A 54281-nucleotide genomic window follows, 5' to 3' on the forward strand; every position below is an offset into this window, starting at 1 on the left:
CGCCCCGCTGGGCTTTTTGTTTCCAACGGGTTGATTGTTTTGTGGTCGCGGTCTCCCCCCCCCCGGGTGTTGTTAGGGACCCCCCGGGGCGCGCCACACCCCGCTCCTACAAGTGGCCCCATCTGGACGAATGCCTGGCAGTCGGACGCAGTGCCTGCCGCCGCCAGCCATCGTCATTCCTGATCGGGCGGCGGCGACGCAGGCGCAGCAGTGCCGGCACCAGCACCACCACCCGCACCGCGCCCACCACCGGACCTGCGCCGCGGCGGCCGTGCACGCGGCACCGGCGACGGTCCTTCGATCGGGCGTCCCGGCACCTGCACCACCTGCAGGTCTTCGCTGTCCAGGCGCAGCGCGGTCAGCTTGCCGCCCCACACCGCGCCGGTGTCGATCGCGTGCACGCCCTGGGTGATGGTCAGGCCCAGCGTCGACCAGTGGCCGCAGACGATCTTCAGGTCGCGCTCGGCGCGGCCCGGCACTTCGAACCATGGATACAGGCCCTGCGCCTGGGTGCCGGGCGTGCCTTTCTCCTCGATCGCGATGCGCCCGCGCGGGGTGCAATAGCGGGCGCGGGTGAACAGGTTGATGATCGCGCGCGAGCGGTCGTAGCCGGTCAGTCCCGGCGACCAGGCCGGGCGGTCGCCGTACATGTTGCGGAACAGCTTGCGGTAGCCGCTGCCGTGCAACTGCTGCTCGACCTCGCGCGCGTGCTTCTCGGCCAGCGTGGTGGTCCACTTCGGCGCCAGGCCGGCATGGATCATCATCCAGCCCAGTTCGCGGTCGGCGTGCAGCAGCTTCTGCATGCGCAGCCAGGTCAGCAACTCGTCGCGGTCCTCGGCCAGCACGATGCGCTGCAGGTCCGCATTGACCTTGCGTTGTTCGTCCGGGCTGCGCTCGCCGATCGCCAGCAGCGACAGGTCGTGGTTGCCCAGCACCACCTCGCTGTGCGCGCGCAGCGAGTGCACCAGGCGCAGGGTTTCCAGCGACTGCCCGCCGCGGTTGACCAGGTCGCCGCAGAACCACAGCCGGTCCACCGCCGGATCGAAGCGGATCTTCTCCAGCAGCCGCTGGGTGATGTCGTAGCAACCCTGCAGGTCGCCGATGGCCCACACGCTCATGCCGACGCCATCAGTGCAGGGTCCGCGGCACGGTCAGCACGAACGGGGCGACCGGTGCGACGAAATGGGTGCCGTCGTCGGCTTCCATGTCGTAGTGGCCGCGCATCGTGCCGTGCTCGGTTTCCAGCATCAGCCCGGAGGTGTAGCGGAAGTCCTCGCCGGGGCGCAGCCGCGGCTGTTCGCCGACCACGCCGTCGCCGTCCACGCGTTCCACGCGGCCGTTGCCGTCGGTGATTTCCCAATGCCGGGCGATCAGCCGCGCGGCGACGCGGCCGCGGTTGTGGATGCGGATGGTGTAGGCGAACGCGTAGCGTCCGTCCTCCGGCGCCGATTGGTCGTCGAGGAATCGGGGCGACACTTCGACCTCGATCCGGTAGGGGGCGTCATCGTTCATGCCCACAGTGTAAGCAAAGCCGGTGCAGGAATGGTCCAGAAACCTTCGCCGATCGCCGCATCGGCGACGCGGCGCAGGTGCGGCGGCGTGCACTGCACGCGATGGGAGGGCGCGTGCGCCGGCATTGGTGCAATGCGCGAGCAGGATCTGGCGCCGCGACCACGGCCCTTGACGTGAGGTCGCGCGACAGGGAAAGGCGCCGGACCAGCCGCGAAAGCTGCGGCCCTAGGCCAGCAGGTGCATGGCGGTGAGGATGTGCTCTTGCCGGCGCGCCGTTACCGCCGGCGATCAGAATCAATCCGCGCGCAGGCGCATCGCGCGGCGACCCGGCCAAGGCCGGCACATCGAACGGTCCGCTGCCGCTGCCGCGCCGGCGGTCCGCTCAGGCGCTTGCCGGCACGTTGGCCAGGCGCACGAAATCGGCCACCTCCAACTGCTCGGCGCGCGCGTCCGGGCGTACGCCGGCGGCCTCGAACTGGGCGGCGTCGCAGACCCCGCCGAGCGCGTTGCGCAAGGTCTTGCGGCGCTGCCCGAAGGCCGCGCGGACCACGTCGGCGAAACGCCGCCGATCGGCGATGCCGATGTCCTGCGGCGCGTGCGGCACCAGCCGCACCACCGCCGAATCCACCTTCGGCGGCGGCCGGAACGCGCCCGGCGGCACCACGAACAGCGAGGTCACCTCGCAGTACGCCTGCAGCATCACGCTGAGCCGGCCATAGACCTTGCTGCCCGGCGCGGCCGCCATGCGGTCGACCACTTCCTTCTGCAGCATGAAGTGCATGTCGGCGATCGCCGCGGCGTGGTCCAGCGCATGGAACAGGATCGGCGAGGAGATGTTGTAGGGCAGGTTGCCGACCAGGCGGATCTGCCCGGCGCTGCCAGCCAGTTCGGTGAAGTCCACCGACAGCACGTCGCGGTTGAGGATGGTCAGCTCGCCGACTCCTTCCGCCGCCGCGGTCAGTGGCGCGATCAGGTCGCGGTCGAACTCGATCACGGTCAGGCGGCCGTGGCGGCGCAGCAGCGGGAAGGTGATCGCGCCCTGGCCGGGACCGATCTCGACCAGCAGATCGTCCGGTTTGGGATTCACCGCGCGGACGATGCTGTCGATGTAGTCGCGGTCGCTGAGGAAATGCTGGCCAAGCGATTTCTTGGCCGGGGCGCTGAAGCTGGAATAGGAAGTCATGCGGGCATCTTATCGGGATGGGGGCCGGGATGGCGCGCGGCGCGGTCCCTGCAGGAGCGGCTTTAGCCGCGACCGAGTGTTGCGGTAAGTGCCTGTCGCGGCTGATGGCCCGAGGCCACCCAGAGCCGCTCCTACAGGAGCTGCTTGCGCGCGGCCAGTTGCGCGCACAGCGCGACCGCGGCGAACAGGCTGGATGGATCGGCGACACCGCGCCCGGCCAGTTCCAGCGCGGTGCCGTGGTCGACCGCCACGCGCGGGTAGGGCAGGCCCAGGGTCAGGTTCACCGCCTGCTCGAAGCCGCTGTACTTGAGCACAGGCAGGCCCTGGTCGTGGTACATCGCCAGCACCGTGTCGACGCCGGCCAGCTTCTGCGGCAGGAACGCGGTATCGGCCGGCAGCGGGCCGAGCAGGCGCATGCCTTCGCCGCGCAAGGCGGCGAGCACCGGCGCCATCACCTCGATCTCCTCGCGGCCCAGATGGCCGTCTTCGCCGGCGTGCGGATTGAGTCCGAGCACTGCGATGACCGGCTCGGCGATGCCGAATTCGCTGCGCAGCGCGGCGTGGACGATGCGCAGGCAACGCTCCAGCAACGCGGGCGTCAGCGCGTCGGCGACCGCGCGCAGCGGCAGGTGGGTGGTGGCCAGGGCCACGCGCACGATGTCGTTGGCGAGCATCATCACCACCTCGCGCCCGGCATGGCGGGCGAGCAGCTCGGTGGTGCCGGTGTAGGCGATGCCGCCGTCGTTGATCGCCGCCTTGTGCACCGGGCCGGTGACCAGGCCGGCCAGTTCGCCGCGCAGGCAGGCGTCGGCGGCCTGGGTCAGCGCGCCGATCACCGCGATGGCATTGGCCGGCTCGGTTTGGCCGAACCGGCTGGGCACGGTGTTGCCGACCACGCGCAGGCGCAGGTCGCCGGGGGCGAGGGCAGGGGCGGATTCGGGCAGCAGCTGCAGCGGCAGCGACAGCGCCGCAGCGGCGGCGCGCAAGGTGTCGGGATCGGCGAAGGCCAGCAGCTGGCAGTCGTGTCGCGGCTGTTGGGCCAGCCGCACGCACAGTTCCGGGCCGATCCCGGCCGGCTCGCCCGGCACCAGCGCGAGCGAGGGCAACACGGTTACGGCTTGGTGGCGGCCGGTGCCGGGGTCGCCGCCGGCGCGGTGGCATCGGCAGCAGGTGCGGCGGAGGTTTCGGCGCCGCCGACGCGCAGGTTCACGTAGGCTTCGCCGCGCATTTCCTGCAGGAAGCGGTTGTACTCTTCTTCCAGCTTGCGGCGGCCGATGGTCTCGCGGACCTGGGCGCGCTGGGTGTCGCTGGTCACGTCGGTCTGCCGCGTGGCGACGCGCTGCACGATGTGCCAGCCAGCCTCGGTGCGGAACGGCGGCGAGATCTGCTCGTCGCTCAGGCCTTCGATCTGGCGACCGAAGTCCGGGCCGAACGCGTCGGCCGGGAACCAGCCCAGATCGCCGCCCTGGCCGCGGCTGTTGGCGTCGTCGGAGGACTCCTTGGCCACGGCCTGGAAGTCGGCGCCGCCGGCGATGCGCGCGCGCAGGGTGTCGATCTTGGCCTTGGCGGCCGCTTCCGGCTGCGCCTCGTTGATCCGGATCAGGATGTGCCGGGCGTGGTACTCGGTGACCGTCTTCTTTTCCGGGTTGGCCGAGGCATCGCGGATCTCGACCAGCTTCAGCAGCTGGAAGCCGCTGGGACCGCGCAACGGGCCGGCGACCTGGCCCGGCTTGAGGTCGCGGATCAGCTGCGCGAAGGCGTTGGGGATCTCGTCCAGGCTGCGCCAGCCGAGGTCGCCGCCTTCCAGTGCGTTGGGGCTGTCGGAATAGCGCACCGCGGCCGCGCTGAAGTCGATCTCGCCCTTGTCGATCAGGCTCTTGACCCCGTCGATCTTGCTCTGGCCGGTCTTGATCTGCTCGGCGGTGGCGCCTTCCGGCAGGCCGACCAGGATGTGCGCCAGGTGGTACTGGGCGCCGGTGGTGGCCTGCTGCGCCAGCGCCGCGTCCACTTCGCTCTCGCTGACGTTGATGCGGCTTTGCGCGAAGCTCTGGCGCAGGCGCTGCACGGTGATCTCGTCGCGGACCGAGTTGCGGAAGTCGTCGAATGCCATGCCGTCGGCGGCGAGCTTCTTGCGCAGGCCGTCCACGTCGGTGCCGTTCTGCTGGGCGATGCTGCCGATCGCACGGTTCAGTTCGTCGTCGCCGACGCGGATGCCGGTGCTGTTGGCACGGGCGACCTGCAGCTTGACCAGCACCAGGCGCTCGAGCACCTGGCGTTGCAGCACGTTGTCCGGCGGCAGCTGCGCTTCGCGGCCGGAATACTGCGCCTTCACGTTGCGAACGGCACGATCCAGTTCGCTCTGCAGTACGACATCCTCGTCGACGACCGCAGCGATGCGGTCCAGCGGTTGGGTTTGTTGCGCGGCAGCCGGAGCGGACACGCCGGCGATCGCCAGCAAGGTGGCGAGGAAAGCAGAGAGGGTATTGGTCATGGAATCAGGTTCGGATCGTAATCGTCCGGATCGGTCGTGGTGTTGCTGGGCGGGACCAAGTACAGGTCGTCGCGGTTGTAGCCGAGAATAGCACGGCGCAGAACGCGGTCCGTGTCCTGGCCAAGCGAGGAGAGTCCCTTCAGTACGAACTCGACCTGCAGTGCGGTGTCCAGGTCGCCTTCGCGATTGCGCACGTAGCGCCGCGCCAGCGCGCGCACGGCCAGGCAGCAGCTGTCCCACTGCACGCCGGCGATGATTTCCAGCGGCTTCTTGTCTTCCAGCGAATAGTAATGGCGGCCGACCACGCTCCAGGTGGGGTTGATCGGGTACAGGAACGACACGTCGGTCTGTTCCAGCAGGTCGCGGCGGAAGCGGTAGCCAACGTTGATGATGCCGTCGCCCGGCAGCAGGTAACGGGTGCGGAAGCTGGCCAGGTCCTTGCGCCGGTACTTGGGATCCCACTGGTAGGTGGCGCCCATCGTCCAGCGGTCGTTGATCATGTAGTTGGCGTCGGCGATCCACGCCGACTTGCCCTGCTCGATGGTGGTGTTGCTGCCCGGCAGGCTCACTCTGGAATCGTTGAAGTACAGGATCTGGCCGAAGCTGACCGACAGCTTCTCCTTGCCATCGCCCTGGCGCAGCAGGCGCGAGCTCAGCGCCATGGTCAACTGGTTGGCGTCGTTCTGGCGGTCGGCGCCGGTGTAGCGCGAGTCGCGGAACAGCTGGCCCCAGCTGAAGGTGAATTCGCGCGTGTCGAAGATCGGCAGGTTGTCCTGGTTGCGGTACGGCGTGTACAGATAGAACAGCCGCGGCTCCAGGGTCTGCAGATAGCTGGTGCCGCCGAACTTGGCGTCGCGATCGAAGTACAGGCCGGCGTCGACGGTGGTGATCGGCAGGCTGCGCGTGGGCGAAGTGTCGCCGCCCAGCGTCGCCGCCAGGTCCTTGTCCAACTGGTAGGCGGTGTAGCGCCAGGCCACGGTCGGTTTCAGGAACCACGCTGCGCCGGCCAGCGGCATCGAGATGTAGGGCTTGAGGTCCAGGCGGGTGCCGCCGGGCATTTCGGTGGTCACGCCGGTCCGTTCGTACTCCGCGTCCTTGGTATGGATGTCGTCGTGCACGAAGCGCACCGCTTCGGAATAGACGCCGGCCTCGAACCAGTCGCCGAACGACTGGTCCCAGTTGAAGAAGGCGCGCGGCTGGCGGTTGTACGGCAGCGCAGCCTCGGTCAGGGTGTAGTCGGTCAGCTGCCAGCGATCGGCCATCAGCCCGGCGGTCCAGGTCTCGCCGGTGCCGTAGACGCCGACCGTGCTCTGCAGGTTGGAGATCGCGTTGCCGAGCAGGCGGTTGGAGAAGTCTTCGGTGTAGCGCTCGTCGCTGACCCAGGCGACGGACGCGCGCGCCTGCCAGTGCGAATCGATGTTGTGGTAGCCCTGGTACTCGAACTTGCCGCGGTCCTTGTCGCGCAGCTTGTCCGACGGCAGGTAGGCGGCCTCGAGCTCGCCCTTGCCGCCTTCGTACAGATAGCGGAACTCGCTGCCAAGCATGAAGCCGCGGTCGCTCATGTAGCGCGGATACAGGGTGGCGTCGTAGTTCGGCGCCAGGTTCAGGTAGTACGGCTGCATGTAGTCGAAGCCGTTGCGCCCGGAGAAGCCGACGGCCGGGAACAGGAAGCCGCTGCTGCGGCGATCGTCGATCGGGAACTTGAACCACGGCGCGTACAGCACCGGCACGTTGTAGATCTTCAGTATCGCGTTGCGCGCGGTGCCGAAGCCCTCGTCGTTGTCGACGTCGATCTCCGGCGCATGCAGTTCCCACACCTGCTGCGAGGGATCGCAGGTGGTGTAGGTGGAGCGGTGCATCTGCCCGAGCGCGCCCTGCAGGTCGACCGAGTCGGCCTTGCCGTTGCCGCGGCGTTCGATCAGCTGGTAGCGGATGTTGCTGATCTTGTGGGTGTCGGTGTCCTGGTTGCCTTCGGCGCGGTCGGCGACCATGCGGATCGACGAATCCTGGTAGCGCACGTGGCCTTCGGCGATGTAGTTGCCGGTCTCGGTATCCACGCGCAGGCTGTCGGTGCCCATGAACTGGTCGCCGCGCTTGAGCGCGACGTTGCCGGTGTAGTTCGGCACGGTGGTGGTGCCCGAGAGCTGGTCGCCTTCGATATTGGTCGGCTGCTGGTTGCGGATCGCCGCCAGTTTCGGGTCGACCTTGGGCGCGTCATCGAACTTGGGCAGCACGTCCGGGGTCGGACACAGGCCCCAATTGGGTGGCTTCTCGGCCGCCATCGCCGGCAGGCAGAGGGCGATACTGAACGGAAGGGGTAGCAGGCGGAGGGCTCGGCGCACGCGCGTCAGGTATCGGGCTAAAACGACCGCTAGCTTGCCCCATCCCATGCATGGGGGCAATGAAGGCGTCCCCGGGGCGGGGGACGGGGTTCATCCGCCCGGAGGCGGTCAGCGCAGCGCGTCGACGTGGGCGACGCTGCATTCGCGCAGCGCCTGCAGGTCGTAGCCACCTTCCAGCAGCGACACCACGCGGCCGCGCGCATGCCGTTCGGCCACCGCGCGCAGCTCGGCGGTGAGCCAGCCGAAGTCCTCGGTTTCCAGCATCAGGTCGGCCAGCGGGTCGCGCATGTGCGCATCGAAGCCGGCCGAGATCAGCAGCAGCTGCGGCTTGAACGCGTCCAGCAGCGGCAGCATCTGGTCGGCCCAGGTGTTGCGGAAGCGGAAACCGCCGCTGCCCGGCGGCAGCAGCGCGTTGTGCAGGTTGCCGACACCGCGGTCGTGGACCCCGCCCGAGTTGGGGAACAGCCCGGACTGGTGGGTGCTGAGGTACTGCACGTGCGGGTCGCGCTCGAAGATCGCCTGGGTGCCGTTGCCGTGATGCACATCGAAATCGACGATGGCGATGCGTTCCAGTCCGTGCGTGTCGCGGGCATGGGCGGCGGCCACGGCGACGTTGTTGAACAGGCAGAAGCCCATCGCGGTGGCGGCGGTGGCGTGGTGGCCGGGCGGACGCACGGCGCAGAACGCGGTGTCGGTCTCGCCGCGCATCACCGCGTCCACCGCGGCCAGCCCGGCGCCGGCGGCGCGCAGGGCCGCGGCGCGCGAGCCGGGCGAGATCACCGTGTCCACGTCGAGCATGCGCCTGCCGTCGATGTCGGCGAGCACGGTGTCGATCAGTTCGCGTTCGTGGACCCGTGCCAGGTCGCCGAGCTTGGCCAGCGGCGCCTCGCGCCATTCCAGGTCGGGAAAGGCCTCGCGCAGCGCCTCGGTGATGGACTGCAGGCGCTCCGGCCGTTCCGGATGCTCCGGGCCCGGCACATGGCCCAGGCAGGCGGGATGGGTGTAGATCAGCATGCTTGCCCCCCGCTGCGCGCGCCGGCGTTGCCGCTCAGGCCTGGCGGCGGTCGTGGCGCCACAGCACTTCGCCCTGGCCGTCGGCCCGGGCCAGCACCCGCGCCAGCACGAACAGCAGGTCGGACAGGCGGTTGAGGTAGCGCACCGCCTCCGGCCGCACCGCGTCCTGGCGCGACAGCGCCACCGTCTCGCGCTCGGCGCGGCGCACGATGGTGCGCGCCAGGTGGCAGCGCGCCGCGGCTTCGCCGCCGGCCGGCAGGATGAAGTCCTTCAGTGCGGGCAGGGTGTCGTTGTAGCGGTCCAGGTGCCGCTCCAGCGCGTCGATGTCGGCATCGTGGATCGCGGCGTGGCCGGGAATGCATAGCTCGCCGCCGAGATCGAACAGCTGGTGCTGGATCGCGGTCAGCAGGGAGCGCACGTCCTCGGCCAGCGGACAGGCCAGGACCACGCCGATCGCCGAGTTGGCCTCGTCGACGGTGCCGTAGGCGGCAACCCGCGCCGAATCCTTGCCGACCCGGTTGCCGTCGCCCAGGCCGGTGCTGCCGTCGTCGCCGGTGCGGGTGTAGATCTTGGAAAGGCGGTTGCCCATCGCCGCGCGCTGCCTGCCCGGCTCAGGGATTGACGGACTGGCCGCGCCCGCCCAGCCGCGCCAACTGCTCGGCGCCGACCTGGATCGCCGCCGCCAGCCCGACGTACAGCGCCGCGCTGCCCATGTACGGCAGCAGCCAGTCGCCGTAGTTCTGCCACCAGCCGGCCACGGTCGGGTTCGCCACGCTGCGGCTGATCCAGTAGAAGCTGCCCTGCGCGATCAGGTGGCACAGCGCCACCGCGACGATGAAATTGGCCGCGGTCGTGCGCAGCGCACGCCAGTCGGCGCCGCGGTAGCCCAGTGCCGCCAGGCTGCCGCCGGTCCACATCGCCAGGTAGGCCGGGATCAGGCACCAGTAGGCCGGCGACACGCAGTAGTGCTGCCAGAAGCTCAGGCCCTGGCTGCGGATCACCAGGTAGTCGATCAGCACCGCCAGCGCCATCAGCAGCGGGAACGCCCAGCGGGTCCAGCCGCGCAGGTAGAAGCCGCCGATGAAGAACACCGCCCAGGATGCGTCCGGAACCGCGCCGAAATGGTTGATGCGGGTCGCGGCCAGCAGCGACACCAGCAGGAGCAGGACGGGGAGGCGGTGGGTGGAAGGCGTCATGGCAGGCGGGCACCGGTACGGAGGACGTCGATTCTACTGGAAGCGGCGCGGCTGGGCGCGGTCCGGCCGCGGCGCCGGTCCCGGCGCTGCGGTCGGTGCGGAGCCGGGGCGTGCGCCGCGGCGTGCGCCCCGGCCCTGCGCGCTCCGGCGTGCTCCCGATCACCGCCGATTCTGGCGCCGGTCGTATCATGGCCGGATGAGCAAACGACATGACGTAGTGATCGTCGGCGGCGGCTTGGTCGGCGCCAGCCTGGCCATCGCGCTGGACCGGCTGGGCGTGGACGTGGGCCTGGTCGAGGCCGCGCCGCCGGGCGCACTGCCGCCGGTGTTCGACCAGCGCAACCTGAGTTTCGCCGCGGCCACGGTCAATGCGCTGGGCGCGCTCGGGGTGATGCAGCGGCTGCGCACGCCGACCGGCCCGATCCGGCGCATCCACGTCAGTCGCGAAGGCGATTTCGGCCGGGTGCGGCTGGACGCGGCCGACTACGGGCGCGAGGCGTTCGGGCAGGTGGTGGTGGCGCGCGATTTCGGCGAGGCGTTGGAGGCGCGGCTGGCCGACGCATCCCACGTCAGCCGCTACCGGCCGGCGCGGTTCCTGGCGCTGGAGGCCGGCGAGGATGCGTCGCTGCGCGGCGTGCGCATCGTCCAGGACGGCGCCGAACAGGTGCTGCAGGCGCGCCTGCTGGTCGGCGCCGACGGCAGCGCCAGCGCGGTGCGCGGCGCGCTCGGCATCGACACCGCGCGCCACGATTTCCGCCAGACCCTGTTCGTGGCGCGGGTGCGCGGCAGCCGCCAGCCCGACGGCACCGCCTACGAGCGCTTCCGCGACGACGGCCCGACCGCGCTGCTGCCGCGCGGCGACCGCCACTACGGCGCGGTCCATGCGGTCGCCGCCGAGGACGCCGATGCGGTGGCCGCGCTCGACGAGGCCGCCTGGCTGCAGCGCCTGCAGGACGCGCTGGGCTGGCGCGTCGGGCGCCTGCTCGGCAGCGGCGAGCGCAGCGCCTATCCGATCGTGCAGGGGCTGGCCGAGCGCCTGACCGATGCGCGCGCGGTGCTGCTCGGCAACGCCGCGCAGACCCTGCACCCGCTCGGCGCGCAAGGCTTCAACCTGGGCCTGCGCGACGCGCTGACCCTGGCCGAACTGATCGAGCGCGACCGCGCCGACCCGGGCGCGCCGGCCTTGCTGCGGCAGTACGCGCAGCGCCGCGAGCAGGACCGGCAGCGCACCGTGACCTTCTCCGGCGGACTGGCGCGGCTGACCGCCAACCCCGCGCCGCTGCTGCGCCCGCTGCGCAGCCTGGGCCTGCTGGCGGCCGCGCAGGCCGCGCCGCTGCAGTCGTTCCTGGTCGGCGGCGCGATGGGCTTCCGCGGCGACGTGCCGCAGCTGTGCCGGGAGACGACGCCATGAGCCGGCGCGGGGTGCTGGACGTGGTGGTGGTCGGCGGCGGCGTGGTCGGCGCCGCCTGCGCGCTGGCGCTGGCCGCCGAGGGCCTGGCGGTGGCGCTGGTGGAAGGCCGCGAGCCGCCGCGCTGGTCGCCGTCCGAACCGGACCTGCGGGTCTACGCCTTCGCCCCGGACAACGCCGCGCTGCTGCAGGCGCTCGGGGTGTGGCCGCAGGTGCTGGCGCGGCGCGCCAGCGCGTACCGGCGCATGCGGGTGTGGGATTCCGGCGGCGGTGGCGAACTGGCGTTCGACGCCGATGCGTTGGGCCGCGACCAATTGGGCTGGATCGTCGAGCACGCCTTGCTGGTCGAGCAGCTGTGGGCGGCGCTGCCGGCGGCCGGGGTGCAGCTGCACTGCCCGGCGCGGGTGGAGGCGGTGGAGACGTCGGACGAGCGCGTGCGCCTGCGCCTGGACGACGGCAGCCGGCTCGACGCGCGCCTGGCGATCGCCGCCGATGGCGCCGATTCCACGCTGCGCGGCCTGGCCGGGCTGGACGCGCCGGCGCACGACTACGGCCAGCGCGGCGTGGTCGCCTTCGTGCACACCGAGCTGCCGCACCAGGACACCGCCTGGCAGCGCTTCCTGCCCGGCGGGCCGCTGGCGTTCCTGCCGTTCGCCGACGGCCGCAGTTCCATCGTGTGGACGCTGCCGGAGGCCGAGGCGCTGCGGGTGCTGGCGCTGGACGATGCCGCGTTCGGCGCCGAACTGACCCAGGCCTTCGGCGCACGGCTGGGCGCGGTGCGCGCGCTGTCGCCGCGGGTCGGCTTCCCGCTGCGCCGGCAACTGGTAGAGGACTACCACCGCGGCCGCCTGCTGGTGCTGGGCGATGCCGCGCACGTGGTGCATCCGCTGGCCGGGCAGGGCGTCAACCTCGGCCTGCGCGACGTGGCCGCGCTGGCCGCGCAGGTGCGCCAGGCGCAGGCGCGGCGGGTCGACTGGTCGGCGCCGCACCGGTTGGCGCGCTGGGCGCGCGGCCGCCGCAGCGACAACACGGTGGCCGCCTACGGCTTCGACGCGATCAACCGGCTGTTCTCCAACGACGAGATGCACCTGACCTTGTTGCGCGGCCCGCTGCTGGGCCTGGCCGGCAAGCTGCCGGTGCTGATGCATGGGTTCTGGAAGCGTGCGTCGGGGACGTAACCTGGTCACGGTCGGACGGCACGAGGACGCAGGCATGCGCAACAACTGAGATGGACGTCTTCGATCTGCTCGCCTATAAGCTTGAGAACGTCCTCGACATCCGGTCATGCCCGAGGGAGTTCGGCCCCCTGTTCTACAAGCAGGACGAGCCGTCGCTGTTTTGCGTGGCCGCGCGCAAGCGCGATGGGTCGGCCGTTCTGGCGAGCCGCTGGCACGACCTGTTCTCGGTCGCGGCGTTCGAGAAGGCCATGGCGAAAACGGGGTTCACCGAAGCGGACTGCCATGCGCTGCTGCTGGTGCTGTCCCGCTTCGGCTACCTGCTCGAGATCGACAACCGCCGGCGCACCGACGGCGGGCATGTCGTCTTCTTCTGCCTGATCCAGTTGATCGGCTTGAAGAACGGCAAGCTCGACACGCAGGCACGGCGGAGCAGCGCGTTGCTCAGGGCCCTGCTGTTCGAATTGAGCATCGACGACGAGACCTATTGCCGGTTCGGCATCGAGGGCGGCCGGATGGTGATGGCTACCGATGCGCGGGGGGTAGTGCCGTTCCTGGACGTGGTCGACCTGGCCTATGCGGCGATCCGGGCCGATGACCGGAAGGAGCAGGCCCTGTTCCGCACCCTGAAGGGCTACCAGGCGGGCCTGATCAGGTTGCTGGCGGAGCCCGATGCCGCAGTCCATCGCTTCGGGGTGGGCGAGGGTTCGGGCGAGCTCATGTATCCGGACGTGTTCCTGCGTGCGTACGCCCACGACCGGAGGCGGATCGTCGCCGCGCTGGTCGACGCGCTGCGTCCTTCGCAGTCGGCCGAGGCCCTGTTTGTTTCGGACATGATCCTCATGAACTACTGCTTCCACGTGCTGCAGGACCGGCCGGAGAAGATCGTGGAACTCCAGCGGCATGTCGATGACGCGCCGTTGTTCGGCAGGTTGCGGGACGCGCTGAGCGAACGCCGCATGGCGATCGGGAAGGTGCTGTTCGAAAGCGCTCCTGCAGGCCACGGCGTTCCGGCGAGCGAAGAAGGCCGGAGCCGGTTGGACACCCTCTTGTACGGACGCTAGCCGCATGCAAGATCGGCAGCTGGCCGCCGAAACGAGGTGGCCGGGCTGATGGTGCGGCTGCGCGCGCTGTCGACCACGAAGGCGCCCGCCGGACACTGCGAAGGCCAGAACGGAAATGAGGTCGCCGATGAAGCGTCGCGTGCAAACGGTGGATCTGTTGCTCTCCCACAGCCAGATCCAGTTCCGCGCACGCGCGTTCGACGCCGCCGCGTGCCGCTGGTGCTTGCTCAATCGCAGGGCGCGATCTTCCACCACGATTGCGTCGTGTTCGACCGCTGCCCGAAGACGCGTTCGGCGCGTAGGTGTATCTGAAGCTGGAAGACGGCTTCAGCCGCGATCCGCGCTCGCAGCGTCCTCAGAAAGGAGATATGGATCCACATGACGCAGGGCTCCTGCGAAGACCTCGTAACCGATGCCGAAGACCATGCGCGTGCATCGCAGGTGCCACGGAGTCCGGCCGTTACGAATCCCCGACCCGCGACCTCAACCCTTTCAGCTACCGCTCCAGCCAACCGGCCAACTGCTCGCGGCTCAGGCGCCCGCGGCGTTGTGGGTCCAGCGCGTCGAATTCGTCGGCCAGCGCCGGATTGGCCTGCGCCTCGGCGCGGCTGAGGTAGCCGTCGTGGTCGCTGTCCAGCGCGTCGAAGTCGATGCGGTAGTTGCCGACGACGCGGTCGGGCTGGATCGTGCGCACGGTGACCGGCGCTTCGCCCTGCGCGACGTCCAACCGCACCTGGTGGGTCACCTCGCCGCTGCTCAGCGGTTGCGACAGCACGGTCGCCGGCACGTCGCGCAACGGTTCGGTGACGACGCTGGAGGTGGTTTTCAGGTTCTGCGCGGCGGCCGGGCCGATGGCGGCGGCGAGCAGGCCGGCGGCGAGGAGGGACGAACGGCAATGCATGGACACAACGGACTCCGATGGTTCGAATGATGGACGGTGCGGCAGGCTCAGCCGGGGATGAACGGGAACGCCAGTTTCAGCAATCCCTTCAGTCCGCCCTCGGCGGTGCTGGCGATGGCCTTGGCGCCGAGGCTGTTGAGCGCGCGGCGCACATCCTCCCAGCGTAGCTTGCCCACGTCCTTCTTCAACAGGTCGGTCACTTCCTCGGCGGTCGGGGTGAGCTTCTCCAGCTCGCGCACCACCTTCTCCGGTTCCGGCTGCAGGTAGCCCCAGCGCTCGGCGATCTTCAGCAAGGTGTCGAAGCGCACCGCGACCACGTCGCGGTTGCGTTCGTACACCGGCATCGCGCCGACGTCGACGATCGCCTGCTCGAAGCGCTGCTGGTCGTCCGGATGCTCGATGCGGATCGCCAGGAAGCCTTCCTTCTTGCTGCGTTCGCTGACGTGCTTGGCCCCCGCGCGCAGGTTGTCCTCGGTGAGCACGGTGGCCACGATGCGCTCCAGCGCCGCGTCGCCGTCCTCGGGCACCAGCGCGCGCCAGCGCGCGTAGCCGTCGCGGCGCAGGCCCTTCACCTTGGCCGGGGTCACCCGCAGGCGCAGCGCCACCGCGTTGTTGGAATCGCTGCGCGAGATCGCGCCGTCGCGTTCCAGCAACACGAAGATCAGCAACTCCAGGTCGCGCTTGGTCAGCGACTGGAACCCTTGCAACAGGGTCAGGCGCAGGAATTCGTCGGCGAAGCCGGCCGGGTCTTTCAGTTCGATCGGCTGCATGTATGCGGCCCTCCAGTCAGTGCAGGCAGGATGCCCGACGGCGATTGCGCGGACTGAGACGGCGATGCGATGCGCATCCCATCGGCATTCTAGGGCCTTCGGGTTGCCGTGTCCGGCGTCCCCGGTGGCCCGTGCGGGCCGGCAACGACGCGGTGCCGGTGGCGGAGAAGACGACCGGTTTGGGTGGGGTGGCGCGCTCCAGTGCGAAGCGAGCAGGCCGGGGCGCCAGACGCGCCGGCGGCAACGAGATAGCGCTCACATCGCCGCGCGGTGGATGCGTTAAGGTTTCGGCACTTCGTATCCGGCCATCAGGGAGATCCGCATGTCGCTGTCTTCGCCGAGTCGTCGCCGTCTCCTGCTCGCCGGGTTGTCCGGGGCGGGCGCAGGGCTGTTGGGATCGCCGCTGTGGGCGGCCACGCGCGGCAAGCGCAACAAGCCGCTGGGGGTGGCGCTGGTCGGCCTGGGCGACTACGCCAGCAACCGCCTGGCGCCCGGTCTGGCATTGACCCGGCACTGCCGGCTGGCCGGCATCGTCACCGGCTCGCCGCACAAGATCCCGCAGTGGCAGGCGCGGCATCGCATTCCCGACCGCAACGTCTACAGCTACGACGATCTGGAGCGCATCGCCGACAACCCGGACATCGACGTGGTCTACGTGGTCACGCCGACCCATCTGCACGCGCCGCTGACCCTGCGCGCGGCCGCCGCCGGCAAGCACGTGTGGTGCGAGAAGCCGATGGCGATGCACGCCGACGAGGCGCAGTCGATGATCGCCGCCTGCGTCCGCAACAAGGTGCGGCTGAGCATCGGCTACCGCATGCAGCACGAGCCGAACACGCGGCGGATCATCGCGCTGGCCGGCGAGCGCCCGTTCGGCGCGATGCGCACCGTGCGCGCCGAGGCCGGCTACGACGGCTACCACGACACCGATCCGGCGCAGCGGCCATGGCGGCTGCGCGCGCAGTTCGGCGGCGGGGCGATGTACGACATGGGCGTGTACTCGCTCAACGCGGCGCGCTACACGGTGGGCGCCGAGCCGCTGGCGGTCAGCGCCACGCGCAGTACCGAGCGCCCGGCGCTGTTCGACGAGGTCGACGAGCACATGCAGTTCAAGCTGGAATTCCCGCACGAGGTGCTCGCCGACTGCGCCACCAGCTTCGGCCGCACCATGAACCGGCTGCGCGCCGAGTGCGAGCGCGGCTGGTACGAACTGGCGCCGTTCCAGAGCTACGACGGCATCCGCGGCAGCGCCAGCGACGGCCGTGTGTTCGACGCGAAGGTGCGCCACCAGCAGGCGCTGCAGATGGACGAGGACGCGCTGGCGATCCTCGACGGTACGCCCATGCGCGCGCCGGGCGAGGAAGGCCTGCGCGACATGCGGGTGATCGATGCGATCCACCGATCGGCGCGCGAGGGCGGCAAGCGGATCGTGCTGTAGCTGGGGCGACGGCTGGCTCGCAGCCGGGCCGCCGCGTCCGCTTGCGGCATGCACGGAGGATTTTTGTGGGAGCGACTTCAGTCGCGACGGGCTCTACCGGTGAAGCCCGTCGCGACTGAAGTCGCTCCCACAACACCGCGCCAGCTGGAAGCATCCGAGCTGCGATGTTCATAGAAGCCTCGGTGGACGCCTCGTAGCGAAGCTATCGCGCGACCTGCGCAGCGCCTCAGAGCGACATCGCCAGCACGGTGATCTCTTCGCGGTCGTGGTACAGCTGCTTGGCGCGGATCTGCAGCGGGCGATCGGCGCGCTCGGCGAACAGGTCCAGGCACAGCTGGGTCTCGTCCCAGCGCTTCTTCATCGGCAGCTTGAGGTTGAAGATCGCGTGCCGGCACCAGCCTTCGCGGAACCAGGTGCCCATGCGCTCGGCGACGCGGCGCGGCTGCTCGACCATGTCGCAGACCATCCAGTCCAGCGCCTGCGGCGGCTTCCAGTGGAAACCGTCGGCGCGCAGGTGATCGACCAGGCCGCTGTCGAGCACGTGCTGGCGCAGCGGGCCGTTGTCGACGCTGGTCACGTGCAGGTGCTGGCGGATCAGCACCCACGTCCAGCCGCCGGGTGCGGCGCCCAGGTCGGCCGCGCGCATGCCGGGCTTTAGCAGCGCCTCGCGCTCTTCCGGCGCCAGCAGCGCCAGCAGCGCTTCTTCCAGCTTCAGCGCCGAGCGCGATGGCGCCTCCGACAGCAGTTTCAGCCGCGGGATGCCCAGCGGCCATGGTGCGCTGTCGTCGCTGTCGGCGATCGCCAGCAAGGCGTGGGTGCCGGCGAGGAAGCACACGTGCAGGCGCGGCAGTTTCGGCTGCGGTTTGTCGCTGAGCAGGCCGGCCTTGCGCAGCGCCGGGCGCAACGCGTTGCCGAAGCTGCGCGCCAGGCCCGACAGCTGCTTGCCTTCGTCCGAATCCGGATGCTCGACCCACAGGTCGCCGAAGCGGCCCTGTCCGGCCAGCGCCTGCAGCATCGGCGCGATCCGGTCGCTGGGATCCAGCTCGCGCAGTTCGGCCAGCAGGCGCAGTTTCTGCCGCGCGAAGATCAGCCCGCGCCACGGCAGCGCGCGCGGCGGCAGGGCCGTCTCGCAGACCAGCAGCGCGTAGCCGCTGTTGCGTTCGGTGCGCGCGTAGGCCGGCAGGCCGGCACGCGCGGCGCGGTCGTTGAGTTCGGCCGCCAGTTCGGGCTCGAAGCCTTGCCGGCAGTAGCACAGCAGGCCGTTCAGGGAGGACATGGATGAAGCCTTCGCCGGGCGGCGTCAGTAGCGGGGGCTGTCGAGTTCGCCATAGCGGCGCAGCACGGCGCAGGCGGCATCGCGATGCAGGCCGCGCACCACGTCGATGCCGCGGCGTTCGAGTTCGCCGATCCAGTCCGCCGGCAGCGGGCCTTCGTCGAACGGGGTCAATGCCATCACGTCTTCGGCGCTGGCGCCGATCAGCAGCCGGTCGATGCCGGCCCAGATGGTCGCGCCATAGCACTGGCAGCAGGGCTGCGCCGAGGTTGCCAGGGTCACCGGCGCCAGCGCCGCGTTCAGCCGCGGCGTCTGCAGGCGCTGCTGGGCGAGCATGTAGGCCATGTTCTCGGCATGCGCCAGCGAGGTGTTCTGCGGCACGACCCGGTTCACCCCGACCGAAATGATCCGGTGGTCCGGGCCGAACACGGCGGCGCCGAACGGACCGCCGCTGCCGGCCTCCACGTTCAATCGCGACAGTTCCACCGCCAGCGCCACCTTGTCGGCATCGCCGGGATAGACGGCCTGCGGATCGACCGCGTCGTGGATCCAGGCGGGCAGGGTGAGGTGGACTTGCGCGTAGAGCATCAGCGGACGGGTTCGGCAGGCTGGGGGGCGCGCAGTGTATCGGCTTGCGCGCCCTGGGCGCTGCATTGCCCGGCCACGCACTGGCAGCCGGCGATCGCGCGCGAGCCGCACACGCTCATGCGGCCGCTGGCCTGGCACTGCGCCATCACGCCCTGCGGATCGGTCGGGCTGTCGCGGTTGACGCAGGCCGGCATCGCGCCGCAGCAGTTGCCGACGTTCTTGACCGTGCAGTCGGCGTCGCTGCGGCAGCTAGTGTCGACCTTCACCGGCAGGCCGGGCGCGGCGGACTTGGCGCCTTCGCTGCGGGCGCATCCGCTGAACACGAGGGTGCCGGCGAACAGGCACAGGCAGCACAGCAACAGCGCGAGACGACTGGACATGGCGACCTTCCTTGCGAGAGACCGCGGCCATGGTAGCGCGCATGGCCGCGGCGCCGGCAACTCAGCGGCGAGTGACCGCGATCGTATCGGCGCTTTCCTGGGTGACCTGGAGCGCGCTGCCGTCGATCGCCTGGTGGATCGCCCGGCGGATGCTGACCCGGCCCTTCACCGCATTGACCTGCAGTGGCGACAGCGACGGGTCGTCGTAGACGATGCCGCAGCCGGTGGCGTGGGCCAGTTGCTGCGCGGTTTCATCGAAGCGCGCGGCGGGCAGGTCGTAGGCATGGTCGGGCATTGCGTCGCATTTGCCGGGCGTCGCTGCCGGCGCAGGCGCGGCAGCGGCGGGGTGCGAGGGGGCCGAAGACGGCGCCATGTCGCAGCCGGTGAGAAGGACGATCAGGGCGAGGCCGCTGCAGGAAGCGCGGAAGGCGGCGGGCATGCGGAACCTCCTGATGCTGGGAAGCGAGCTCCGCAGTCTAGGCGGCGCGCCTTAACCCAATGTTGCATCGGCCTTGCGCACCTGCGGCGGCGCGTGCAGCCAGGCGCACCACAGCACGCCGACCAGCAGGCAGGCGATCGCCAAGGCTTCCAGCGGCGTAGGCCAGCGCGCTTCCCACAGGAAACCGTAGAGCAGCGCGAACACGGTTTCGAACACGATCATCTGCCCGACCAGGGTCAGCGGCAGCAGCCGGCTGGCGCGATTCCAGCAGGCGTTGCCGATGACCGAGGCGAATACGCCCAGCACGATCGCCACGCCCCAGAACCGCGCCCAGTCCGCCGCCGCGTGTGCGTGGTCGAACGCGAACGCGGGGATCGCCAGGGCCAGCGCCAATGCGCTGGTGACCACGCCGGTAAGCAGCGACCAGTCGCGCCCGGAGATGTCGGGGCGGCGCGAAAGCCAGCGCGCATTGTTGACCGAGTACGCCGCCCAGCACGCCAGCGCACCCACCGCGCAGGCCAGTCCGGCCGCACGCGTGCCGACGCTGGTCCGAGCGGTGTGGGTGTCGCCCAGCGTCTGCACCGCCACCAGCGCCACCCCGAGCACGCACAGCGCGCACGGCGCCGCCAGCCGGCGCAGCCGCATCGCCCCGGCCGCGCGCGAACCGAGCACCGTGACCACCGCCGGCAGCAGGCCGATGATCAGCGCAGTGGCCGCGCCGCCGGCCCACTGCACCGCACTGCCCAGCAGCACGTAGTAGACGATGTTGCCGAGCAGGCTCAGCCGCAGCAGCGCCCACCATTCCGGTGCGCCGAGCGCGCCGGTGGCGGCGCGCCAGCGCGGCGCGAGCACCAGCACGGCCACCGCGCCGTAGGCCAGGTAGCGCGACACCGACAGCTGCAGCGGCGAGAACCCGGCGAGCAGCTGCGGCGCCAGGAACACCAGTCCCCACAACGCACCCGCGGCGATGCCGCTGCCCACTCCCGCCCACAAACGCTCACGCATGCCCTGTCCCGTTCCTTCGTTGTAGTGCGCCAGCATGGCCTGCGCGTGCCGCCCCGGCTTGTCCCAGGCTACTGTTCCGCCGCCACGTAGGCCGCCCGATGGCGGCGCCGATAGGCTGCAGGCGTGTGCCCGGTCTTGCGCCGCAGCGCACGGGTCAACGCGCTCTGGTCGGCATAGCCGCTGTCCAGCGCCAGTTGCGCGATCGGTCGCTCGCCGTACGCCAGCTGCCGGCGTACCCAGTCCAGTCGCCGCGCCGACAGCCACGCCTGCGGGGTGCGCCCCAGCGCCTCGCGGAACAGCGCATGCAGGCGGCTCACGCTCAGGTGCGCCGCTTCCGCCATGCGCTCCACCGGCCACGGTTGGCCCGGGGCGTCCTCGATGCGGACGCACAGTTCCTGCAGCCGCGCCCATGCGCGGCGCTGCGTGCGCAGCTGGCGTAGCGCCAGCGCTGCGCAGGTTGCGGCGCCGGTACCGGGCTGCGCGGGGTCGAGCGAGGCTAGCAGGCGTTGCAGTTCCGGCGGCAGGTCGAGGAAGGGCGCGCGCTGCAGGCGTTCGAGTGCGTCGTCGTCGAACACGGCTGCATTGCAGTCCAGCACCAAGAAGCGGTTGTCACCTTCTGCCGACTGCGCATGCGATGTGTACGGTGCGATGACGGCAGCGCGGAACGCATCCAGACGGCTGCCGCGTCCGCCCACCTCGATCTCCAACTCGCCCTGCAGCGGCAGCACGATCTGTACGTGCGCGTGCTGGTGGGCATGGCCGTCGCGGCCATAGCTGCGCAGGCTCAGGGTGGGGGCGGGCGACATGGACGCTACGCTAACGTGCCAGCAATGCCGTTGGAAAGCGCGGCGCCGGCGACGGTGACGCCGAGGCGGCCGTAGCGGCGCGACGTGCGCTCAGACACCGTATTCCAAAACCGCGCCGGGTCGCGGCCGCGCCCGGCCGCAACGGGAAGCGGTCGGCGCGGCGCGGTTGCGCTCACCCCGCGCCTTGGCCGCCGGTCCAGGTATCGCGCAGGGTCACGCTGCGGTTGAACACCGGCGTGGCGGCGCTGTGGTCGTAGCGGTCGGCGACGAAGTAGCCGCTGCGCTCGAACTGGAACGCCTGCTCCGGCGCGGCCTGCGCGGCGGCCGGCTCGACGTAGCCGCGCACGCTGCGCTTGGACTGCGGGTTGAGGTAGTCGCGGTAGGTCTTGCCTTCCGATTCGTCGTCAGGCTTCTCCACCGAGAACAGACGGTCGTACAGGCGGATTTCCGCCTCCACCGCGTGCGCCGCGCTGACCCAGTGGATGGTGCCCTTGACCTTGCGGTTGGCGCCTTCCATGCCCGGACGCGATTCCGGATCCAGCCAGCCGCGCAGCTCGACGATCTCGCCGGCGTCGTTCTTGATCACCTCGTCGACGCGGGCGATGCCGGCGCCGCGCAGGCGCACTTCGCCGCCCGGCACCAGCCGCTTCCAGCCCTTGGGCGGCACTTCGGCGAAATCCTCGCGCTCGATCCACAGTTCGCGCGAGAACGGCACCTCGCGCTGGCCCAGGGACTCGTCCTTGGGATGGTTGGAGAAGGTCAGCGTCTCGCTGTGGCCGTCGGGCAGGTTGCTCAGCACCAGCTTGAGCGGGTCGATCACCGCCATGCGCCGCGGCGCGGCCGCGTCCAGGTCCTCGCGCAGGCAGCCTTCCAGCACCGAGAAGTCGATCACCGAGTTCTGCTTGCTGATGCCGACCCGGTCCACCAGCAGGCGCAGCGCCGCCGGCGTGTAGCCGCGGCGGCGCAGGCCCTGCAGCGTGTACATGCGCGGGTCGTCCCAGCCGTCGACCAGTTGTTCGGCCACCAGCTGGGTCAGCTTGCGCTTGCTCATCACCGTGTAGTTGATGTTCAGGCGCGAGAACTCGATCTGCCGCGGCTTGGCCGCTTCGCGCGGCAGGCCCTTGTCCAGCAGCGGCTGCAGCAGCTGCGGATGCGCGGCCAGGTCGACCTTGTCCACGCACCAGTCGTACAGCGGGCGGTGGTCCTCGAATTCCAGCGTGCACAGCGAGTGGGTGATGCCTTCGATCGCGTCGCCCAGCGAGTGCGCGAAGTCGTACATCGGGTAGATCGGCCAGGCGTTGCCGGTGTTCTGGTGCTCGACATGCTTGATCCGGTACAGCGCCGGGTCGCGCAGGTTGATGTTGCCGCTGGCCATGTCGATCTTGGCGCGCAGGGTGCGCGCGCCGTCCGGGAACTCGCCGGCGCGCATGCGCCGGAACAGGTCCAGGTTCTCTGCAACGCTGCGCTCGCGGTACGGCGAATTGCGGCCCGGCTCGGTCAGCGTGCCGCGGTATTCGCGTACCTGCTCGGCGCTCAGGTCGCAGACGAAGGCGTGGCCGTCGGCGATCAGCTTCTCGGCGGCCAGGTAGTACACCTCGAAATAGTCCGACGCGTGGCGCAGTTCGGCCCAGTCGAAGCCGAGCCAGCGCACGTCGTCCTGGATCGCGGCGACGAACTCGGGGTCTTCCTTGGCCGGGTTGGTGTCGTCGAAGCGCAGGTTGCAGCGCCCGGCGAACTCGGCGGCGAGGCCGAAGTCCAGGCAGATCGCCTTGGCGTGGCCGATGTGCAGGTAGCCGTTGGGCTCGGGCGGGAAGCGGGTACGGATGGCCGCGTGCTTGCCGCTGGCCAGGTCCTCGCGGACGATCTGGCGGATGAAGTCTTTCTTCTCGGCCGGGGCGGTGGCGTCGGTGGCGGGGGTGTCGGACATGCGCGCTTCAGCAAATAAGTAGACAGCCAGTTTAGCCGAGCTGGCCGCTGGCCGCCCCGCCGCGTACGCTGCGGGTCCTTCCATGCGCGAGATCCCGTCATGCCGCTTCCCCGTCTGGTCATCGGCGACAAGAACCTGTCCTCGTGGTCGTTGCGGCCATGGCTGCTGCTGCGGCACTTCGCGGTGCCGTTCGAGGAAGTGCCGCTGCCGCTGGATACGCCCGAGTTCGCCGAGCGCATCGGCACCTATTCGCCGACCGGGCGGGTGCCGGCGCTGTGGGACGGCGCGCTGCAAATCTGGGATTCGCTGGCGATCTGCGAGTACGCCAACGAGCGCTGGCTGGGCGGCCGTGGTTGGCCGGCCGACCTGGCGGTGCGGGCGCAGGCGCGTGCGGCGGCGTGCGAGATGCACTCCGGTTTCCTGGCGCTGCGCCGGCAGCTGCCGATGCAGGCCTGCCGCCGGCCCGACGGTTGCCGCTGGGACGCCGAGGCGCAGGAGGACATCGAGCGCATCGTGCAGCTGTGGGACACGCTGCGCAGCGCGCATGGCGCCGGCGGCCCGTTCCTGTGCGGCGCGTTCGGCATCGTCGATGCGATGTTCGCGCCGGTGGCGGTGCGCTTCGCCGGCTACGGCGTGGAGGTGCCGGCGCAGGCCGCGGAGTACCTGGCCGCGCTGGAGGCCTTGCCGGCGCTGCGCGAATGGCGCGTCGGCGCGGCCGCCGAAGTCGCGCTTGCCGACGCCGCGGCGCGCAGCTGAGGGCGGCCCATGCAGATCGCCTATCGCGCCCAGCACCTGATCGATGCGCACCTGGCCAAGCATGCGCTGGAGGATGCCGGCATCACCGCGTTCGTATTCGGCGAGGCGCTGCTCGGCGGCGCCGGCGAACTGCCGTTCGGCGTGGTGCAGGTATGCGTGGCCGACGAACTGCTGGAAAAGGCGCAGGCCGTGCTGATGACGCTGGGGTTGGGCGGGCAGGTGACGCGGGCGATGTAGCGGTGGAGCCGGGGCTCGGGACTCGGGACTGGGGACTCGGGACTCGTAACGAACGGCGTGTGCGAGGCAGCGACGGTCTGCGGAAAGAGAGGGTGGGTGGCGCTAGCCTTGCCATGAGCGAGGTCGCAGGTCAGCCTTTTCCGAGTCCCGAGTCCCGAGTCCCTAGTCCCGAGTCCCGAGTCCCGAATCAGACGCCTCTCCACCCCGGCGGCGCCGCTTCCGGCGCGGCCAGCGCGCGCAGGCGCTTGAACAGCACCGTGGTCTCGGCCACGTTCCAGACCCGCAGCGCCACTTCGAAGGTGTCCAGCGGCTTGGTCAGGAAATCCTTGGCGCCCAGGCCGAGCGCGCGGTGGCGCGCGCTGCGGCTGGGGTCGGCAGTGAGCACGATCACCGGCAGGAAGCTGGACGGTCCGGCCAGCCGCGCCAGCTGTTCCAGGATCGCGTAGCCGTCCAGCTCCGGCATCATCAGGTCGAGCAGGATCAGGTCCGGCGCGAACGCCGAGACCAGGCCGAGCACGCGCTGCGGGTCGGTGGTCGCCACCACCTGTTGGAAGCCTTCGCGCTGCAGCAGGTCCTCGAGCAGGCGGACGTTGGCCGGCTCGTCGTCGACGATCAGGATGCGCGAGGCCAGGACATCGTTGCGGGTCATGCGAGTTGCCGGTCCAGGATGGTGAAGAATTCGGCCACGTCCAGCGGCTTGGTCAGGTAGGCGCGCACGTTGTCGCCCTGTACCCGCGCCAGTGTGGCTTCGGTCGCGTCGGCGCTGACCACCACCACCGGGATCGCCGCGGTGTGCGGCTGCTCGCGCAGTTGCCGCAGCAGCTCCTCGCCGTTGCCGTCGCTCAGGTGCAGGTCGAGCAGGATCAGGTCGGGGCGGGCCTGTTGCAACTGCGCGCGAGCCTGCGCCAGCGTCGCCGCCTCGTGCAGGCGCCAGTGCGGGCGGCGCTCGACCAGGGTGCGGATCAACGCCTGGTTGGACGGGTTGTCCTCGATGCTCAGCACGCTGCGCTGGCCCACGCCGACCTGCGTCGCGGCGATGGCGGCCAGCGGCGCCGGCGCTTCGGCCGGGCGGTCCAGCGGCAGCGCGATCCAGAACCGCGAGCCTTCCGGACTGCTCTCCACCACGATGCGCCCGCCCATCGCCTCGGTCAGGCGCTTGCTCAGCGCCAGGCCCAGGCCGGTGCCCTCGATCGCCGAGCGTTCCGCGCCGAGCCGCTCGAACGGGGTGAACAGGCGCTGCACCTGCTCGGCCGACAGGCCGTGGCCCTGGTCGTGCACCGCCACGCCCAGGAACTCGCCCTGCGCTTCGGCGGTCACCCGCACCTCGCCGCCGGGGCGGTTGAACTTGATCGCGTTGGACAGCAGGTTGATCAGCACCTGGCGCAGGCGCTGCGCGTCGGCGCGCACGGTCCACGCCGGCGGGATCTGCAGCGGCAGCAAGGCGATGCCATTGGCCTTGGCATCGGGCGCGACCAGCCCCAGCGCCTCTTCGACCGCCGCGCGCACCGGCACCGGCCGCGGGCTCAGGTCGAGCTGGTCGGCCTCGATGCGGGCGATGTCCAGCAGCTCGGTGATCAGCCCGAGCAGGTGCCGCCCCGCGCCCAGGATGTGCTGCAGCTGGCCGCGCTGCGCCGGGTCGGGCAGGTCCATCTCCAGCACCTGCGCATAGCCGAGGATGGCGTTGAGCGGGGTGCGCAGCTCGTGGCTGCTGCGCGACAGGAACTCGGTCTTGGCGCGGTTGGCGGTCTCGGCCTCGCGCCGCGCCGACTGCGCCTCGGCGGCGCGCGCGGCGAGCAGGGTGCTGGCCTCGTCCAGGCGCTGCGCGACCTGGCCCAGTTCGTCGCCGGTGCGCAGCTGCGGCGCCAGCGGCAGGCCTTCGCCCAGGCGGTCGGCGTTGGCCGACAGCACCCGCAGCCGCCGCGACAGCGACGAGGCGAACCAGGCCACGGCGAACACCGCGCCGAGCCCGCCCAGCATCGCCGCGCACAGCGTGATCATCAGGTTGCGCTGGCGCAGCGCCTGCGCCTTGGCGGTGCGGACCTGCAGCTGCGCGGTCTCGTAGTTGCGCAGTTCGCGCAACTCGGCGCGCAGAATGTCGAGCTTGACCTTGCCTTCGCTGAGCTGGCGGATCTCCTCCTCGCGGCTCAGGTCCGGCGCCAGCAGCCGCCGCCAGCCTTGCATCTTCTCCGCGAACAGCGGCCGGATGCGGGCGAAGCGCTGCGCCTGCAGCGGATCGGTGATGCGCTGTGACAGGCGCTGCACCACCGTCTGCAGGCGCGGCTCGGCATCGCGGTACGGGGTCAGGAACGCGTCCTGCCGCACCAGCCGGTAGCCGCGCACGCCGGCGGCGGTCTCGGCCAGCAGCGCGTGCGCCTCGTACAGGTCGCTGAGCACTTCCAGGGTCTGGCGCACGTCGTTCTCGGCGGCGATGTTCTGCCGTTCCACGCTGTAGATCGCCACCAGCGCCGCCACCATCAGCAACAGCGGCAGGGTGACCACCGCCAGGCTCTTGCGGGTCAGCGGCCAATCGTTCCAGCGCAGCGCCAGCGCCCTCACAGCGCTACCCCGGCCTGCACCGCGTACACCGCGGCCTGGGTGCGATCGGCGACCTGCAGTTTCTGCAGGATGCGCTCCACGTGGACCTTGGCGGTACCGGCGGAGATGCCCAGTTCCGCGCCCAGACCGGCGTTGGTCAGGCCGCGCGGCAGCAGCGCCAGCACCTGCCGTTCGCGCGCGCTGAGCGCGCCGAGCCGGTCCGGTTGCGCGGGCTTCCTGCGCCGCGGCGCGCGCGCCGGTTCGGCCACCGCCGGCGCCAGCAGCGCGGCGATGGTGGCGATCGCCTGCACGTCGCCCGCAGCCGGCGCGGTACGCGCGTTCCAGCCCAGGCACAGCATGCCCAGCGGCGTGCCCAGCGCCGCGATCGGCACGCACAGTTCGGTCGCCTCGCCGGCGCGCGCGGCCAATCGCCAGGGCAGCGTCGCGCCGCCGATGGCCACGCTTGCGCCGGGCGGCAAGGCGTCGCCATGGCTGGCCAGCACCAGGCTGCGGGCGCCGCGCAGCGCCAGCACCGCCGCGTGCGGCGCATCCACCAACTGCCGCGCCACGTGCAGCGCGGCGATGCCGGCCTGCCCCGCATCGAGCGCCGCGGCGACCGCGCCGGCCGCTTCGGCCACCGCCTGCCAGCGCGCGCTGTCGGCCGCGTCGCGTTGCAGCGCCTGGCGCCAATCGCCTGCGTTGAGGGGGCTTTGCATGGGCTCTCCACTATGCCGAACGGCATATTCGAGGATATGCCGCCCGGCGGATTTTCCGCAAGCCGGCGCTGCCAATACTGGCCTCGCCCTGACACGGCACACCCATCACCCACAGCGGAGATCCACCATGCGTCGCATCCTGTTCACCCTGGCACTGAGCCTGACCACCACCACCGCGCTGGCGGCCCCGGCGATGAGCTACAGCGGCCAGCCGTCGCCGCCGGCGGCGGGCGAGGAGCGCGAGATCGCCGGCCTGTTCGACCGCTGGAACGCGGCGCTGGCCACCGGCAACGCCGAACGCGTCGCCGACCTGTATGCGCGCGACGGCGTGCTGCTGCCGACCGTGTCCAACCAGGTCCGCGCCAGCCGCGCCGAGATCGAGGACTACTTCAGCCATTTCTTGGCGGCCAAGCCGCGCGGCGTCATCAACTACCGCCAGGTGCGGCTGCTGGACGACGACAGTGCCGTCGACGCCGGCGTCTACACCTTCACCCTGACCAATCCCGACGGCAGCACCCGCAAGGTGCAGGCGCGCTACACCTTCGTGTACGAGAAGCGCGACGGCCAGTGGCTGATCATCAACCACCACAGCTCGGCGATGCCCGAAGCGAGCGGCGGCAGCAAGACCGCGGCGCACTGACCGGCTGCTGCGGCGCATGCGCGCGGTTTGGCCCGGCCCGCCGGGGCAGCGCGTGCCGCCGCCGCGGGCACGCCGCGCCGCGCACCTTGAAAGCCGGCCCCGGCAGCGCCATCCACAAGGCATCCCTTTCGATGCCAGGAGTCCGCGCCATGTTGGGAATCGGTGCCTTCAAGCAGCGCCTGCCGCGCCCGGGCGAAAGCCTGCCCGGCCGCAGCGAGCCGCTGCCGCTGCACAACCGCCATTTCGTCAATGGCCACCCGCTGCGCGACGCCTTCGCCGGCATGCAGCAGGTGCAGTTCGGCCTGGGCTGCTTCTGGGGCGCCGAGCGCAAGTTCTGGTCGCTGCCCGGCGTGTTCAGCACGGCGGTCGGCTATGCCGGCGGGCAGACCCCCAACGCCACCTACCGGGAAGTGTGCTCCGGCCAGACCGGTCACACCGAGGCGGTGCTGGTGGTGTACGACCCGCACGCGGTGACCTTCGAACAGTTGCTGCAGACCTTCTGGGAAAGCCACGACCCGACCCAGGGCATGCGCCAGGGCAACGACACCGGCACCCAGTACCGTTCGGCGATCTACTGCAGCACGCAGGCGCAGCACGACGCGGCGATCGCCAGCCGCGACGCCTACCAGCAGCGCCTGCGCGCGGCCGGCTATGGCGAGATCACCACTGAGATCCTGTACCCGGCGCCGCCGTTCTACTACGCCGAGGACGAGCATCAGCAGTACCTGGCCAAGAACCCGGGCGGCTACTGCGGCTTGGGCGGCACCGGAGTCAGCTGCCCGCTCGGCCTGGAGGCCTGAGCCGGCGCGGCGCTCGCCGCCGCGCCCAATGCTGCGCGCGCCGGTTGCGGCCGGCGCGCGCGCTCACAGGAATTCGGCGGCGAACATCTGCCGCATCTGCGCGATCTGTTCCTCGCGTTCGGGATGCAGCACGCGCAGGCATTCCACCGCGAAGCCGACCGGGCTGGTACCCGGCGCGGTGATCAGCCCGCCCGCGCTCACCACCTTCTGGTCCAGATAGTGCGCGGTACCGGCGTAGACGCCGACGTGCTCGCGCAGGAACGCTTCGGAATTGCTGGTGTGCGGCCGCGTGTCCAGCAGTCCGGCATAGGCCCCGGCCAGGGTCGCGCCGCAGATCGCCGCGACCGCGCGGCCGGCGTCGAGGCGTTGTTGCAGCAGTGCGCTGAGTCCGGGAATCTCGCCGGCCTGCCAGCGATCGCTGCCCGGCAGCAGCCACAGGTCCGCGTCCAGCGGCGCCAGGTCCGACAGCGCGTAGTCCGGATGCAGGCTCAGTCCGCCGATCGAGGCGACCGGCTTGCCGTCGATGCTGGCGACCTGGATCTCGTCGCCGAACCACGCTCGCGCCGCTGGCAGGATGGTGCCGATTTCCCAGTCCGCCACGCCGTCGACCATCACCACCGCGATCGTTGCCATTGCCGCCCCCTCTGTTGTCGAGCCGGCAGCATAGCCGGCCAAAAGTTGCGACGGCGCCAACGCCGAGCCGTGAATACCGTCGGCGATGCGCGTCGCGTCCGCGGCGTTGGCCGTCGTTATGGAAGCTGCGTTCGGCGCGCCATCGCTCTTTTGCATCGACGGCGCCGGATCGAATCGGGGAAACGCAACGGCGGCGGCGAAGCGACCATTCGCCTGCCCATTCCGTATTCGCTATTTTTCATTCCCGGTTCCGCGAAAGCGCCAGGCAAAAAAAGAGCGGCGTCGCCGCCGCTCTGAGGTCGCACCGTTGCGGAACTGCCGGTCAGCCGACCAGCTTCTTCCGGATCGTGTCGCGCAGTGCCTGCAGGTCCTTGGCGAAGGTGTCGATACCGCTGGCCAGCTTCTCGGTCGCCATCGGATCGGCGGCCAGGTCGGCGGCGAACTGCTGTGCGTCGATCGCCGTGATCGCCGCGCCATCGGCCTGCTCGGGCGAGAGTTTGCGCGGCAGCTCGCCATGGTCGGCGTCGAGCTTCTCCAGCAACTCCGGAGAGATGGTCAGGCGGTCGCAGCCGGCCAGCGCTTCGATCTGTGCGGTGGAACGGAACGAGGCGCCCATCACCACCGTCTGCGAACCGCGGCGCTTGAACTCGGCATAGACGCCGCGAACGAACTGCACGCCCGGGTCCTCGTCGATGTTGGCCGGGGTCTGCCCGTTGGCCACGTACCAGTCCAGGATGCGGCCGACGAACGGCGAGATCAGGAACACGCCGGCCTCGGCGCAGGCCAGCGCCTGGGTGCGGTTGAAGATCAGCGTCAGGTTGCAGTCGATGCCGTCCTTCTGCAGCTGGCGCGCGGCCTCGATGCCTTCCCAGGTCGCGGCGACCTTGATCAGGATCTTGTCCTTGGACACGCCGCGCTCGGCGTACATGGCCACGAACTTGTGCGCCTTGGCGATCGTCGCGGCGGTGTCGTGGGCCAGGTCGGCGTCCACCTCGGTGGACACGCGCCCGGGCACCAGCGCGCTGAGCTTGCTGCCCACGCCGATGGTCAGGCGGTCGGCGATCTCGTCGACCAGCGCGGCATGGTCGCCGTCCTGGCTGTGGGCCCAGGCCAGAGCCTCGTCGATCAGGTCGGCGTAGACCGGCAGATCCAGGGCTTTCTTCACCAGGGTCGGGTTGGTGGTGCAATCCACCGGCTTGAGCCGCTTGATCGCATCGTAGTCGCCGGTATCGGCCACGACCACGGACAACTCGCGCAGCTGGGCCAGCTTGGAGGGAGCGGAAGACGTCATCGGCAGTTCTCGTAACGGATGAAATGGAGGATAAGCCCGCGCACGTTAACCCGCCGCGTGCGTGAAGTCGCCCGCGGCTTCGGGCTGGTAGTGCAGCGCGGTCACGCGCAGGCGCAGCGCGCGGCCGCCCGGGCCCTGCCAGTCGATCGACTGGCCCACCGCCAGGCCGAGCAGGGCGCTGCCGACCGGCGCCAGCACCGAGACGCGGCCTTGCGCGGCATCGGCCTCGTGCGGATAGACCAGGGTCAGCTGGTGACGTTCGCCATGCAGTTCGTCTTCGCATTCCACGCGCGAGTGCATGGTGACGATGCCGGCGGGAATCTGTTCGGGCGCCATCACGGTGGCGCGGCCGAGTTCGGCGGCCAGCGCGAGCGCGGCCGGTTGCTGGCTCAGGGCCGGGGATTCGAGCAAGGCCTCAAGACGGGCCAGGTCGTGGCTGGAAACGATCAACGAGGGGGGCAGGCCGCTTTGCGGTTGCGAGGACATGACAGACTCCTTGGGTCACGAAAAAGGCGGCGCTGCGAGGCGCCGCCCGGATGGCGCTGGCTGTCGCGTGGTACCGGCTGCCTGGCCGGTGGCCGCGCTCAGACAGCGGTAGGGGTGTGCTGCGACGGCAGCAGCTGTTCCAGCACCGCCAGCAACAGCGGGCCGTCGAACAGGGCGGTGTAGCTGACGCTGACCTTGCTGCCGCCACGCAGCTGGAACTGCAGGCGCGAGGTCCACGCCGACACGTCCATGCCGACGATGTCGTCGACACGGATCTCGTTGCCGGCGAAGGCGATGCGCTCGCGGCTCAGCTGCACGGTGTCGAGCGGGCCGCGGGTGAAGCCCTTCATGTTGACCGCGAATTCGCGGGCGATCGCACCGGCCGTGGTGACCATGCGGAAGCTCACGCTCTGCCCGGCATCGAGCTGGGCCATCAGCACCGGCACGCGCGCCTGCAGATAGCCGTGCATGAAGCGGTCGAGGAACTTGTGGTAGCCGCCGATGTTGCCGTTGGCGGCTTGCCACTGTTCCTGGCCTTCGCGGCGCCAGCCGAGGTTGACCGAGAGGCCGGCGCGATAGAACTGGCAGGTCTCGACGATGTCGCGGTAGAGGTAGGTGCCGTCGCTGCGCTCGGGGAATCGGCGCACGCCCAGTTCGCCCTGTTCCCAGCCGCCGCGGCGGATCGCCCAGCCCAGCAGGATCGTCAGCACGCCGACCGATGCCAGGCCGAGCATGATCCATTGCAGCGTCTGCGCCGCTTCCGGCGCGACCTTGTCGCGGACCACGAACAGCAGCACGCCGCAGGCCAGCAACGCCAGGCCGAACAGCATGACCAGGATCGACAGCGTCGCATTGTTGCGATGGCGGCCGAGCACGGTTCCGATGGAGGTCATCTCAATCCTTTCCCAAGTAATGGGGCGGGATTGTCTCACTCCCGGCAGCAACCCGGCGTTAGCGCCGCCCAGGCAGGTTGCGCCCGTGCCGCTGCATCGCTCAGGCCGCTGCAACCGGCGGCGGCGCGGTGGTGACCGCGGCGACCGCCGCAGGTGCGGCCTTGGCCGACAGCAGCGCCTCGGGCAAGGCCTTGAACAGTTGCGCCAACTGCTGCAGGAAATCGCTCATCGCCGAGCTGCGGCGCCACAGCATCGCGATGCGCCGGCTCGGGCCGGCGGCGTCGTCGAAGCGCAGCAGATGGATATTGGAGGAGCTGGCCACCGGCGGCTGCACCGCCAGCAGCGGCAGCAGAGTGACGCCGACGTTGGCGGCGACCATCTGCCGCAGCGTCTCCAGGCTGGTGGCCTGGAATTCGGCCTTTTCCAGCGCGCCGGACAGGTGGCACACGTCCAGCGCCTGTTCGCGCAGGCAATGCCCGTCCTCCAGCAACAGCAGCCGCTGCTGGTGCAGCTCGCTCAGGCTCAGCGAATCGCGCTTGGCCAGCGGATGGTTTTCCGGCACCGCCAAGACGAACGGTTCTTCGAACAGGAACTCGCTGTGCAACTGGTCGTCGTGCAGCGGCAGCGCCAGCAGCGCCGCGTCGAGCCGGCCTTCGCGCAGGCGGCTCAGCAGGACGTCGCTCTTTTCCTCGATCAGCAGCAGTTCCAGCTGCGGGAAGCGCTCGCGGATGCTCGGGATCACGTGCGGCAGCAGGTACGGGCCCAGCGTCGGGAAGATGCCCAGGCGCACTGTGCCCGCTTCCGGATCCTGGCTGCGCCGCGCCGCTTCCTTCATCTGCTCGACCTCGGCGACGATGCCGCGCGCGCGGCTGGCCGCCTCGCGCCCGGCCGGGGTCAGCATGACCTTGCGAGGCGCGCGCTCGACCAGCGGCACGCCCAGTTCGTCCTCGAGCTTCTTGATCTGCGTGGACAACGTCGGCTGGCTGACGAAGCACGCCGCCGCGGCGCGCCCGAAATGCTTGTGATCGGCCAGCGCCACCAGGTACTTCAGATCACGCAGGTTCATCGGCAGGTTCCTTGGCGGTGCGGTCGGCGCGGCGTGGGGTTGCTCGCCCCGGAACAGCATAGGCCCCGCGCCGGGTCGCGGCGCGGGGCAGGTCGGATCAGGCCGCTTCGGCGACCGAGTTGCTGACCGGCGCACTGCTGCGGATCAGGTGGTCGAACGCGCTCAGCGCCGCCTTGGAGCCTTCGCCCATGGCGATGACGATCTGCTTGTACGGCACCGTGGTGGCGTCGCCGGCGGCGAACACGCCGGGCAGCGAGGTCTGCCCGCGGTCGTCGACGACGATCTCGCCGCGCGGCGACAGCGCCACCGTGCCCTGCAGCCACTCGGTGTTGGGCAGCAGGCCGATCTGCACGAAGATGCCTTCCAGCGCGATCCGGTGGATGTCGCCGCCGACGCGGTCCTTGTAGACCAGCCCGGTGACCTTCTGCCCGTCGCCGGTGACCTCGGTGCTCTGCGCGTTGACGATGATGTCCACGTTGCCCAGGCTGCGCAGCTTGCGCTGCAGGACTTCGTCGGCGCGCAGCTTGCCGTCGAACTCGACCAGGGTGACGTGGCTGACGATGCCGGCCAGGTCGATCGCCGCTTCCACGCCGGAGTTGCCGCCGCCGATCACCGCCACGCGCTTGCCCTTGAACAGCGGGCCGTCGCAGTGCGGGCAATAGGCCACGCCCTTGTTGCGGTACTGGTCCTCGCCGGGCACGTTCATCTGCCGCCAGCGCGCGCCGGTGGACAGGATCACCGTGCGGCTCTTCAGCGACGCGCCGTTGGCCAGCTTGATCTCGACCAGGCCGTCGGCGCCGGCCGGGATCAGCTGCTCGGCGCGCTGCAGGTTCATGATGTCCACCTCGTACTGGCGCACGTGCTGCTCCAGCGCCGCGGCCATCTTCGGGCCTTCTGTCTCCTGCACCGAGATGAAGTTCTCGATCGCCATGGTGTCCAGCACCTGGCCGCCGAAGCGCTCGGCCGCCACGCCGGTGCGGATGCCCTTGCGCGCGGCATAGATCGCCGCCGCCGCGCCGGCCGGGCCGCCGCCGATCACCAGCACGTCGAACGGCGCCTTGGCCGCGATGCTGGCCGCGTCGCGCTTGGCCGCGCCGGTGTCGAGCTTGGCCACGATCTGCTCCAGGCTCATGCGGCCCTGGTCGAACACTTCGCCGTTGAGGTAGACGGTGGGTACCGACATGATCTGCCGCGCCTCGACCTCGTCCTGGAACAGCGCGCCGTCGATCGCCACGTGCTTGATGTTCGGGTTCAGCACCGCGGCCAGGTTCAGCGCCTGCACCACGTCCGGGCAGTTCTGGCACGAGAGCGAGAAATAGGTTTCGAACACGTACTCGCCGGGCAGGTTGCGCACCTGCTCGATGACCTCGGCGGTGGCCTTGGACGGATGCCCGCCGACCTGCAGCAGCGCCAGCACCAGCGAGGTGAACTCGTGGCCAAGCGGCAGTCCGGCAAAGCGCAGGTGGATGTCGTGGCCGGGGCTGCCCAGCGCGAACGACGGGGTGCGCTCGCCGCTGTCGCGGTGCACGTCCAGGCTGATCTTGTCCGACAGCAGGACCAGGTCTTCGAGCAGGTCGAGCATCTCGCGCGACTTGGCGCCGTCGTCGACCGACGCGGTGATGTGGATGGGCCGAACGACCCGCTCCAGGTAAGCCTTCAACTGGGTTTTCAGATCGGCATCCAACATGGCGGACTCCTGACGATGGGCAAAGCGTGGGGAAGGCGTTGCTGCCGCAGAGGGCAGGCCGCCGTGAAGAATTGGGAGGAGGGGTGAACCGCAGCCGGCGCTGCCGGTGGCGGGCGAGCCGAGCGCAATGCCGGCTGCGGTTCACCCCCACCCCCGCCGGGACGGCGGAGATGGGAGCGTGGCGGCTTAGATCTTGCCGACCAGGTCCAGCGACGGCTTCAGGGTCTTTTCGCCTTCCTTCCACTTGGCCGGGCACACTTCGCCCGGATGCGCGGCGACGAACTGCGCGGCCTTGAGCTTGCGCAGGGTCTCGGTGACGTCGCGGGCGATCGCGTTGTCGTGGATCTCGAGGGTCTTGATCACGCCTTCCGGGTTGATCACGAAGGTGCCGCGCAGGGCCAGGCCTTCTTCCTCGATGTGCACGCCGAACGCGCGGGTCAGCTGGTGGGTCGGATCGCCGACCAGCGCGAACTGCGCCTTGCCCACGGCCGGCGAGGTCTCGTGCCACACCTTGTGCGAGAAATGGGTGTCGGTGGTGACGATGTAGACCTCGGCGCCGATCTTCTGGAACTCGGCGTAGTTGTCGGCGGCGTCTTCCACTTCGGTGGGGCAGTTGAAGGTGAAGGCGGCCGGCATGAAGATCAGCACCGACCACTTGCCCTTCAGGTCCGCGTCGGTGACTTCGATGAATTCGCCGTTCTTGTAAGCGTTGGCCTTGAACGGCTGGACCGGGGTGTTGATCAGGGACATGGAGTTTCCTCGTGGTTGCGAAGGGGGCGGGTGGTTAGAACGAGGCTCATCATAGGAGCGGGCGATAGATATCTCAAATCGATTGATGGAATTGAATAGATAGGTTTGGTCTATCGCTATTCAAGCCTGGCTCTTTGCTGCGCTGCGGGGGACGCACGCAGTCCTGAAGTTCTACCACGTTGGCTTTTCCGGACCGCTGCGGCATCGTGACGTCGATGAACGCCTCCACCCCCGAGTCCCTGCTGCGCGCGGCGTGCACGCAGATCGAGCGCGCCGACGCCGAAGCCCTGTTGATCCACGCCCTGCAGCGCGACCGCGCCTGGCTGTTCGCGCACGCCCGCGACCCGCTGCCGGCCAGCGGCGTGCAAGGCTTCGGCGAACTGCTGGCGCGGCGCGCGCAGGGCGAGCCGGTGGCCTACCTGACCGGACGGCGCGGCTTCTGGACCCTGGACCTGGCGGTCGGCCCGGCCACGCTGATCCCGCGCGCGGACACCGAGCGGCTGGTGGAGCTGGCGCTGGAGCGGGTGGACGCGGCGCCGGGCCGGCGCATCGCCGACCTGGGTACCGGCAGCGGCGCGATCGCGCTGGCGCTGGCCAGCGAGCGGCCGCAGGCGCAGGTGCTGGCCACCGACCTGAGCGAAGCGGCGCTGGCGGTGGCGCAGGCCAACGCACGCGCGCATCGCCTGGAAAACGTCGCGTTCGCCCACGGCCCCTGGCTGGCGCCGCTGGCCGCGCAGCGTTTCGACCTGATCGCCAGCAACCCGCCCTACATCGCCGCCGGCGACCCGCACCTGGCCCAGGGCGACCTGCGCTACGAACCGGCCAGCGCCCTGGCCTCCGGCGCCGATGGCTTGGACGACATCCGCCAGATCGTCGCCGCCGCACCCGCGCACCTGCTGCCGGGCGGCTGGCTGCTGCTGGAACACGGCTGGGACCAGGGCGAGGTGGTACGCGCGCTGCTGACCGCCGCCGGCTTCGACGCGGTGGCGACCCACCAGGACCTGGAAGCGCGCGACCGGGTCAGCCTGGGGCGTCGGCCGGCTGGCTGAAGCGGATCGCAAGCGGCCGTGCCTGTGGCGGACGCCGCGCTGGCGCTTGGGTCGGCGGAATGCGATGCGACGGCGAACGCGGCAGGGCTGCGGCTTCCCCGCTAAAATCGCGTTTTTCCGCAGGAGCCGCCATGCGCACGCTATATCCCGAGATCGAACCGTTCGACAGCGGCACGCTGCCGGTGGACGCGCGGCATACGCTGCACTACGAACAGTGCGGCAACCCGCAGGGCAAGCCGGTGGTGCTGCTGCACGGCGGGCCGGGCGGCGGCTACAACGCCAAGATGCGGCGCTTCCACGATCCGGCCAAGTACCGCATCGTGCTGTTCGACCAGCGCGGTTCCGGCCGCTCCACGCCGCATGCGGACCTGGTCGACAACACCACCTGGGATCTGGTGGCCGACATCGAGAAGCTGCGCGAGACGCTCGGCATCGAGCGCTGGCAGGTGTTCGGCGGCAGCTGGGGCTCGACCCTGGCGCTGGCCTACGCGCAGACCCATCCGCAGCGCGTCACCGAGCTGGTGCTGCGCGGCATCTTCATGCTGCGCCGCTGGGAGCTGGAGTGGTTCTACCAGGAAGGCGCCAGCCGGCTGTTCCCGGATGCCTGGGAACACTACATCGCCGCGATCCCGCCGGTGGAGCGCGCCGACCTGATCTCCGCGTTCCACCGCCGCCTCACCAGCGACGACGAGGCCACGCGCCTGGCCGCCGCCCGCGCCTGGAGCGTGTGGGAAGGCGCCACCAGCTTCCTGCACGTGGATGCGGATTTCGTCAGCGGCCACGAGGACGCGCAGTTCGCGCTGGCGTTCGCGCGCATCGAGAACCACTACTTCGTCAACGGCGGTTTCTTCGAAGTGGAAAACCAGTTGCTGCGCGACGCCGGCAGGATCGCCGACATCCCCGGGGTGATCGTGCAGGGGCGCTACGACGTGGTCTGCCCGGTGCAGAGCGCCTGGGAGCTGCACAAGGCCTGGCCGAAGGCGAGGCTGGAGATCACCCCGAGCGCCGGCCATTCGGCGTTCGAGGCGGAGAACATCGACGCCCTGGTGCGCGCCACCGACGGCTTCGCCTGACGCCGCGCCGCGTGCCGTCGCAACGCCGGCACGCGGCTTTCAGCGGGAGCGAAGGGCGCTAGAGATAGAGCCCTTCGGTACGCAGCGCCGCGGCGCCGGTGCCGGCGCCGCTGGCCGGGGCAGCGGGGCGCGGGTCCAGCCGCGCCTGGTCGGTCTCGTCGGTCCACACCACGAACGATTCCAGCGTGTTGTAGCCGAAGGTGTTGCTGATCGCCACGTCGGCGGCGTCGCGGCCACGCGCGATCAGCACCCGGCCGATGCGCGGCAGGTTGTGGCGCGCGTCGAAGGTGTACCACTGCCCGTCCAGGAACGCCTCGAACCAGCCGGAGAAATCCATCGGCGCGGTCGAGGCGGGCACGCCGATGTCGCCCAGGTAACCGGTGCAATAGCGCGCCGGGATGTTCATGCAGCGGCACAGCGCGATCGCCGAATGGGCGAAGTCGCGGCACACGCCGCGGCCTTCCTGCAACGCCTGCGCGGCGCTCTTGGTCGGCCGCGCGTGCTCGTAGCCGAATTCGATCTGCGCATGCACGTAGTCGCAGATCGCCTGCACCCGCGCCCAGCCGGTCGGCGCGCTGCCGAACAGGTCCCAGGCCATGCCGCTGAGCAGGTCGGTCTCGCAGTAGCGGCTGCCGAGCAGGTACATCAAGGTGTCGTCGGGCAATTGCTCCACCGGCGTCTGCGGCGCGTCGTAGCGGTACTGGTCGGGCAGGCCGCTGTCGCGCACTACCGCATCGGCGCGCAGGGTCAGCACGCCGGCCGGGGCCAGCATGCGCGTGCAGCTGTTGCCGAACTGGTCGCGATAGCCGTGCAGCGGGATCGCCGGTTCGGTCTGCAGCGCGGTGGCCACGACGATGTCGGTGCGGCGGCTGTCGTGGATGTCGAGCATGGCCAGCACCGGGGTCGGCTGCAGGAAGCGGTAGCGGATCTCGTAGCCGAGGCGGATGAGCATGGGGGCGTCCGGTGCGTGCAGCTGGGGGGCGTCCAGGCGGACGGCGAGTGCACCGAGAGTGCGCAGCGCGCGCTCAGCCCGGTGTGAAGGCAGCTTGCAACCGATTCAGCATGCTGAGCAAGCGCTGCGCCCATTGCCGCTGTCCGGCGGGCTCGGCGATCAGGTCCTGGCGGATCTCCAGTTCCACGTGCGCCAGGCCGCGCGCCTCGGCGTGCACCGGGATCGCGTAGTCGGTGGCGTCGCTGACCGAGTACGGCTGGTTGTCGCCGACCACCAGTCCCGGCTCGGCGCGCAGCTGCGCCAGCAGCGCCTGCGCGAAACGGGCATCGCGCTGGTACAGCACGCCGGCGTGCCAGGGCCGGGCCACGCCGGCCATCGACGGGGTGAAGCTGTGCATGGCGATCAGAATGGTGGGCAGGCCGGCGTCGCGGCGCCGGTCCAGTTCGGCGGCGATGCGCGCGTGGTAGGGCGCGAAGATCGCGCTGGCGCGCGTCGCGCGCGCGGCGGCGTCCAGGCCCTGGTTGCCTGGCACCACGGTGCCGTCGCTGGCCTCGGCGATCGAGCCTGGCGCCGCCAGCGGCCGGTTGCAGTCGATCACCAGCCGCGAATAGGTCTGGGTGATCGCGAACGCGTCCAGCGCCTGCGCCAGTTCGCGGGTGACGCCATCGATGCCGATGTCCCAGCCGATGTGCCGGTCCAGTTCGGGTTGCGGCAGGCCCAGGCCTGCCAGCGCCTGCGGCACCTGCTGCCCGGCGTGGTCGGCGATCAGCAGGTAGGGCGAACGGCCTTGCGGCTGGTAGACGCGGTAGGGCGGCGGATCGCCGGCGCCGAGCAGCGCCGATGCGCTGCCCGCGTGCGGGGCCGGGTCAGCCACGCGGGGTGCCGTCCAGCTGGTGCTCGATCATCCACAGCCCGGCCCACAGCTTGGCGTCCAGTTCATAGCCTTCGCCCATCTTCTGCACCAGCCAGGCCGCGGCGCGGGCGCGCGGCACGGCGTGCACGGTGATGTCCTCGCTGGCGTCGCCGCCGCCGTCGCCGATCTTGCGCAGGCCGCTGGCGCGGACGAAGGCGACCTTCTCGCTGCTGGCGCCGGAGGAGGTCGGGCCGATCATCAGCACTTCGGCGTGGTCGGCGGTCCAGCCGGTCTCTTCCTCCAGCTCGCGCACCGCCGACACCTCGATCGATTCGCCGGCGTCGATGTCGCCGACCAGCCCGGCCGGCATCTCGATGGTGCGCGCCTGCAGCGGCACGCGGAACTGTTCGACGAACAGCACTTCGTCGTCCGGCGTCACCGCGACGATGATCACGGCCAGGCCGCCGGCATGCACGCGTTCGGAATATTCCCAGGTCCCGCGCACCACCATGCGCTGGTACTTGCCTTCGTAGACGATGCGGGGCGGGGAATCGTGGCGGGGCATGGGCGTTCGCTCGAATGAGGAGGAAGGAGGATCGGCGGCGCGGATCGCGATCGCCGGATGGCTGAAGTGTAGGGCCATCGACATCGCGACGATGCCAAGACGCCGCGCGACGTGCTGGCGTGGTGTGCGATACCGTGACATAGATCCAGGCGCGGCGAAGCGGGCACTACGGTCCCATCGGCGATGCCTCTGCAGCGTCCTGCTCGCGCAGTGCCGCGATGAAAGCGCGCAGTGCGGCGGGATGTGGCGGTGGTCTGGGAGTGGAGGCATAACCCGGAATCGGGGGAGGACATCGCCGCTGGTGGCGGCGCGGCGGCAGGCCTCCGAGGAGCGCTACATGGCGCTCATGCGCGCGCAGCTCGATTCGATGGATCGAGCGGGGCAGCGACCTCCGACCGACCTAGGATCGTCCCGGGCGGTGCCCGCAGGCCATCTATTCGCCGACCGTCGCCAGCCCCGCCGCCTGCAGCAATCTGCGCCGGGTCAGCGGGCCGAAGCGCAGCGCTTCGCACAGGCCGTGCAGCATGTCGGCGTCGGCCTGGCCGCGGGCGAAGCCGGGCGCGGCCGAGTGCAGCGGCGCGTCCAGCGCGATCGTGGCCAGTTGCCGCCACAGCAGCGCGTGTTCGCGCTGCTCGCGCAGGCGCACCGCCATCTGCGCCGCGCCGCGCAGGCGCAGGAACGCGACCTCGTCGATCCGCAGCAGCAGCGTGTCCAGGTCGCCGAAATGCGCCAGCAGGATCGCCGCCGACTTGGCGCCGATGCCGGTGACCCCGGGAATGTTGTCGATCGCATCGCCGGTCAGCGCCAGGTAGTCGGCGATCTGGTGCGCATGCACGCCGTGCCGCGCCTTGACCCCGGCCGCGCCCCAGCGCTGGCCGCGGGCGTAGTCCCATTGCTCGTCGAATTCGAGCAGCAGCAGTTGCGACAGGTCCTTGTCGGCGGACACGATCACGCCGTGGAAGCCGGCGCCGCGCACGCTGTGCAGCGCGCTGCCGATCAGGTCGTCGGCCTCGTAGTCGTGGTGCGCCAGCACGCCCAGGCCCAGCGCCGCGCACAGCGCCTTGCAGTGTGCGAACTGGCGCCGCAGCGCATCCGGCGCCGGCGCGCGGTTGGCCTTGTAGGCGGGATAGAGGCGATTGCGGAAACAGCTGTCCAGCGCTTCGTCGAAGGCGATCGCGATGTGTTGCGGGCGCTCGCGTTCGAGCAGGTCGAGCAGGAACCGGGCGAAGCCGTGCACCGCGTTGGTCGGCCAGCCCTGCGCGTCCTGGAACTCGTCCGGGATCGAATGCCAGGCGCGGAACACGTACAGGCTGGCGTCGACCAGGTACAGCGGCCGCGAGCTCGGCAGCGCTGCGTTCACGGCGTCCAGTCGCTGAGCAGGTGCTGCGGATCCGGGCGCTCGCGCTCGGGCACCTGCAGGCGCGGGGTGCCGATATGGATGAAGCCGGCGATGCGCTCGTTCTCGGCCAGGCCTAGCCGCGCGGCGACCGCGGCGTCGTAGGCCATCCAGGCGGTCAGCCACTGCGCGCCGAAGCCGTAGGCCTGCGCCGCCTGCAGCAGCGCGAAGCAGACCGAGCCGGCGGTCAGCCACTGCTCGATCTCCGGCACCTTCTCCTCGCGCTGCAGGCGCACGATCACCGCGATCGCCAGCGGCGCATGCGCGAAGCGCGCGCGGTCCTTCTCCACCGCGGCCGGCGGGGCGGCGGGGTCGCGCTGCAGCGTGCGCTCGGCCAGGAAGTCGCCCAGCGCCAGCCGCGCCGGACCGGCGATGCGCAGGAACCGGAACGGCACCAGTTTGCCGTGGTCGGGCACGCGCACCGCCGAACGCAGCATCGCCAGCAGGGTCGCCGCGTCGGGCCCGGGCTCGCCCAATTGCTTGGACGGCACCGAGCGGCGCTCATCCAGCGCTTGCAGCGAGTGAAGTGTGCGCATAGTCTCGATTCCGTGGGGCGGGCGCCGAATTATAGTCGGGCGCCCAACAGCGGCAGCGGATGCCGCGGTTACACGGAGAGTCAAGCTTCATCCTCGATCTGCCGCTAACTTCCGAATTGACGTCGGTCTCACTTGCGCTTGCGTATCACACTGCCATGACAATCGCCGAATATGCCGAGGAGTTGCTGCCCAGCCGCAACTCGGACCTGCTCGACCAGGTCCGGGACGTGGTGTCGGTGCCGCTCGCCGGTGCGTTCGGCGAAGTGCTGGACGTGCTCGCCGATGCGCTGTTCCGCATGGCCGAGCGCGCCGGGCCGACCCAGAACGACTATTTCGAGGCGATCCAGCTGCTGCGGCAGCAGCGCGAGCCGATCGCGGCGCGCTTCCGCGGCCATCTGGCGCAGGCCTGGCAGGCGCTGGAGGCCGGTCGCCCGCTGTCGGTGGAACGCACCCTGGCGCGCGAGCGCGGCGACCTGAGCCTGGTGTCCGAGCAGGAACTGGACGTGCGCCTGGCGGTGCGCAACCTGGCCGGCGCGATCCAGCACCGCTGGCGCCCGGAACTGATGCGGCTCAACCGCTTCCTCGGCTTCATCGCCGGCGGCCAGCGCATCGATGCCGACAACAATCCGTTCGGCCCCGAACACGTCGGCGCGGCGGTCTACGCGGCGCTGCACGGCCTGGTGCTGGCGCCGCAGGTGCAGCTGGCGATCGTCAAGATCTGCGAGCAGGAACTGCAGGAGCGGGTCGGCGAGCTGTACGGGCGGCTGGAGCAGCGCCTGGACCAGGTCGCGCGGGCGCGCTCGCTGCCGACGGGGCGCACGCGCCGCCGCGCGATCCCGCGCAACGGCGCTGGCGCTGGCGGCGATGACGATGCGGCGCCGGACTGGATCAGCCGCTTCTTCGAGACCTGGAACGCCGCCGCGCCGTTGTCGGCCACGCAGCGCCGCGTCGCGCGCGCGCTGGACGCGCATGCGCGCGACGACCACGAGGTGCTGCCGCCGGCGTTGCGCGCCTTGCTGCACGAGGCGCAGCCGGCCGCGGCAGACACCGCCGACGACGCGCGCCGCAGCCTGTCGCCGCGCGAACTGTTGTCGATCCTGTCGCTGCTGCAGACCACGCCGCTGGCCGGCTTCGCCGCCATCGGCGAACACGGCGGACCGCTGGCGCAGGGGCTGCGCCGGCAGGTGGTGGCGGTCGGCGCGTCGCTGGGCCTGGATCCGGCCGGCACCCGGCTGGAGCCGGCCGATGCGGACACGCTGGAGCTGGTCGGGCTGCTGTTCGAAGTCATGCTCGACGAATGCGTGCTGCAGCCGGCGCAACGCGAACTGCTCGGGCAGATGCTGGTGCCGATGGCCAAGGTGGCGCTGATCGACGGCCGCCTGTTCGTGCGCGACGGGCATCCGGCGCGGCGCCTGCTCAACCTGCTCGCCGATGCCTGCGACGGCAACGCCGGCGACACCGCCGCCGAGCAGGCGCTGCTGGCGCAGGCGCAGGCGGTGGTGGAGCGGGTGGTGCGCGATTTCGACGAGCACCTGGCGGTGTTCCTGAGCCTGGAAGCGGAATTCGGCGGCGCCTACGAGCAATACCGGCGCCGGGTGGAGATCGCCGAGCGCCGCGCGGCCGAAATGCAGCGCGCCGAGGAGCGCCGCGACCGGGCGCGGCGCCTGGCCGCGCAGGCCGTGGACGAACGCCTGCAGCGCGACGCGCATGGCACCGCGCTGCCGGCACCGATCGAAACCTTCCTGCGCCAGCCCTGGTGCCAGTACCTGCAGCAATCGGCGCTGCGCGACGACGGCCACGGCGCGGCGGTGACCGCGGCGCTGGCGCTCGGCGACGCGGTGCTGGCGCAATGCCGCCAGGCGCAGGCCGGGGGCGGCATGCCGGCCGCCGGCTGGCTGCAGCCGCAGCGCGCCGAGCTGTTGCGGCTGTGGACCAGCGTCGGCCTGGACGCGGCCGCCGCCGAGGCCGCGTGGCTGGCGCTGCACGCGGCGCTGGACGACCTGGCGCATGCGCGCCCGCTGCAGACGCCGGCGCCGGCCGCCGTGGTCGCGCCCGAAGCGCCCGCGGCGGAGACGGTGCCGTCGCTGCCGGAACCGGCGCAGGCCACCGATTTCGACCATGTCACCGCCGATTATTTCCGCACGCTGGCGATGGGCACCTGGCTGGACTTCGTCGATCGCGAGGGTCGCGTGCAACCGGGCAAGCTGTCCTGGGTGAGCCCGATCTCGGCGCGGCTGATGTTCGTGAACCGCCGCGGTGGCCGCCTGTGCGTGGCCTCGCCGGAGGCGCTGGCGATGATGGTACGGCTGGACCGGTTGCGCCTGCATCGCGACGACGATGCGTTCTATAGCGCGATGCAGGGCGCGGTGGACCGGCTGGAACGGGTCGCGGCCGCCGCCTGACCCGCGGCGCCGCCCCGATTTCGCACGCCGCTGCAGTTTGGGTTACGCATGGACGGCCTACGATGAGGGGCGAGTCACGTTCCGGAGCATGAAATGCGCTATGCATCACGGTTGTCGTTCAGGTACCTTGCCTACCATGCAGAGGCGGAAACAGGGGCCGCGTCCGTTCGACTTCCTTTTACTTCTTCCCTAGCGCCGCTCGCGGCGCGGAGCCTTCGCGCATGAGTTTCAGCCCCAGCTCGCCGCATGCACATCCCGCGCGCGCTCCGCATCTGCTGGTGCAGGCGCGCGACGGCATGCTGCCGGTGCTGGGGCAGGCGTTCGCCGCCGCGCTGGCGCATTTCGACGACGTGCTGTTCGATCGCGCCGAGAGCGCCGGCGCCTCGCAGCTGCTGTTCCTGGACGGCATGCGCGAGCTGCGCCGCCGCCGCGAGGAGATCGCCGCGCGCTTCCGCGCGCAGCTGGACCAGGCCTGGCAGGCGCTGGAAGCCGGCACGCCGCTGTCGGCGGAAGTGGCGCTGGCCGGCTACGGCCAGGGCCTGAGCCTGGTGTCGGAAAGCGAACTGGAATCGCGGCTGGCGGTGCGCAACCTGGCCAGCGTGCTGCTGCGCGAATGGAAGCCGGTGCTCAGCCGCATCGATCGCCGCCTGGGCTGGATCGCCGGCGGCCTGGAACTGGACGCCGACACCAATCCGGTCGGCCCCGAACACGTCGGCGTCGCGGTGCATGCCGCGTTCTCCACCAGCGACCTGGCCCCGGAAGTGCGGCTGGTGCTGATCAAGCTGTGCGAGCGCGACCTCACCGCCGGCATCGGCAAGCTCTACCAGCAACTGGACGACAGCCTGGCGCAGGCCGGGGTCATGCCGGAGATCTCGCGGCCACGGCCGCCACCGCCGCCGCGGCGTGCACCGGCACCGGAAGAGCGCCAGGTGCGCAACGACAGTGCCGGCACCGGCGAGGACGGCGGTCCCGGCGGCGAGGCGGGCGAGTACGACGAACACTACGCGCCGGCCTGGGCCAGCCGCTTCGTCAATCGCTGGGCCGAGAGCCGCGGCCGCCTGCAGGCCGGCGAAGGCTACGCCGAGGCCGGCGCCAACCTGCCCGGCGGCAGCCAGGGCGTGTTGCTGGAGGCCTTGCACGAATTGCTGCAGCAGACCCGCAGCGTGCGCGAGAGCGCCACCTCGGCGGCGACCGCCGCGGTCGGCCAGCAGCGGCCGCTGAGCCAGCGCGAGATGATTTCGGTGCTGTCGCTGCTGCAGGCCACGCCCAGCGCCACGCTGCGCGCGGCGATCGGCGACGACGGCGAATCGCTGGCGCAGCGGTTGAAGAGCGAAGTGCTGTCCAACGCCACCCAGTTCGGCGTGGATCCGGCGCATGCGCGGCTGGATCCGGTCGACGAGGATGCGATCGACCTGGTCGGCATGCTGTTCGACGTGATGCTCGACGAACGCGACCTGGAAGGCCGCTCGCGCGAGCTGATCGGGCGCCTGGTGGTGCCGTTCGTCAAGGTCGCGCTGCTGGACCGGCGCATGTTCGTGCAGAAGACCCATCCGGCGCGGCGCCTGCTCAATTCGCTGGCCGAGGCCTGCGAAGGCAATACCGGCGAGAGTCCGGCCGAACGCGTACTGATGGGCAAGGTCGAGGAAATCGTCGAGCGGCTGGTCGCCGAGTTCAACGAGAACCTGGCGATCTTCCTGACCCTGGAAGAGGAATTTCGCGATTTCCTGGGCCAGCACCGGCGCCGCATCGAGATCGCCGAGCGCCGCGCCGCGGAGACCCAGCGCGGGCAGGAGAAGCTGGAACTGGCGCGGCAGCGCGCCGAGGCCGAACTGCAGGTGCGGCTGCAGGGCCTGCAATTGCCGCAGGCGCTGGAGGACTTCCTGCGCCAGCCGTGGCAGCACCACCTGACCATGGCCATGCTGCGCGAAGGCGAGGAAGGCGCGGGCGTGCGCGATGCGCTGGCGCTGGCCGACGGCGTGCTCGAGGAAGCGGCCGAGGCGCGCCGGCACATCGTCGGCAAGCCCTGGCTGCAGGCCTGGCAAGGGCCGCTGCAGAAGGTGTTCGCCAGCGTCGGCCTGCATGCCGAGGCCGCCGCCGCGGCGATCAACGTGCTGCACGACACGCTGCAGGGCGTGGCCGAAGTGCGTCCGGAACTGGAGCGCCCGCTGCCGGAACTGCCGCAGGTGGCCTTGCCGCAACCGCCCGTGCAGGAGGCGCAGTCGGTGGAGGTCGCCGCCGCGGAGAAGATCGAGGACTACGACAACGCCGACGCCGACCGCTTCCGCTCGATGCCGATCGGCACCTGGCTGGACTTCATCGACCGCGACGGCAAGGTGCAGACCGGCAAGCTGTCGTGGGTGAGCCCGATCTCGGCGCGGCTGCTGTTCGTCAACCGCCGCGGCGTGCGCTTCTGCGTGGCCTCGCCGGAGGAGCTGGCGGTGATGGTGCGGCTGGGCCGGCTGCGCAGCCACGTCAACGACGGCGCCTTCGACAGCGCGATGCAGGGCGTCATCGACCGCCTCGATCCGCAGAACGCGACTTTGCACTGAGGGGCCTGTTGCCTCCACCAACGGTGACGGTGGGGGCGGCGATTTCATGTGGGAGCGACTCTGGGTGGCCTCGGGCCATCAGTCGCGACGGGCTTTCCCGGCGATGCGTCGCGACCGATGGCCGAGGCCACCCAGAGTCGCTCCCACAAGGTGGATCCTTCCCCCCTTACCCGCCTGCGCACCCGGCGCGCGACTGCCCAGGACGCGCAGCCGGCCGGCCTGGCGCTGCCATCGCTGCGCGGACCCTGTAGCATCGGCGCCGACTAAGGCGGGCAACCCACGGGGAATCGCATGGCAGTGCAGGTGCTGGTGGTGAAGGAATCGGCGCACGGCGAACGCCGCGTGGCGGCGACGCCGGAGACGGTGAAGAAGCTCGGCGCGCTCGGCGCGCAGGTGCACGTCGAGCCCGGCGCCGGCGCGTCGGCCGGTTTCGTCGATGCGGCCTATCTGGCGGCCGGCGCGCAGCTCGCCGATGCCGCGACCCCGGCGCAGGCCGACCTGGTGCTGTGCGTGCAGCCGTTGCCGGTCGCGGCGCTGAACCAGCTCAAGCCCGCCGCAGGCGTGGTCGGCATCCTGCAGCCGCAGGCCGATCCGGCGCGCGCAGAGGCGATGCAGGCGCGCGAACTGGTCGCCTTCCCGCTGGAGCGGCTGCCGCGCACCACGCGTGCCCAGGCGATGGACGTGCTCAGCTCGCAGGCCGGCATGGCCGGCTACAAGGCCACCCTGATCGCCGCGCAGCTGGCGCCGCGCTTCTTCCCGATGCTGACCACCGCCGCCGGCACCATCCGCCCGTCCAAGGTGCTGATCGTCGGCGCCGGCGTCGCCGGCCTGCAGGCCATCGCCACCGCCAAGCGCCTGGGCGCGCAGGTCGAGGGTTTCGACGTGCGCCCGGAGACGCGCGAGCAGATCGAGTCGCTGGGCGGCAAGTTCCTCGACCTGGGCGTCAGCGCCGCGGGCGAGGGCGGCTACGCGCGGCAACTGACCGAGGAGGAGCGCGCCGAGCAGCAGCGGCGCCTGGCCGATCACCTGAAGGGCATCGACGTGGTGGTGTGCACCGCCGCGGTGCCCGGGCGGCCGGCACCGAAGATCCTCAGCGCGGCGATGGTCGAGGGCATGAAGCCGGGCAGCGTGGTGGTGGACCTGGCCGCCGAGACCGGCGGCAACTGCGAACTGACCCGCCCCGGCGAAACCATCGAGCACGGCGGCGTGGTCGTCGCCGGCCCGCTCGACCTGGCCAGCATGGGCGCCGTGCACGCCAGCGAGATGTACGCGCGCAACGTCTACAACTTCGTCGCGCTGTTCCTGAAGGACGGCGCGATCGCTTACGACTGGGACGACGAGCTGCTGGCCAAGACGCGCTGGACCGGCTGATCGGGATGCGGCGGCCGCAGTCGGGCGTGGCAGGCGCTGCCGGAGTGTCTTCGTCAGCAACCTACTAGCCGACGGCAAATACCTGTGGGAGCGACTTCAGTCGCGACGGGCTCTACCGGTAACGCCCGTCGCGACTGAAGTCGCTCCTACAACTGGCCCCAGCAGCACGCTCCTGGGCGAAACCGTTGGGTCGTCAGGCTTGTGTATTTCCGACCCGGACGATGGTGCGATGTCGCGGTTTTAATCGCGACGGATTCGATCGGCGACGGCCCTTGTTCGCTCGGTCGTCCTCGTCGCGGCTGATGCCCGGGATCACCCGTCGGTCGCAGCGACAGCTTGCAAACGGCTCCGAAAAACGCTGCGGTCGCCTCGATACGCTCGCAGGACGCTCACCTCGAACCCGGCGCAGGTCTGGCGTCGGGGCCGGCGTTGGCCTTGATCCAGGCGTCGCGCTGCTGCGGGGTCATCGCTTCCCAGCGATCGCGCAGCGCCTTGCGCTGCTCCGGCGGCAACGCGCGCATGCGTTCGAACAGCACGCGCGCCTCTTCGCGCTGCTGCGGGCTCATGTCCTCGTAGCGGCGGGCGCCCTTGCGCGCGCGCTCGCGCTGCTCGGGCGTCATTGCCTGCCAGCGTTGCGCGTGTTCGAACATCCGGCGCCGCTGCTGCGGCGCATCGTTCCAGCGCTGGCGCATCGGCGCGATCAGCAGCTCGCGCTGTTGCGCGCTCAGGTGCTCCCAGTCCGGCAGCGGCGGCCGCGTGTCGGCTTCTTCATCCGGAGGCGGCGGTGGCGGTGGCGGCGCGGCGAAGGCCGCCAGCGGGGCGCCGGCCAGCAGGGCCAGCGCCAGGGACATGCGGATCAGGCGGTTCATCGTGTTCATTCCATCGCCAGCGAGGTATCGGAGCCCAGCCACAGGTACAGGTCGGGATTTTCTTCGAGCAGGCCGGCCACGGCGTCGTCGCCATCGCCTTGCGCGGTGGCGCCGGCGGGCAGCGCAGCCGCCGCGGGAGCGCTGGCGACGCTCGCCACCGGCAGCGACGGGGGCAGTGTCGGACGCAGCAGCAGGTGCATGCCGAACGCAGCGCCGAGCACCGCCGGCGCCGCCGCCAGCAGCCAGCCCCAGCGCCGCGGCGTGGCGGCGTGGCGGCGGGCGGCGTCGTGGCGCGCGGCGCGCAGCTGCGCCAGGGTCTGCGCCGGCAGGGCCTGCAGCGAGGCCTGGTGCGCGCGTCGCATCTGCGCATCGAACGCGGCGGAAGGGGGGGTGTCGGGTTTCACCGGATGTCCTCCAGGTGTTTCTGCAACGCCTCGCGGGCGCGCGACAGGTGGGTTTTGACCGAGCCTTCGGAGCAGCCCATCGCGCGCGCGGTGGTGGCCACGTCCAGCTCCTCGAGCACGCGCAGGGTGAAGGCTTCGCGCTGTCGCGCCGGCAACGCGCGCAGTGCCGTCACCAGCCGCGCATGGGTCTGCCGCTGCTCGTGGCGTTGTGCCGGGCTCGGCCCTTCGTCGGCCCAGTCCGGTTGGCTGTCCTCGCTGCGCTCGCTGGTGGGCGCCCAGAAGCGCAGGCGGAAGCCGCGGCGGCGCTGCAGGTCGATGATGCGCCGGCGCAGGATGCTCCAGAACAGCGGCGTCCATTCCTGCGCCGGCCGCTCCCGATAGGCGAGCAGCTTGATCATCGCGTCCTGCACCGCATCCAGCGCGTCCTCGCGCTGGCGCAGCCCGGCCTCGGCGAAGCGGAACGCGCGTGGGCCGATCTCGGCCAGGAACGCGTCCAGCGACACCGGCAGCGGACGCGTCGCGTCGTCGGTCTGCGGATCGGTCGATGAGGGGTCGAGGGTGGGCGTGCTCACCAGCACAGCTTAGCTTCCTGGCGCGGGGATACCGTGGATAACGCTTGGCCGCCGTCGCGGTTGACCGGCGCCGGACCGCGCGCCTTAAACTGGAGGCGCACAGCTGTCGCCCATGGATTCAGCACGCGGTTATGATTGCGACGGTCGGGCGCGGCGCCCGGGAGAGCGAGAATGAGCGACGGGTTCGTGGCGTTGTACATCTTCATGCTGGCGGCCATCGCCGGACATGTGATCATCTCGCGGGTGCCGGTGATCCTGCACACCCCGCTGATGTCCGGTTCCAACTTCATCCACGGCATCGTGCTGATCGGCGCGATGGTGGTGCTCGGCCACGCCGACACCACGCTGGAGAAGGCGGTGGGCTTCCTCGCCGTGCTGCTCGGCGCCGGCAATGCCGCCGGCGGCTACGTGGTCACCGAGCGCATGCTGGAGATGTTCAAGAGTTCGAAGAAGCCCGGAGACAAGCCATGAGCTCGGCGCGGCCGCTGGGGCCCAGGGCGTGGTTCCAGATGCTGAGCTACCTGCAGTACCCGGCGATGGTCGCCGCCGCCATCTACGCCGCCAGGCCGCTGTTCAACGGCATGGCCGGCGTGTTCGACGACTGGAACTACGCGCTGCTGTATGCCGGTGTCGGTGTCGGCCTGTCGTCGCTGCAGGATCCCACCCGCACACAGAACAAGATCTCGCATTCGATCTGGCAGGACCCGCGCAAGGGGCGCCTGGCGCTGTGGCTGCTCTCGATCGAGGCGCTGGTGCCGATCGTGATCGGCCTGGTCGGCGCCTACCTGGCGAGTTCCACGCCGCTGAACCAGTTGTCGCTGGGTCTGGTCGCTTTCGGCCTGGGCATGGTGGGGCTGCTGAAGACCGCCATCGAGATGTTCGAGCACCATCGCCTGGACCGCGCGCGCGATCCGGCGGACATGCTGATCGGGGGGCACGCATGAGCACGACCGAAGCACTGTCCTGGCTGGTGAAGGCCAGCTACCTGGTGGCCGCCACGCTGTTCCTGCTCGGCCTGCAGCGCATGGCTTCGCCGAAGACCGCGCGCAGCGGCATCCATTGGGCCGGGTTCGGCATGCTGCTGGCGACCGCCGCCACCTTCTTCCTGCCTGGCCTGCACAACCTGACCCTGATCCTGCTGGCGCTGGTGATCGGCACCGGCGCGGCGTGGATCTCGGCCAAGAAGGTCGCCATCACCGACATGCCGCAGATGGTCGCGCTGTACAACGGCATGGGCGGCGGCTCGGCGGCGGCGATCGGGGCGGTGGAACTGCTGCGCTTCTCGTTCCTGGCGCACCGCGACACCTCGCACTGGAGCGAGAGCGCGATCGCCGCGCTGGCCGCGCGCCAGCCCGATGCGACCACGCTGGCGCTGGCCATCGTCGGCTCGGCGATCGGCGCGATCTCGCTGTCCGGCTCGATCATCGCCTGGGCCAAGCTCGACGGGCGGCTGGACAAGCGCGTGACCTTCCCCGGCCAGCAGGCGTTCAACCTGCTGGTGTTCGTGGCGATGCTGGGCCTGGGCGCGTGGGCGGCGATCGGCCTAAGCCCGGTGGCGATCGTGGCCTTCTTCGCGGTCGCGCTGGCGCTGGGCGTGCTGATGACGCTGCCGATCGGCGGTGCCGACATGCCGGTGGTGATCTCGCTGTACAACGCCTTCACCGGCCTGGCGGTGGCCTTCGAAGGCTACGTGCTCGGCAACGAGGCGCTGATCATCGCCGGCATGATGGTCGGCGCGGCCGGCATCCTGCTGACCCGGCTGATGGCCAAGGCGATGAATCGGCCGATCAGCGGCGTGCTGTTCTCCAACTTCGGCGGCGGCGGCCAGGCGCAGGAGATCAGCGGCGCGCAGAAGCCGATCGAGGCCGGCGACGTGGCGGCGATGATGGCCTACGCCGAGCGCGTGGTGATCGTGCCCGGCTACGGCATGGCGGTGGCGCAGGCCCAGCACAAGATCTGGGAGCTGGCGCAGCGGCTGATCGAGCGCGGGGTCAAGGTCAAGTTCGCGATCCACCCGGTGGCCGGGCGCATGCCCGGGCACATGAACGTGCTGCTGGCCGAGGCCGGCGTGCCCTACGACCTGATCGCCGACATGGACGACATCAACCCCGAGTTCCCCAGCACCGACGTGTCGCTGGTGATCGGCGCCAACGACGTGGTCAATCCGGTGGCCAAGACCGATCCGGCCAGCCCGATCTTCGGCATGCCGATCCTGGACGTGGTCAATTCCAAGAACGTCATCGTGATCAAGCGCGGCAAGGGCACCGGTTTCGCCGGCATCGAGAACGCGCTGTTTTACGCCGACAACACGCGCATGCTGTACGGCGACGGTGCCGAGGCGGCCGGCGCGCTGGTCAGCGAACTGAAGGCGCTGGACGGCGGGCATTGAGCTCGTGCTGGCGACCGATGCTTGGCCGCTCCGGCCGGGTGTCGGTCGCGGCTGAAGCCGCTCCTACAGGGGGGCGGGAGCACTGACTGTAGGGGCGGCTTCAGCCGCGACCACTACTCTCAGCGCGCGCTGAAATACGCCACGACCAGGCCGATGCCCAGCCACAGCACGTCGCCGGGGCGGTTGGCCAGCACGGTCAGCGTCCACGCGTAGCGCGCGCCCATCTTCAGCGACGAATCCCACGGATCCAGGCCCAGTCCCGCGCCCATGTGCGCGGCGGCGATGCCCCAGTTGGCGGCGGCGATGACCAGCGCGGTGGCCAGCACCGCCACGGCGATGCGCAGCTTGCCGCGCGGCAGCGTGCCCAGGCGCAGCATCCACGCGATCTCCAGCGCTACCGGCACCGCCATCCAGCCGGCCTGATGGCCCAGGCTCAAGGCGACCAGCATCCAGGCGATCAGGGCGGTGAAGCAGCCCAGGCACAGCAGCAAGGGCCATAGCCAGTGCGTGGTCCTGGCCGGCATGGAGGAGGGCGGCATGCGATGTTCCCGAAGAATCCGCACAGGATACCCTCCGGCACGCACCCCGCGCACTCGGATAAACTGGGCGACTTGCACCGGCGGGGCCTGCCCCCATATCGCCCCCATGTACTCACGCAGCAGCGAACCAGTCCAATTCGAACGCGATTGCGCGGCGGTCATGGTGCCGCAGGGCGACGCGGTGACCCTGCCGGCCGGCAGCTACGGCTATATCACCCAGGCGCTGGGCGGCAGCTACACGGTGTTCGTGGAGGGCAACCTGTTCCGCATCGCCGGCAAGGACGGCGACGCGATCGGCAAGGAACCGCCGCCAGGCCTGGACCTGCCCGAAGGCGCCAGCGACGAGCAGGTCGAGGCGCTGATCTGGCAGCAGCTGCGCACCTGCTTCGATCCGGAGATCCCGTTCAACATCGTCGATCTGGGCCTGGTCTACGAGGTCGGCGTGCAGCCGCGCGAGGACGGCCAGCGCCTGGTCGAGGTCAAGATGACGCTGACCGCGCCGGGCTGCGGCATGGGCGAGATCCTGGTCGACGACGTGCGCAGCAAGCTGGAGCTGATCCCGACCATCGCCGAGGCCGATGTCGAGCTGGTGTTCGATCCGCCGTGGGGCCGGCATATGATGTCCGAGGCCGCGCGCCTGGAAACCGGCATGCTCTGACCCGCGCGACTGCGCGACCTGGGGCCGGGACAAGGCGCCGCCGCTGCGCTCGGATAATGCAGCGGCACGGCCGTCCCTCGACTACCACAGGAAACCCCCGGTGTCCGCTACCGAGCCGTCTTCGCAGTTCCGCCTGATCCCGTCCACGACCGCACGCAGCGCCGATGCGCGCGCGCAGATCCTCGCCGCGCCGGGCTTCGGCAACTACTTCACCGACCACATGGTCGCCATCGAATGGGATCGCGAGCAGGGCTGGCACGACGCCCAGGTACGGCCCTACGGTCCGCTGGCGCTGGATCCGGCCGCCTCGGTGCTGCACTACGGCCAGGAGATCTTCGAGGGCATCAAGGCCTACCGCCATGCAGACGGCTCGATCTGGACCTTCCGCCCCGAGGCCAACGGCAAGCGCCTGCAGCGCTCGGCGCAGCGCCTGGCGCTGCCGGACCTGCCGGTGGAGCTGTTCGTCGAATCGCTGCGCCAGCTGATCGCGGTCGATGCCGCGTGGGTGCCGTCGGCACCGGAGACCAGCCTGTACTTCCGTCCCTTCATGATCGCCAACGAGGCGTTCCTGGGCGTGCGCGCGGCGCAGAAGGCCGGCTACTACGTCATCGCCAGCCCGGCCGGCGCCTACTTCGCCAAGGGTGTGGCGCCGGTGGCGATCTGGCTGTCCACCGACTACGCGCGTGCGGCCAAGGGCGGCAC

At 70.5% G+C, this 54281-nt stretch carries 56 protein-coding genes (1 of these 56 running past the window's edge); 19 read left to right on the forward strand and 37 right to left on the reverse strand.

The annotated features are described in order from the left end of the window. Positions 1-173: 173 nt before the first annotated feature. The 9 genes from J2Y70_RS20555 to J2Y70_RS20595 form a co-directional block, all read right to left on the reverse strand. Positions 174-1118 (reverse strand): symmetrical bis(5'-nucleosyl)-tetraphosphatase, encoded by a 945-nt coding sequence (locus tag J2Y70_RS20555; RefSeq protein ID WP_309921912.1) that lies wholly within the window; start codon positions 1116-1118, stop codon positions 174-176. Between the two features lie 10 nt (positions 1119-1128). Further along, positions 1129-1512 carry a Co2+/Mg2+ efflux protein ApaG gene (gene apaG, locus J2Y70_RS20560; RefSeq protein WP_145705570.1) on the reverse strand — a complete coding sequence of 128 codons (384 nt, stop codon included), beginning with the start codon at positions 1510-1512 and terminating at the stop codon, positions 1129-1131. A gap of 382 nt (positions 1513-1894) precedes the next feature. Next, entirely contained in the window at positions 1895-2695 is an 801-nt protein-coding gene (gene rsmA / locus J2Y70_RS20565) for a 16S rRNA (adenine(1518)-N(6)/adenine(1519)-N(6))-dimethyltransferase RsmA (protein WP_309921917.1), read from the reverse strand. Positions 2696-2826: 131 nt separating this feature from the next. After that, positions 2827-3804: a 4-hydroxythreonine-4-phosphate dehydrogenase PdxA gene (gene pdxA, locus J2Y70_RS20570; protein WP_309921919.1), complete on the reverse strand. Its 978-nt coding sequence runs from the start codon at positions 3802-3804 to the stop codon at positions 2827-2829. A 2-nt stretch (positions 3805-3806) separates the two neighbouring features. After that, complete coding sequence (locus tag J2Y70_RS20575; RefSeq protein WP_309921922.1) at positions 3807-5186, reverse strand: peptidylprolyl isomerase; 1380 nt, start codon at positions 5184-5186, stop codon at positions 3807-3809. Then, entirely contained in the window at positions 5183-7528 is a 2346-nt protein-coding gene (lptD, locus tag J2Y70_RS20580; RefSeq protein ID WP_369011119.1) for an LPS-assembly protein LptD, read from the reverse strand. The genes J2Y70_RS20575 and lptD overlap by 4 nt, the downstream gene beginning before the upstream one ends. A 108-nt stretch (positions 7529-7636) precedes the next feature. Then, positions 7637-8542 (reverse strand): histone deacetylase family protein, encoded by a 906-nt coding sequence (locus J2Y70_RS20585; RefSeq protein WP_263397344.1) that lies wholly within the window; start codon positions 8540-8542, stop codon positions 7637-7639. 34 nt (positions 8543-8576) lie between these two features. Next, positions 8577-9131 carry a cob(I)yrinic acid a,c-diamide adenosyltransferase gene (locus tag J2Y70_RS20590; RefSeq protein ID WP_309921930.1) on the reverse strand — a complete coding sequence of 185 codons (555 nt, stop codon included), beginning with the start codon at positions 9129-9131 and terminating at the stop codon, positions 8577-8579. Between the two features lie 22 nt (positions 9132-9153). Then, positions 9154-9738: a hypothetical protein gene (locus J2Y70_RS20595; RefSeq protein WP_263397346.1), complete on the reverse strand. Its 585-nt coding sequence runs from the start codon at positions 9736-9738 to the stop codon at positions 9154-9156. Between the two features lie 196 nt (positions 9739-9934). Between J2Y70_RS20595 and ubiH the strand changes: the two genes are divergently transcribed. The 3 genes from ubiH to J2Y70_RS20610 are packed head-to-tail and all read left to right on the forward strand — an operon-like array spanning position 9935 to position 13385. Beyond that, positions 9935-11149 (forward strand): 2-octaprenyl-6-methoxyphenyl hydroxylase, encoded by a 1215-nt coding sequence (ubiH, locus tag J2Y70_RS20600; protein WP_309921934.1) that lies wholly within the window; start codon positions 9935-9937, stop codon positions 11147-11149. Further along, on the forward strand, positions 11146-12324 hold the full coding sequence (locus J2Y70_RS20605) for a UbiH/UbiF family hydroxylase (protein WP_309921937.1): 1179 nt from the start codon (positions 11146-11148) through the stop codon (positions 12322-12324). Before ubiH ends, J2Y70_RS20605 begins: the two co-directional genes overlap by 4 nt. 50 nt (positions 12325-12374) lie before the next feature. Further along, the gene (locus J2Y70_RS20610) at positions 12375-13385 is read left to right on the forward strand and encodes a hypothetical protein (RefSeq protein ID WP_309921940.1); all 1011 of its coding nucleotides are present in this window, start codon (positions 12375-12377) and stop codon (positions 13383-13385) included. Between the two features lie 496 nt (positions 13386-13881). On the opposite strand, the gene J2Y70_RS20615 is transcribed toward J2Y70_RS20610, so the two are convergent. Both J2Y70_RS20615 and J2Y70_RS20620 read right to left on the reverse strand, forming a co-directional pair. Next, the gene (locus J2Y70_RS20615) at positions 13882-14286 is read right to left on the reverse strand and encodes an EF-hand domain-containing protein (RefSeq protein ID WP_309922086.1); all 405 of its coding nucleotides are present in this window, start codon (positions 14284-14286) and stop codon (positions 13882-13884) included. Between the two features lie 47 nt (positions 14287-14333). Further along, entirely contained in the window at positions 14334-15056 is a 723-nt protein-coding gene (locus tag J2Y70_RS20620) for a hypothetical protein (RefSeq protein WP_309921943.1), read from the reverse strand. Positions 15057-15378: 322 nt separating this feature from the next. Between J2Y70_RS20620 and J2Y70_RS20625 the strand changes: the two genes are divergently transcribed. Beyond that, on the forward strand, positions 15379-16494 hold the full coding sequence (locus J2Y70_RS20625; RefSeq protein WP_309921946.1) for a Gfo/Idh/MocA family oxidoreductase: 1116 nt from the start codon (positions 15379-15381) through the stop codon (positions 16492-16494). A 226-nt stretch (positions 16495-16720) separates the two neighbouring features. On the opposite strand, the gene rlmM is transcribed toward J2Y70_RS20625, so the two are convergent. The 7 genes from rlmM to J2Y70_RS20660 form a co-directional block, all read right to left on the reverse strand. Continuing rightward, the gene (gene rlmM / locus J2Y70_RS20630) at positions 16721-17761 is read right to left on the reverse strand and encodes a 23S rRNA (cytidine(2498)-2'-O)-methyltransferase RlmM (RefSeq protein WP_309922089.1); all 1041 of its coding nucleotides are present in this window, start codon (positions 17759-17761) and stop codon (positions 16721-16723) included. A gap of 33 nt (positions 17762-17794) precedes the next feature. Continuing rightward, positions 17795-18355 carry a nucleoside deaminase gene (locus tag J2Y70_RS20635; protein ID WP_263397350.1) on the reverse strand — a complete coding sequence of 187 codons (561 nt, stop codon included), beginning with the start codon at positions 18353-18355 and terminating at the stop codon, positions 17795-17797. After that, complete coding sequence (locus tag J2Y70_RS20640) at positions 18355-18735, reverse strand: hypothetical protein (RefSeq protein ID WP_309921949.1); 381 nt, start codon at positions 18733-18735, stop codon at positions 18355-18357. Before J2Y70_RS20640 ends, J2Y70_RS20635 begins: the two co-directional genes overlap by 1 nt. A 61-nt stretch (positions 18736-18796) precedes the next feature. Further along, complete coding sequence (locus tag J2Y70_RS20645; protein ID WP_309921951.1) at positions 18797-19174, reverse strand: STN domain-containing protein; 378 nt, start codon at positions 19172-19174, stop codon at positions 18797-18799. Positions 19175-19225: 51 nt separating this feature from the next. Then, a complete protein-coding gene (locus J2Y70_RS20650) occupies positions 19226-20179 on the reverse strand; it encodes a DMT family transporter (RefSeq protein WP_309921954.1) in 954 nt (317 codons plus the stop codon). 68 nt (positions 20180-20247) lie between these two features. Then, positions 20248-20985, reverse strand: coding sequence for an AraC family transcriptional regulator (locus J2Y70_RS20655; protein WP_309921957.1), 738 nt, complete (start codon positions 20983-20985; stop codon positions 20248-20250). 172 nt (positions 20986-21157) lie between these two features. After that, entirely contained in the window at positions 21158-22912 is a 1755-nt protein-coding gene (locus tag J2Y70_RS20660) for a glutamine--tRNA ligase/YqeY domain fusion protein (RefSeq protein ID WP_309921960.1), read from the reverse strand. Positions 22913-23011: 99 nt separating this feature from the next. Between J2Y70_RS20660 and J2Y70_RS20665 the strand changes: the two genes are divergently transcribed. Both J2Y70_RS20665 and J2Y70_RS20670 read left to right on the forward strand, forming a co-directional pair. Next, positions 23012-23668, forward strand: coding sequence for a glutathione S-transferase (locus J2Y70_RS20665; RefSeq protein WP_309921963.1), 657 nt, complete (start codon positions 23012-23014; stop codon positions 23666-23668). Positions 23669-23677: 9 nt separating this feature from the next. Next, a complete protein-coding gene (locus J2Y70_RS20670) occupies positions 23678-23905 on the forward strand; it encodes a DUF2007 domain-containing protein (protein ID WP_263397357.1) in 228 nt (75 codons plus the stop codon). A 187-nt stretch (positions 23906-24092) separates the two neighbouring features. Here the strand turns inward: J2Y70_RS20670 and J2Y70_RS20675 are convergent, their stop codons facing one another. Genes J2Y70_RS20675 through J2Y70_RS20685 form a run of 3 tightly spaced genes read right to left on the reverse strand, consistent with a single transcriptional unit; the run spans position 24093 to position 27156 of the window. Beyond that, the gene (locus J2Y70_RS20675; protein WP_309921967.1) at positions 24093-24554 is read right to left on the reverse strand and encodes a response regulator; all 462 of its coding nucleotides are present in this window, start codon (positions 24552-24554) and stop codon (positions 24093-24095) included. Continuing rightward, complete coding sequence (locus J2Y70_RS20680) at positions 24551-26461, reverse strand: ATP-binding protein (RefSeq protein ID WP_309921970.1); 1911 nt, start codon at positions 26459-26461, stop codon at positions 24551-24553. The genes J2Y70_RS20675 and J2Y70_RS20680 overlap by 4 nt, the downstream gene beginning before the upstream one ends. Then, positions 26458-27156, reverse strand: a complete 699-nt coding sequence (locus J2Y70_RS20685; protein WP_309921973.1) for a LuxR C-terminal-related transcriptional regulator — start codon at positions 27154-27156, stop codon at positions 26458-26460. Before J2Y70_RS20685 ends, J2Y70_RS20680 begins: the two co-directional genes overlap by 4 nt. A 127-nt stretch (positions 27157-27283) precedes the next feature. On the opposite strand from J2Y70_RS20685, the gene J2Y70_RS20690 reads away from it, so the two are divergent. Both J2Y70_RS20690 and msrA read left to right on the forward strand, forming a co-directional pair. After that, complete coding sequence (locus J2Y70_RS20690) at positions 27284-27796, forward strand: SgcJ/EcaC family oxidoreductase (RefSeq protein WP_309921976.1); 513 nt, start codon at positions 27284-27286, stop codon at positions 27794-27796. A gap of 149 nt (positions 27797-27945) precedes the next feature. After that, complete coding sequence (gene msrA, locus J2Y70_RS20695) at positions 27946-28596, forward strand: peptide-methionine (S)-S-oxide reductase MsrA (protein WP_309921978.1); 651 nt, start codon at positions 27946-27948, stop codon at positions 28594-28596. A 63-nt stretch (positions 28597-28659) separates the two neighbouring features. Here the strand turns inward: msrA and J2Y70_RS20700 are convergent, their stop codons facing one another. Continuing rightward, positions 28660-29229, reverse strand: a complete 570-nt coding sequence (locus J2Y70_RS20700) for a type 1 glutamine amidotransferase family protein (protein ID WP_309921981.1) — start codon at positions 29227-29229, stop codon at positions 28660-28662. 69 nt (positions 29230-29298) lie between these two features. Here J2Y70_RS20700 and J2Y70_RS20705 point away from each other — a divergent pair, with 69 nt between their 5' ends. Continuing rightward, positions 29299-29526 carry a hypothetical protein gene (locus tag J2Y70_RS20705; RefSeq protein ID WP_309921984.1) on the forward strand — a complete coding sequence of 76 codons (228 nt, stop codon included), beginning with the start codon at positions 29299-29301 and terminating at the stop codon, positions 29524-29526. Positions 29527-29551: 25 nt separating this feature from the next. On the opposite strand, the gene tal is transcribed toward J2Y70_RS20705, so the two are convergent. From tal to ahpC, 6 genes are all read right to left on the reverse strand, one after another. Further along, the gene (gene tal / locus J2Y70_RS20710) at positions 29552-30520 is read right to left on the reverse strand and encodes a transaldolase (protein WP_263397364.1); all 969 of its coding nucleotides are present in this window, start codon (positions 30518-30520) and stop codon (positions 29552-29554) included. Between the two features lie 45 nt (positions 30521-30565). Next, positions 30566-31006: a nucleoside diphosphate kinase regulator gene (gene rnk / locus J2Y70_RS20715; protein WP_263397365.1), complete on the reverse strand. Its 441-nt coding sequence runs from the start codon at positions 31004-31006 to the stop codon at positions 30566-30568. Between the two features lie 98 nt (positions 31007-31104). After that, the gene (locus J2Y70_RS20720; RefSeq protein ID WP_309921989.1) at positions 31105-31899 is read right to left on the reverse strand and encodes a hypothetical protein; all 795 of its coding nucleotides are present in this window, start codon (positions 31897-31899) and stop codon (positions 31105-31107) included. Between the two features lie 100 nt (positions 31900-31999). Next, positions 32000-32965, reverse strand: coding sequence for a LysR substrate-binding domain-containing protein (locus J2Y70_RS20725; RefSeq protein ID WP_263397367.1), 966 nt, complete (start codon positions 32963-32965; stop codon positions 32000-32002). A 97-nt stretch (positions 32966-33062) separates the two neighbouring features. Further along, complete coding sequence (ahpF, locus tag J2Y70_RS20730) at positions 33063-34652, reverse strand: alkyl hydroperoxide reductase subunit F (protein WP_263397368.1); 1590 nt, start codon at positions 34650-34652, stop codon at positions 33063-33065. 186 nt (positions 34653-34838) lie between these two features. Beyond that, positions 34839-35402: an alkyl hydroperoxide reductase subunit C gene (ahpC, locus tag J2Y70_RS20735; RefSeq protein ID WP_263397369.1), complete on the reverse strand. Its 564-nt coding sequence runs from the start codon at positions 35400-35402 to the stop codon at positions 34839-34841. Between the two features lie 215 nt (positions 35403-35617). Here ahpC and prmC point away from each other — a divergent pair, with 215 nt between their 5' ends. Both prmC and pip read left to right on the forward strand, forming a co-directional pair. Further along, complete coding sequence (gene prmC / locus J2Y70_RS20740) at positions 35618-36451, forward strand: peptide chain release factor N(5)-glutamine methyltransferase (protein ID WP_309921995.1); 834 nt, start codon at positions 35618-35620, stop codon at positions 36449-36451. A gap of 131 nt (positions 36452-36582) precedes the next feature. Further along, positions 36583-37524, forward strand: coding sequence for a prolyl aminopeptidase (gene pip / locus J2Y70_RS20745; protein ID WP_309921997.1), 942 nt, complete (start codon positions 36583-36585; stop codon positions 37522-37524). A gap of 58 nt (positions 37525-37582) precedes the next feature. Here pip and J2Y70_RS20750 read toward each other — a convergent pair whose 3' ends face one another. From J2Y70_RS20750 to J2Y70_RS20770, 5 genes are all read right to left on the reverse strand, one after another. Then, entirely contained in the window at positions 37583-38476 is an 894-nt protein-coding gene (locus J2Y70_RS20750; protein WP_309922000.1) for a transglutaminase family protein, read from the reverse strand. Between the two features lie 73 nt (positions 38477-38549). Next, positions 38550-39350, reverse strand: a complete 801-nt coding sequence (locus J2Y70_RS20755) for an N-formylglutamate amidohydrolase (RefSeq protein WP_309922004.1) — start codon at positions 39348-39350, stop codon at positions 38550-38552. Beyond that, a complete protein-coding gene (locus J2Y70_RS20760; RefSeq protein WP_309922007.1) occupies positions 39343-39894 on the reverse strand; it encodes an NUDIX hydrolase in 552 nt (183 codons plus the stop codon). Before J2Y70_RS20760 ends, J2Y70_RS20755 begins: the two co-directional genes overlap by 8 nt. A 433-nt stretch (positions 39895-40327) precedes the next feature. Further along, the gene (locus J2Y70_RS20765; protein WP_263397375.1) at positions 40328-41254 is read right to left on the reverse strand and encodes a 5'-3' exonuclease H3TH domain-containing protein; all 927 of its coding nucleotides are present in this window, start codon (positions 41252-41254) and stop codon (positions 40328-40330) included. Then, entirely contained in the window at positions 41251-41826 is a 576-nt protein-coding gene (locus tag J2Y70_RS20770) for a nitroreductase (protein ID WP_309922012.1), read from the reverse strand. The genes J2Y70_RS20765 and J2Y70_RS20770 overlap by 4 nt, the downstream gene beginning before the upstream one ends. 155 nt (positions 41827-41981) lie before the next feature. Here J2Y70_RS20770 and J2Y70_RS20775 point away from each other — a divergent pair, with 155 nt between their 5' ends. The 3 genes from J2Y70_RS20775 (at position 41982) to J2Y70_RS20785 (ending at position 48148) form a co-directional block, all read left to right on the forward strand. Next, positions 41982-44228 (forward strand): DUF1631 family protein, encoded by a 2247-nt coding sequence (locus J2Y70_RS20775; RefSeq protein ID WP_309922016.1) that lies wholly within the window; start codon positions 41982-41984, stop codon positions 44226-44228. Positions 44229-44449: 221 nt separating this feature from the next. Then, the gene (locus tag J2Y70_RS20780; RefSeq protein WP_309922019.1) at positions 44450-46777 is read left to right on the forward strand and encodes a DUF1631 domain-containing protein; all 2328 of its coding nucleotides are present in this window, start codon (positions 44450-44452) and stop codon (positions 46775-46777) included. Positions 46778-47068: 291 nt separating this feature from the next. Then, a complete protein-coding gene (locus tag J2Y70_RS20785; protein WP_263397379.1) occupies positions 47069-48148 on the forward strand; it encodes an NAD(P) transhydrogenase subunit alpha in 1080 nt (359 codons plus the stop codon). Positions 48149-48537: 389 nt separating this feature from the next. Here J2Y70_RS20785 and J2Y70_RS20790 read toward each other — a convergent pair whose 3' ends face one another. From J2Y70_RS20790 to J2Y70_RS20800, 3 genes are read right to left on the reverse strand one after another with little or no spacing between them, the layout of a single operon-like run. After that, a complete protein-coding gene (locus J2Y70_RS20790; RefSeq protein WP_263397380.1) occupies positions 48538-49017 on the reverse strand; it encodes a DUF3106 domain-containing protein in 480 nt (159 codons plus the stop codon). Positions 49018-49022: 5 nt separating this feature from the next. Continuing rightward, positions 49023-49379, reverse strand: a complete 357-nt coding sequence (locus J2Y70_RS20795) for a hypothetical protein (RefSeq protein WP_309922093.1) — start codon at positions 49377-49379, stop codon at positions 49023-49025. 38 nt (positions 49380-49417) lie between these two features. After that, positions 49418-49930 carry an RNA polymerase sigma factor gene (locus J2Y70_RS20800; protein WP_309922095.1) on the reverse strand — a complete coding sequence of 171 codons (513 nt, stop codon included), beginning with the start codon at positions 49928-49930 and terminating at the stop codon, positions 49418-49420. A 234-nt stretch (positions 49931-50164) separates the two neighbouring features. On the opposite strand from J2Y70_RS20800, the gene J2Y70_RS20805 reads away from it, so the two are divergent. The 3 genes from J2Y70_RS20805 to J2Y70_RS20815 are packed head-to-tail and all read left to right on the forward strand — an operon-like array spanning position 50165 to position 52382. Further along, on the forward strand, positions 50165-50464 hold the full coding sequence (locus J2Y70_RS20805) for an NAD(P) transhydrogenase subunit alpha (RefSeq protein ID WP_145705660.1): 300 nt from the start codon (positions 50165-50167) through the stop codon (positions 50462-50464). Then, complete coding sequence (locus J2Y70_RS20810; RefSeq protein WP_263397382.1) at positions 50461-50937, forward strand: hypothetical protein; 477 nt, start codon at positions 50461-50463, stop codon at positions 50935-50937. The genes J2Y70_RS20805 and J2Y70_RS20810 overlap by 4 nt, the downstream gene beginning before the upstream one ends. Continuing rightward, positions 50934-52382, forward strand: coding sequence for an NAD(P)(+) transhydrogenase (Re/Si-specific) subunit beta (locus J2Y70_RS20815; RefSeq protein ID WP_309922026.1), 1449 nt, complete (start codon positions 50934-50936; stop codon positions 52380-52382). The genes J2Y70_RS20810 and J2Y70_RS20815 overlap by 4 nt, the downstream gene beginning before the upstream one ends. Before the next feature lie 119 nt (positions 52383-52501). Here J2Y70_RS20815 and J2Y70_RS20820 read toward each other — a convergent pair whose 3' ends face one another. Beyond that, positions 52502-52921: a hypothetical protein gene (locus tag J2Y70_RS20820; protein WP_263397384.1), complete on the reverse strand. Its 420-nt coding sequence runs from the start codon at positions 52919-52921 to the stop codon at positions 52502-52504. A gap of 106 nt (positions 52922-53027) precedes the next feature. Here J2Y70_RS20820 and sufT point away from each other — a divergent pair, with 106 nt between their 5' ends. Together sufT and J2Y70_RS20830 are read left to right on the forward strand one after the other, a co-directional pair. Then, positions 53028-53579, forward strand: coding sequence for a putative Fe-S cluster assembly protein SufT (gene sufT, locus J2Y70_RS20825; RefSeq protein ID WP_064539496.1), 552 nt, complete (start codon positions 53028-53030; stop codon positions 53577-53579). 100 nt (positions 53580-53679) lie between these two features. Then, on the forward strand, positions 53680-54281 hold the 5' portion of the coding sequence (locus J2Y70_RS20830) for a branched-chain amino acid aminotransferase (RefSeq protein WP_309922031.1). It continues 502 nt past the right edge of the window; 602 of the gene's 1104 nt are visible here — the first part of the coding sequence; it begins with the start codon at positions 53680-53682; its stop codon lies off the right edge, out of view.

The organism is Xanthomonas sp. 1678 (assembly GCF_031455575.1).
Taxonomy (GTDB): domain Bacteria; phylum Pseudomonadota; class Gammaproteobacteria; order Xanthomonadales; family Xanthomonadaceae; genus Xanthomonas_A.

Bases quoted from the DNA above. Each gene is read 5' to 3' on its own strand.
- J2Y70_RS20555 (WP_309921912.1), bottom strand. From the start codon at position 1,118: ATGAGCGTGTGGGCCATCGGCGACCTGCAGGGTTGCTACGACATCACC.
- apaG (WP_145705570.1), bottom strand. From the start codon at position 1,512: ATGAACGATGACGCCCCCTACCGGATCGAGGTCGAAGTGTCGCCCCGA.
- rsmA (WP_309921917.1), bottom strand. From the start codon at position 2,695: ATGACTTCCTATTCCAGCTTCAGCGCCCCGGCCAAGAAATCGCTTGGC.
- J2Y70_RS20575 (WP_309921922.1), bottom strand. From the start codon at position 5,186: ATGACCAATACCCTCTCTGCTTTCCTCGCCACCTTGCTGGCGATCGCC.
- J2Y70_RS20585 (WP_263397344.1), bottom strand. From the start codon at position 8,542: ATGCTGATCTACACCCATCCCGCCTGCCTGGGCCATGTGCCGGGCCCG.
- J2Y70_RS20590 (WP_309921930.1), bottom strand. From the start codon at position 9,131: ATGGGCAACCGCCTTTCCAAGATCTACACCCGCACCGGCGACGACGGC.
- J2Y70_RS20595 (WP_263397346.1), bottom strand. From the start codon at position 9,738: ATGACGCCTTCCACCCACCGCCTCCCCGTCCTGCTCCTGCTGGTGTCG.
- ubiH (WP_309921934.1), top strand. From the start codon at position 9,935: ATGAGCAAACGACATGACGTAGTGATCGTCGGCGGCGGCTTGGTCGGC.
- J2Y70_RS20605 (WP_309921937.1), top strand. From the start codon at position 11,146: ATGAGCCGGCGCGGGGTGCTGGACGTGGTGGTGGTCGGCGGCGGCGTG.
- J2Y70_RS20610 (WP_309921940.1), top strand. From the start codon at position 12,375: ATGGACGTCTTCGATCTGCTCGCCTATAAGCTTGAGAACGTCCTCGAC.
- J2Y70_RS20615 (WP_309922086.1), bottom strand. From the start codon at position 14,286: ATGCATTGCCGTTCGTCCCTCCTCGCCGCCGGCCTGCTCGCCGCCGCC.
- J2Y70_RS20620 (WP_309921943.1), bottom strand. From the start codon at position 15,056: ATGCAGCCGATCGAACTGAAAGACCCGGCCGGCTTCGCCGACGAATTC.
- J2Y70_RS20625 (WP_309921946.1), top strand. From the start codon at position 15,379: ATGTCGCTGTCTTCGCCGAGTCGTCGCCGTCTCCTGCTCGCCGGGTTG.
- J2Y70_RS20635 (WP_263397350.1), bottom strand. From the start codon at position 18,355: ATGCTCTACGCGCAAGTCCACCTCACCCTGCCCGCCTGGATCCACGAC.
- J2Y70_RS20640 (WP_309921949.1), bottom strand. From the start codon at position 18,735: ATGTCCAGTCGTCTCGCGCTGTTGCTGTGCTGCCTGTGCCTGTTCGCC.
- J2Y70_RS20645 (WP_309921951.1), bottom strand. From the start codon at position 19,174: ATGCCCGCCGCCTTCCGCGCTTCCTGCAGCGGCCTCGCCCTGATCGTC.
- J2Y70_RS20650 (WP_309921954.1), bottom strand. From the start codon at position 20,179: ATGCGTGAGCGTTTGTGGGCGGGAGTGGGCAGCGGCATCGCCGCGGGT.
- J2Y70_RS20655 (WP_309921957.1), bottom strand. From the start codon at position 20,985: ATGTCGCCCGCCCCCACCCTGAGCCTGCGCAGCTATGGCCGCGACGGC.
- J2Y70_RS20660 (WP_309921960.1), bottom strand. From the start codon at position 22,912: ATGTCCGACACCCCCGCCACCGACGCCACCGCCCCGGCCGAGAAGAAA.
- J2Y70_RS20665 (WP_309921963.1), top strand. From the start codon at position 23,012: ATGCCGCTTCCCCGTCTGGTCATCGGCGACAAGAACCTGTCCTCGTGG.
- J2Y70_RS20670 (WP_263397357.1), top strand. From the start codon at position 23,678: ATGCAGATCGCCTATCGCGCCCAGCACCTGATCGATGCGCACCTGGCC.
- J2Y70_RS20675 (WP_309921967.1), bottom strand. From the start codon at position 24,554: ATGACCCGCAACGATGTCCTGGCCTCGCGCATCCTGATCGTCGACGAC.
- J2Y70_RS20685 (WP_309921973.1), bottom strand. From the start codon at position 27,156: ATGCAAAGCCCCCTCAACGCAGGCGATTGGCGCCAGGCGCTGCAACGC.
- J2Y70_RS20690 (WP_309921976.1), top strand. From the start codon at position 27,284: ATGCGTCGCATCCTGTTCACCCTGGCACTGAGCCTGACCACCACCACC.
- msrA (WP_309921978.1), top strand. From the start codon at position 27,946: ATGTTGGGAATCGGTGCCTTCAAGCAGCGCCTGCCGCGCCCGGGCGAA.
- J2Y70_RS20700 (WP_309921981.1), bottom strand. From the start codon at position 29,229: ATGGCAACGATCGCGGTGGTGATGGTCGACGGCGTGGCGGACTGGGAA.
- tal (WP_263397364.1), bottom strand. From the start codon at position 30,520: ATGACGTCTTCCGCTCCCTCCAAGCTGGCCCAGCTGCGCGAGTTGTCC.
- rnk (WP_263397365.1), bottom strand. From the start codon at position 31,006: ATGTCCTCGCAACCGCAAAGCGGCCTGCCCCCCTCGTTGATCGTTTCC.
- J2Y70_RS20720 (WP_309921989.1), bottom strand. From the start codon at position 31,899: ATGACCTCCATCGGAACCGTGCTCGGCCGCCATCGCAACAATGCGACG.
- J2Y70_RS20725 (WP_263397367.1), bottom strand. From the start codon at position 32,965: ATGAACCTGCGTGATCTGAAGTACCTGGTGGCGCTGGCCGATCACAAG.
- ahpF (WP_263397368.1), bottom strand. From the start codon at position 34,652: ATGTTGGATGCCGATCTGAAAACCCAGTTGAAGGCTTACCTGGAGCGG.
- ahpC (WP_263397369.1), bottom strand. From the start codon at position 35,402: ATGTCCCTGATCAACACCCCGGTCCAGCCGTTCAAGGCCAACGCTTAC.
- prmC (WP_309921995.1), top strand. From the start codon at position 35,618: ATGAACGCCTCCACCCCCGAGTCCCTGCTGCGCGCGGCGTGCACGCAG.
- pip (WP_309921997.1), top strand. From the start codon at position 36,583: ATGCGCACGCTATATCCCGAGATCGAACCGTTCGACAGCGGCACGCTG.
- J2Y70_RS20750 (WP_309922000.1), bottom strand. From the start codon at position 38,476: ATGCTCATCCGCCTCGGCTACGAGATCCGCTACCGCTTCCTGCAGCCG.
- J2Y70_RS20760 (WP_309922007.1), bottom strand. From the start codon at position 39,894: ATGCCCCGCCACGATTCCCCGCCCCGCATCGTCTACGAAGGCAAGTAC.
- J2Y70_RS20770 (WP_309922012.1), bottom strand. From the start codon at position 41,826: ATGCGCACACTTCACTCGCTGCAAGCGCTGGATGAGCGCCGCTCGGTG.
- J2Y70_RS20775 (WP_309922016.1), top strand. From the start codon at position 41,982: ATGACAATCGCCGAATATGCCGAGGAGTTGCTGCCCAGCCGCAACTCG.
- J2Y70_RS20780 (WP_309922019.1), top strand. From the start codon at position 44,450: ATGAGTTTCAGCCCCAGCTCGCCGCATGCACATCCCGCGCGCGCTCCG.
- J2Y70_RS20785 (WP_263397379.1), top strand. From the start codon at position 47,069: ATGGCAGTGCAGGTGCTGGTGGTGAAGGAATCGGCGCACGGCGAACGC.
- J2Y70_RS20790 (WP_263397380.1), bottom strand. From the start codon at position 49,017: ATGAACCGCCTGATCCGCATGTCCCTGGCGCTGGCCCTGCTGGCCGGC.
- J2Y70_RS20795 (WP_309922093.1), bottom strand. From the start codon at position 49,379: ATGCGACGCGCGCACCAGGCCTCGCTGCAGGCCCTGCCGGCGCAGACC.
- J2Y70_RS20805 (WP_145705660.1), top strand. From the start codon at position 50,165: ATGAGCGACGGGTTCGTGGCGTTGTACATCTTCATGCTGGCGGCCATC.
- J2Y70_RS20810 (WP_263397382.1), top strand. From the start codon at position 50,461: ATGAGCTCGGCGCGGCCGCTGGGGCCCAGGGCGTGGTTCCAGATGCTG.
- J2Y70_RS20815 (WP_309922026.1), top strand. From the start codon at position 50,934: ATGAGCACGACCGAAGCACTGTCCTGGCTGGTGAAGGCCAGCTACCTG.
- J2Y70_RS20820 (WP_263397384.1), bottom strand. From the start codon at position 52,921: ATGCCGCCCTCCTCCATGCCGGCCAGGACCACGCACTGGCTATGGCCC.
- sufT (WP_064539496.1), top strand. From the start codon at position 53,028: ATGTACTCACGCAGCAGCGAACCAGTCCAATTCGAACGCGATTGCGCG.